The sequence below is a fragment of the Patescibacteria group bacterium genome (assembly GCA_041674405.1).
Classification (GTDB): domain Bacteria; phylum Patescibacteriota; class UBA1384; order XYA2-FULL-43-10; family XYA2-FULL-43-10; genus JBAYVT01.
In genome coordinates, this window is sequence record JBAYVT010000001.1 from 111743 (window position 1) to 169413 (window position 57671).

The 57671-nt window shown below is 38.9% G+C and carries 50 protein-coding genes and 2 tRNA genes (2 of these 52 running past the window's edge); 13 read left to right on the forward strand and 39 right to left on the reverse strand.

Going from position 1 to position 57671, the window contains the following annotated elements:
- Nucleotides 1-500 carry the 5' portion of a DUF1254 domain-containing protein gene (locus tag WC080_00710; GenBank protein ID MFA7243798.1) on the reverse strand. The gene continues 952 nt to the left of window position 1, outside the view, so the window shows 500 of its 1452 coding nt (coding positions 1-500); it begins with the start codon at nucleotides 498-500; the stop codon falls past the left edge of the window.
- Nucleotides 501-722: 222 nt separating this feature from the next.
- Between WC080_00710 and WC080_00715 the strand changes: the two genes are divergently transcribed.
- The gene (locus WC080_00715; protein MFA7243799.1) at nucleotides 723-1619 is read left to right on the forward strand and encodes an NAD(P)-dependent oxidoreductase; all 897 of its coding nucleotides are present in this window, start codon (nucleotides 723-725) and stop codon (nucleotides 1617-1619) included.
- A 153-nt stretch (nucleotides 1620-1772) separates the two neighbouring features.
- Here WC080_00715 and WC080_00720 read toward each other — a convergent pair whose 3' ends face one another.
- The 3 genes from WC080_00720 to WC080_00730 all read right to left on the reverse strand — a co-directional run bounded on the left by WC080_00720 (nucleotide 1773) and on the right by WC080_00730 (nucleotide 3319).
- A complete protein-coding gene (locus WC080_00720) occupies nucleotides 1773-2303 on the reverse strand; it encodes a GNAT family N-acetyltransferase (protein ID MFA7243800.1) in 531 nt (176 codons plus the stop codon).
- Between the two features lie 344 nt (nucleotides 2304-2647).
- Nucleotides 2648-2724: transfer RNA gene (locus WC080_00725), tRNA-Asp, on the reverse strand.
- 55 nt (nucleotides 2725-2779) lie between these two features.
- Nucleotides 2780-3319 (reverse strand): hypothetical protein, encoded by a 540-nt coding sequence (locus tag WC080_00730; protein MFA7243801.1) that lies wholly within the window; start codon nucleotides 3317-3319, stop codon nucleotides 2780-2782.
- A 38-nt stretch (nucleotides 3320-3357) separates the two neighbouring features.
- Between WC080_00730 and WC080_00735 the strand changes: the two genes are divergently transcribed.
- The 3 genes from WC080_00735 (at nucleotide 3358) to WC080_00745 (ending at nucleotide 8434) form a co-directional block, all read left to right on the forward strand.
- Entirely contained in the window at nucleotides 3358-4113 is a 756-nt protein-coding gene (locus WC080_00735) for an exodeoxyribonuclease III (GenBank protein MFA7243802.1), read from the forward strand.
- A 152-nt stretch (nucleotides 4114-4265) separates the two neighbouring features.
- On the forward strand, nucleotides 4266-5315 hold the full coding sequence (locus WC080_00740; protein MFA7243803.1) for a UbiA family prenyltransferase: 1050 nt from the start codon (nucleotides 4266-4268) through the stop codon (nucleotides 5313-5315).
- Nucleotides 5316-5524: 209 nt separating this feature from the next.
- Complete coding sequence (locus WC080_00745) at nucleotides 5525-8434, forward strand: MEDS domain-containing protein (protein ID MFA7243804.1); 2910 nt, start codon at nucleotides 5525-5527, stop codon at nucleotides 8432-8434.
- Between the two features lie 201 nt (nucleotides 8435-8635).
- Here the strand turns inward: WC080_00745 and WC080_00750 are convergent, their stop codons facing one another.
- The 20 genes from WC080_00750 to WC080_00845 all read right to left on the reverse strand — a co-directional run bounded on the left by WC080_00750 (nucleotide 8636) and on the right by WC080_00845 (nucleotide 28083).
- The gene (locus WC080_00750; GenBank protein MFA7243805.1) at nucleotides 8636-8839 is read right to left on the reverse strand and encodes a hypothetical protein; all 204 of its coding nucleotides are present in this window, start codon (nucleotides 8837-8839) and stop codon (nucleotides 8636-8638) included.
- Between the two features lie 225 nt (nucleotides 8840-9064).
- Nucleotides 9065-10030 (reverse strand): hypothetical protein, encoded by a 966-nt coding sequence (locus WC080_00755; GenBank protein ID MFA7243806.1) that lies wholly within the window; start codon nucleotides 10028-10030, stop codon nucleotides 9065-9067.
- Between the two features lie 134 nt (nucleotides 10031-10164).
- Complete coding sequence (locus WC080_00760) at nucleotides 10165-11157, reverse strand: peptidylprolyl isomerase (protein MFA7243807.1); 993 nt, start codon at nucleotides 11155-11157, stop codon at nucleotides 10165-10167.
- A gap of 48 nt (nucleotides 11158-11205) precedes the next feature.
- Nucleotides 11206-11769 (reverse strand): hypothetical protein, encoded by a 564-nt coding sequence (locus tag WC080_00765; protein MFA7243808.1) that lies wholly within the window; start codon nucleotides 11767-11769, stop codon nucleotides 11206-11208.
- Between the two features lie 136 nt (nucleotides 11770-11905).
- Nucleotides 11906-13264 carry an LCP family protein gene (locus WC080_00770; protein ID MFA7243809.1) on the reverse strand — a complete coding sequence of 453 codons (1359 nt, stop codon included), beginning with the start codon at nucleotides 13262-13264 and terminating at the stop codon, nucleotides 11906-11908.
- Nucleotides 13265-13312: 48 nt separating this feature from the next.
- Nucleotides 13313-13720, reverse strand: a complete 408-nt coding sequence (gene tsaB, locus WC080_00775; protein ID MFA7243810.1) for a tRNA (adenosine(37)-N6)-threonylcarbamoyltransferase complex dimerization subunit type 1 TsaB — start codon at nucleotides 13718-13720, stop codon at nucleotides 13313-13315.
- A 3-nt stretch (nucleotides 13721-13723) separates the two neighbouring features.
- Nucleotides 13724-14140, reverse strand: a complete 417-nt coding sequence (gene tsaE / locus WC080_00780) for a tRNA (adenosine(37)-N6)-threonylcarbamoyltransferase complex ATPase subunit type 1 TsaE (GenBank protein ID MFA7243811.1) — start codon at nucleotides 14138-14140, stop codon at nucleotides 13724-13726.
- Entirely contained in the window at nucleotides 14074-15687 is a 1614-nt protein-coding gene (locus WC080_00785) for a lamin tail domain-containing protein (GenBank protein ID MFA7243812.1), read from the reverse strand. The genes tsaE and WC080_00785 overlap by 67 nt, the downstream gene beginning before the upstream one ends.
- A 3-nt stretch (nucleotides 15688-15690) precedes the next feature.
- Nucleotides 15691-16662: a PIG-L family deacetylase gene (locus tag WC080_00790; GenBank protein MFA7243813.1), complete on the reverse strand. Its 972-nt coding sequence runs from the start codon at nucleotides 16660-16662 to the stop codon at nucleotides 15691-15693.
- Nucleotides 16663-16664: 2 nt separating this feature from the next.
- Nucleotides 16665-17720 (reverse strand): tRNA preQ1(34) S-adenosylmethionine ribosyltransferase-isomerase QueA, encoded by a 1056-nt coding sequence (queA, locus tag WC080_00795; GenBank protein MFA7243814.1) that lies wholly within the window; start codon nucleotides 17718-17720, stop codon nucleotides 16665-16667.
- Between the two features lie 69 nt (nucleotides 17721-17789).
- Nucleotides 17790-18671: a PH domain-containing protein gene (locus tag WC080_00800; protein MFA7243815.1), complete on the reverse strand. Its 882-nt coding sequence runs from the start codon at nucleotides 18669-18671 to the stop codon at nucleotides 17790-17792.
- 282 nt (nucleotides 18672-18953) lie between these two features.
- Nucleotides 18954-19550: an epoxyqueuosine reductase QueH gene (locus WC080_00805; GenBank protein ID MFA7243816.1), complete on the reverse strand. Its 597-nt coding sequence runs from the start codon at nucleotides 19548-19550 to the stop codon at nucleotides 18954-18956.
- Between the two features lie 20 nt (nucleotides 19551-19570).
- Nucleotides 19571-20611: a Holliday junction branch migration DNA helicase RuvB gene (gene ruvB / locus WC080_00810; GenBank protein ID MFA7243817.1), complete on the reverse strand. Its 1041-nt coding sequence runs from the start codon at nucleotides 20609-20611 to the stop codon at nucleotides 19571-19573.
- 66 nt (nucleotides 20612-20677) lie between these two features.
- Nucleotides 20678-21724: a methyltransferase domain-containing protein gene (locus WC080_00815; protein MFA7243818.1), complete on the reverse strand. Its 1047-nt coding sequence runs from the start codon at nucleotides 21722-21724 to the stop codon at nucleotides 20678-20680.
- A 17-nt stretch (nucleotides 21725-21741) separates the two neighbouring features.
- The gene (gene ruvA / locus WC080_00820) at nucleotides 21742-22305 is read right to left on the reverse strand and encodes a Holliday junction branch migration protein RuvA (protein ID MFA7243819.1); all 564 of its coding nucleotides are present in this window, start codon (nucleotides 22303-22305) and stop codon (nucleotides 21742-21744) included.
- Between the two features lie 54 nt (nucleotides 22306-22359).
- Nucleotides 22360-23727: a phosphomannomutase/phosphoglucomutase gene (locus tag WC080_00825; GenBank protein MFA7243820.1), complete on the reverse strand. Its 1368-nt coding sequence runs from the start codon at nucleotides 23725-23727 to the stop codon at nucleotides 22360-22362.
- Nucleotides 23708-24901, reverse strand: coding sequence for a hypothetical protein (locus tag WC080_00830; protein ID MFA7243821.1), 1194 nt, complete (start codon nucleotides 24899-24901; stop codon nucleotides 23708-23710). Before WC080_00830 ends, WC080_00825 begins: the two co-directional genes overlap by 20 nt.
- A 4-nt stretch (nucleotides 24902-24905) precedes the next feature.
- On the reverse strand, nucleotides 24906-25877 hold the full coding sequence (locus WC080_00835) for a hypothetical protein (GenBank protein MFA7243822.1): 972 nt from the start codon (nucleotides 25875-25877) through the stop codon (nucleotides 24906-24908).
- On the reverse strand, nucleotides 25878-26960 hold the full coding sequence (locus WC080_00840) for a glycosyltransferase (protein ID MFA7243823.1): 1083 nt from the start codon (nucleotides 26958-26960) through the stop codon (nucleotides 25878-25880).
- 1 nt (nucleotide 26961) lies between these two features.
- Nucleotides 26962-28083 (reverse strand): glycosyltransferase family 4 protein, encoded by a 1122-nt coding sequence (locus WC080_00845; protein MFA7243824.1) that lies wholly within the window; start codon nucleotides 28081-28083, stop codon nucleotides 26962-26964.
- Between the two features lie 72 nt (nucleotides 28084-28155).
- Here WC080_00845 and WC080_00850 point away from each other — a divergent pair, with 72 nt between their 5' ends.
- On the forward strand, nucleotides 28156-28941 hold the full coding sequence (locus WC080_00850; protein MFA7243825.1) for a glycosyltransferase: 786 nt from the start codon (nucleotides 28156-28158) through the stop codon (nucleotides 28939-28941).
- Here the strand turns inward: WC080_00850 and bshA are convergent.
- The 6 genes from bshA to WC080_00880 form a co-directional block, all read right to left on the reverse strand.
- Nucleotides 28931-30061 carry an N-acetyl-alpha-D-glucosaminyl L-malate synthase BshA gene (bshA, locus tag WC080_00855; protein ID MFA7243826.1) on the reverse strand — a complete coding sequence of 377 codons (1131 nt, stop codon included), beginning with the start codon at nucleotides 30059-30061 and terminating at the stop codon, nucleotides 28931-28933. The genes WC080_00850 and bshA overlap by 11 nt on opposite strands.
- Before the next feature lie 31 nt (nucleotides 30062-30092).
- The gene (gene galT, locus WC080_00860; protein MFA7243827.1) at nucleotides 30093-31091 is read right to left on the reverse strand and encodes a galactose-1-phosphate uridylyltransferase; all 999 of its coding nucleotides are present in this window, start codon (nucleotides 31089-31091) and stop codon (nucleotides 30093-30095) included.
- An 85-nt stretch (nucleotides 31092-31176) separates the two neighbouring features.
- Nucleotides 31177-31659 (reverse strand): crossover junction endodeoxyribonuclease RuvC, encoded by a 483-nt coding sequence (ruvC, locus tag WC080_00865; protein ID MFA7243828.1) that lies wholly within the window; start codon nucleotides 31657-31659, stop codon nucleotides 31177-31179.
- Nucleotides 31660-31734: 75 nt separating this feature from the next.
- Nucleotides 31735-32574 (reverse strand): YebC/PmpR family DNA-binding transcriptional regulator, encoded by an 840-nt coding sequence (locus tag WC080_00870; GenBank protein MFA7243829.1) that lies wholly within the window; start codon nucleotides 32572-32574, stop codon nucleotides 31735-31737.
- Nucleotides 32525-33385 (reverse strand): MBL fold metallo-hydrolase, encoded by an 861-nt coding sequence (locus WC080_00875; GenBank protein MFA7243830.1) that lies wholly within the window; start codon nucleotides 33383-33385, stop codon nucleotides 32525-32527. Before WC080_00875 ends, WC080_00870 begins: the two co-directional genes overlap by 50 nt.
- Nucleotides 33382-34926, reverse strand: a complete 1545-nt coding sequence (locus WC080_00880) for a ComEC/Rec2 family competence protein (GenBank protein MFA7243831.1) — start codon at nucleotides 34924-34926, stop codon at nucleotides 33382-33384. Before WC080_00880 ends, WC080_00875 begins: the two co-directional genes overlap by 4 nt.
- Before the next feature lie 44 nt (nucleotides 34927-34970).
- Between WC080_00880 and WC080_00885 the strand changes: the two genes are divergently transcribed.
- From WC080_00885 to WC080_00895, 3 genes are all read left to right on the forward strand, one after another.
- The gene (locus WC080_00885) at nucleotides 34971-35456 is read left to right on the forward strand and encodes a nucleotide exchange factor GrpE (GenBank protein ID MFA7243832.1); all 486 of its coding nucleotides are present in this window, start codon (nucleotides 34971-34973) and stop codon (nucleotides 35454-35456) included.
- Between the two features lie 44 nt (nucleotides 35457-35500).
- Nucleotides 35501-35575, forward strand: a tRNA-OTHER gene (locus tag WC080_00890).
- 156 nt (nucleotides 35576-35731) lie between these two features.
- Nucleotides 35732-36199 (forward strand): RNHCP domain-containing protein, encoded by a 468-nt coding sequence (locus WC080_00895; protein ID MFA7243833.1) that lies wholly within the window; start codon nucleotides 35732-35734, stop codon nucleotides 36197-36199.
- On the opposite strand, the gene WC080_00900 is transcribed toward WC080_00895, so the two are convergent.
- From WC080_00900 to WC080_00910, 3 genes are read right to left on the reverse strand one after another with little or no spacing between them, the layout of a single operon-like run.
- Nucleotides 36179-36799 carry a histidine phosphatase family protein gene (locus tag WC080_00900; GenBank protein MFA7243834.1) on the reverse strand — a complete coding sequence of 207 codons (621 nt, stop codon included), beginning with the start codon at nucleotides 36797-36799 and terminating at the stop codon, nucleotides 36179-36181. The genes WC080_00895 and WC080_00900 overlap by 21 nt on opposite strands.
- Nucleotides 36792-37265 carry a GNAT family N-acetyltransferase gene (locus tag WC080_00905; protein ID MFA7243835.1) on the reverse strand — a complete coding sequence of 158 codons (474 nt, stop codon included), beginning with the start codon at nucleotides 37263-37265 and terminating at the stop codon, nucleotides 36792-36794. The genes WC080_00900 and WC080_00905 overlap by 8 nt, the downstream gene beginning before the upstream one ends.
- Nucleotides 37266-40787, reverse strand: coding sequence for a class I tRNA ligase family protein (locus tag WC080_00910; protein ID MFA7243836.1), 3522 nt, complete (start codon nucleotides 40785-40787; stop codon nucleotides 37266-37268).
- Between the two features lie 761 nt (nucleotides 40788-41548).
- On the opposite strand from WC080_00910, the gene WC080_00915 reads away from it, so the two are divergent.
- The gene (locus WC080_00915; GenBank protein ID MFA7243837.1) at nucleotides 41549-42028 is read left to right on the forward strand and encodes an NUDIX hydrolase; all 480 of its coding nucleotides are present in this window, start codon (nucleotides 41549-41551) and stop codon (nucleotides 42026-42028) included.
- A gap of 1 nt (nucleotide 42029) precedes the next feature.
- On the opposite strand, the gene WC080_00920 is transcribed toward WC080_00915, so the two are convergent.
- Nucleotides 42030-42683, reverse strand: a complete 654-nt coding sequence (locus tag WC080_00920; GenBank protein ID MFA7243838.1) for a hypothetical protein — start codon at nucleotides 42681-42683, stop codon at nucleotides 42030-42032.
- Between the two features lies 1 nt (nucleotide 42684).
- The gene (locus WC080_00925) at nucleotides 42685-43311 is read right to left on the reverse strand and encodes a CYTH domain-containing protein (protein MFA7243839.1); all 627 of its coding nucleotides are present in this window, start codon (nucleotides 43309-43311) and stop codon (nucleotides 42685-42687) included.
- Between the two features lie 46 nt (nucleotides 43312-43357).
- Here WC080_00925 and WC080_00930 point away from each other — a divergent pair, with 46 nt between their 5' ends.
- Nucleotides 43358-44359 (forward strand): phosphotransferase, encoded by a 1002-nt coding sequence (locus WC080_00930; protein ID MFA7243840.1) that lies wholly within the window; start codon nucleotides 43358-43360, stop codon nucleotides 44357-44359.
- 8 nt (nucleotides 44360-44367) lie between these two features.
- On the opposite strand, the gene WC080_00935 is transcribed toward WC080_00930, so the two are convergent.
- From WC080_00935 to WC080_00950, 4 genes are all read right to left on the reverse strand, one after another.
- Complete coding sequence (locus tag WC080_00935) at nucleotides 44368-47805, reverse strand: class I tRNA ligase family protein (GenBank protein ID MFA7243841.1); 3438 nt, start codon at nucleotides 47803-47805, stop codon at nucleotides 44368-44370.
- 49 nt (nucleotides 47806-47854) lie between these two features.
- Complete coding sequence (locus WC080_00940; GenBank protein ID MFA7243842.1) at nucleotides 47855-48595, reverse strand: carbon-nitrogen hydrolase family protein; 741 nt, start codon at nucleotides 48593-48595, stop codon at nucleotides 47855-47857.
- Nucleotides 48592-49026 (reverse strand): NUDIX domain-containing protein, encoded by a 435-nt coding sequence (locus WC080_00945; protein ID MFA7243843.1) that lies wholly within the window; start codon nucleotides 49024-49026, stop codon nucleotides 48592-48594. The genes WC080_00940 and WC080_00945 overlap by 4 nt, the downstream gene beginning before the upstream one ends.
- A gap of 143 nt (nucleotides 49027-49169) precedes the next feature.
- The gene (locus tag WC080_00950) at nucleotides 49170-49901 is read right to left on the reverse strand and encodes a methyltransferase domain-containing protein (GenBank protein ID MFA7243844.1); all 732 of its coding nucleotides are present in this window, start codon (nucleotides 49899-49901) and stop codon (nucleotides 49170-49172) included.
- A 185-nt stretch (nucleotides 49902-50086) separates the two neighbouring features.
- Here WC080_00950 and WC080_00955 point away from each other — a divergent pair, with 185 nt between their 5' ends.
- The 3 genes in view from WC080_00955 to WC080_00965 are tightly spaced (at most 13 nt apart) and all read left to right on the forward strand, a layout consistent with a single transcriptional unit that may run on beyond the window.
- Nucleotides 50087-51106, forward strand: coding sequence for a histone deacetylase family protein (locus WC080_00955; GenBank protein ID MFA7243845.1), 1020 nt, complete (start codon nucleotides 50087-50089; stop codon nucleotides 51104-51106).
- A 13-nt stretch (nucleotides 51107-51119) separates the two neighbouring features.
- The gene (locus WC080_00960; GenBank protein MFA7243846.1) at nucleotides 51120-57353 is read left to right on the forward strand and encodes an amino acid adenylation domain-containing protein; all 6234 of its coding nucleotides are present in this window, start codon (nucleotides 51120-51122) and stop codon (nucleotides 57351-57353) included.
- Nucleotides 57346-57671: the 5' end (the start) of a condensation domain-containing protein gene (locus WC080_00965; protein MFA7243847.1), read on the forward strand. The gene runs 2629 nt beyond the window's last position; only the first 326 of its 2955 coding nucleotides appear in the window; it begins with the start codon at nucleotides 57346-57348; the stop codon falls past the right edge of the window. The genes WC080_00960 and WC080_00965 overlap by 8 nt, the downstream gene beginning before the upstream one ends.

A 57671-nucleotide genomic window follows, 5' to 3' on the forward strand; every position in this document is an offset into this window, starting at 1 on the left:
GAGGGATCAGCAATCACATAATCGCCCGGCTTTGTATTGCTGGCGCTGCCTAAATTTATGAGATTCTCGGTGTAAGGATCAAGAAGGGCCAAAACAAAATAGTGATCCGTCACTTCAGGCACATGCAGAACTTGAGGCTCATCTTTAAGGTCGAGCCAGGCGATTGAAGACAAAGACGTTGCACCCGTTGCCACAACTGCCGAGCTGCCCGCATTGTTGAGTGTTCGCACATTATTAAACTGATTTGTCGGTCCGAATGCTCCCTCAGAGACATTGACACTTGTCATGCTCTGGAACGTGGCGTTGGTCGTCATTAGTGGCAATCCATAGGTATAAGCTTCCAGACCGATTTTATATCCTTTGTCGTAGTTTGCGGTTTTTATGCGTTGCTTATAAGCTTTAGTTTGGCTAAATACTAAAAACCCAATACCTAATACCAAGATAATAATTCCAGTGATGAGAAAAAATTTTACCTTAGATCCCTTTTTGTCTTTTTCCATGCCCCTCCTAGTAATGTAAATTTAAGTTCCGTTTATTAAATTGTAACCTAGCTGCAACAAACAAAAAAGCCATACAATAAATTTATAGCCGTTTTGTTGGCTGGACATAGCAGATCCGGTTTGAATTTTTTATGTTCAGGATAGAATTTCTAACCCAGATATAGCTTAACTGTTATAGAAGTGATAATCTTTAAGAACAACAATTATGTGATGGAAGTAACTATGAAAATCGTGACTTTAGGTATCGATTTAAGCGATGAGCATAAAAAAATATTAACATCTCTTGGTGATCTCGAATTGTCTGATGCGCCGGTTAGTGTTGATGATTTTTTAGAAAAAACAAGCGGGGCGGATATTATCTATAGCGACGGCGATTATTTGCTGGATAGTTTACTTAAACTTAAGAATGTATTTATCACATATCCGTTTGTGGAACTGGGTTTGTTTGATTCTGAGGAACTGAAAAGGAATGGAGTGTATGTAGCGAATGCACGGGGTGGAAACAAAAATTCTGTTGTCGAGTGGGTTATGTTCATGGCGCTTTCTTTATTTAGAAAATTTATTCCGATGGTCAGAGCCAAAGAGAGTTTTCCCTTTAAACTGAATGAAAGCCTTGAAGGCAAAACAGTTTTAATCGTCGGTCATGGCTCAATAGGCAGTCAAATAGGTGCTCTGTGTGAAGCATTCGGTATGAAAACTAAATATTTTGAACGAGGTGACGATCTTTCTTCAAAAGCAAGAGATGCCGATTTAGTCATTAATGCTTTGAACTGCAATTCCAGTAGTAAAAATTTATTGAACGAATTATTTTTTTCAAATCTCAAAAAAGGATCTTACTTTATCACCTTTGCTCGACCGTACACTTATGACATTGATGGCCTCATGAAGTCGATAAACGCAGGAATCGTCGCTGGTGCAGCAATTGATTGTGATCCCGAGTCATTTGGTGACACCAAGAACGAATTTTATAGAAAAGCTTTTGACAATGATAAAATATTAGTTACACCACATATCGCTTTTTCAACAACAAAAGCCAGCAAAGCAGGAAAAGATCTTGCCATTAAAAATATTGAGTCATACATTAAGGGCAAACCTCAAAATATTTTAACCAAGGAATAGTGCTCTATCTGGCCGACGGGTATCCCGACCTCTTCCTTCGGTTCGATCACGGGCTACATTCATCAAATAAAAATGCGCTTAGATTTCTAACGAAACCCATGCGCATTTTTACTGGCGGGACATAGCGGATCAGGTTAGAACTTATTGTATGACTTAGATTAACTCTTGTCTGTTCAATTTCATTAAATACTCAAAGTTGCCATCTTCTGTATTCCTTACCGTTTTGAAATGTTTGAAGCCCACTTTCTCGTATGCCCTGATTGCAGCCACATTCTTCGGGTCGGGAGCGATAATACATTTTTCTACTTTAAATTGTTTGAAAGCAATTTCTTTAAGAAATTTTTTTATTATAAACTCACCATACCCTTTATGAAGGAAGTCTTGATTACCAATAAATAAATCTACAGAAACGGCATTATCTTTGTAGTCAATTGCTTTTTTGTGGTCTGGATAATCATCCATCTGATAAGTCTGAATTAATCCGATGGGGGTTTGTTCAATATATATAATATGACAGAAGGTCGGCTTTTCGCCTGCTATTCTTGGCAGATAGATTTCATTTATTTCTTTCATTGTTGGCGTTCCAGGCCTGAACCACTCTTTCACAAAATCTTGGTTTCGCCATTTCAACAGAAGAGGTAAATATTTTTGCTTCAATTTTTTGAACGAGATATTGCTTTCCATTGTTTTATTTTAGCATAAAGATAAATGAGTCAAAACTCCACTTTGCCTTCAACAAAAAAGTAAGATGCCGAGGCATCTTTTTAACCTGCCTGCCGGCAGGCAGGCGCACTGAATTTACACTTTATTATTATATCTTGTTATATGCTACTGAGCTATCTTTTTCATTGGCGGGATCGACCGGACAATCTCACGCGGCCTTCGGCCTCTCCATAGGGCTTCCGCCCTCTGGCGCTTCGCTGTCACCTCGCACGGGAGACCAATTGTTCTCCCGACCCCACTCGTGTTCGAGTCCAGCCTTCTGCCTCCGCATAAAACAAAAATAGCCCAGTGGCTATTTTGCTTTATGGCGGGAACGACCGGACTCGAACCGGCGACCTCCACAGTGACAGTGTGGCGTTCTAACCAACTGAACTACGTCCCCGTGCCAATTACCAACAAATTATAACAGAATTGCAGTTCCAGATCAAGATTCTACACTAATAATTCCTTACTTCCCAGATTATCATGTCGCTGTTATTGGCCACAGCTTTGTTATGATATGAAAATTCAATTACACTATCGGGGTATTTAGAATTTATCTCAACTAATTTTTCATAATTCTCGTTACCGCAAATCGATTTTATGGTTGAAACAGCGGAGATTCCAGATTCATCACGAGCATCGATCCGGATATTTTTGTTTTCTGTATATGTGATATCGCAATATCGCTCACTACGCACTAAATGGCACAAAAGAACTAAACTTTCAGGTGGCGTCCATTCGTGAAAATACATCAAGTTTTCTGAAAGCCCCAATATTTTTAGTTGCCCAATTCTTGCCGGAATTTCCGAAGTGTAGATTCCCTCCTGAAAATGATTTCCCGGTCGTAGATAACGAATAGCGACAAGACCAGTAAAACCACTAGAGTACAAGTCCTCTTTTTTTCTCCAAATTCTTGTCGAATTTCCCAAATCGCCTCTCGTCAGCAGTGACACCATTTGGATTTTGTTAGAAATTTTCATGTTCAGTTTCATCATATCAAAAATTTATAATCTTTCTTTGCTATAATCAGATTATGAAAATTGTTTCCTGGAATGTGAATGGGATAAGGTCGGCTGGAAAGCAAGGTTTTTGGGATTGGTTTAAGAAGTGCGATGCCGATGCGGTTTGTTTGCAGGAATTGAAGATCGATGAGAACGCGATGAACGGAATCGCAAAAATTGACGGCTACCAGGCCTTTTTTAATTTTGCCGAGAAAAAGGGTTATTCGGGAGTAGCTATATACTTGCGGAATAGTTTCAATGCCGTAGCAAAAAAATTTTCTCTTGGCCTTGAGCGATTTGACAATGAGGGCAGATATATCGAGCTCGATCTTGGAGATTTTATTTTGATCAATATTTACATTCCTCATGGCGGCAGGCAAAAAGAAAATCTTAAATACAAACTTAATGTTTATGAAAAATTATTCGAAAGATTAAAGGAACTTTCCAGCCGAAAAATTATTTTGTGCGGAGATTTTAATATTGCACACGAAGAAATTGACTTGGCCCGGCCAAAAAGTAATAAAAACAATATAATGTTTACGCCGGAAGAACGAGCGATAGTCGATCAGGTGCTGAATTCGGGATTTACGGATACTTTTCGCAAGTTTCATGATGACGGCGGTCATTATACATGGTGGCCATGGTTAAAAAATTGCCGAGATCGCAACCTTGGCTGGCGGATTGATTATATTTTTGCATCGGATAATATTCAATCAAAGATTAGAGACGGACTAATATTTGAAAAGATTCTCGGCTCCGACCACTGCCCTATCGGGATTAAAATGTAGCAACCTGTCCCCGTACAAGACTATATTCCTACATTTTTTGCAAAAAACTTTATTGCATTTTTTCGGCAACTCATTTGTCGATTTTTGATTCTTTTGTTAGAATGGCTTTGCCTGAAAAAGGAGTACCTACCATTACAAGGAGAGTGAGCGCAATGCGCGATTGGATCAAGGGAACGGTTCGCCCGATTTCCTTTCTGGCCGTTGTCCCGGTATTACTTGGTGCAATTGTCAGCGGAACGCGCATGGACCATCACATTGCCTATGCGCTCCTCGGTGCGATTTTGGCTGTTGGCTTCGCCAACAGCTTTAACATTGTAATCGATCGCAAGATTGACAAACACAATCCCGACAAGAAAACCCTAGCCATTCGTCAACCGGTGAGGGCTTGGTACGGAGTGCTGTTTCTGCTGCCCCCGCTGGCTTTCTGTCTGCGCAACTGCCAGTTCAACCACATCCTCCTCTCGATTCTTTTCTACCTGTCCTGCCTGTACAGTTACTTGTACGGCAATGTGCCAGTGTTGAAGAGAATATCGGTCGCGGCAATTGTTGCGGCCACGGCCTTCCTTGATGTGGAAAGGTTCAACCTCGCCGTGTGGGTGCTGGCAGTAGTCATCTTTGCCTTCATCTACTGGCGGGAGTCGCACAAAGATTCCGACGACAGGAAGGAGGATACCGAAATGAAGTTCGCCTGGATTCGGACCGGGATCACGCTCAACTGGTGGCTCGTAACGGCGCCGATCGCGGGTGCGGCAATTTACCTCTCGTGCCTCGTTGCCACCGGGAAGCCAATCAGCACAGCAGACATAGCGCTCGCGCTCGGCATTGCGATCTCGATCTGGTCGTACGTTCAGATCAGGTCGAAATACCATCTGTACAAAGTGCGATTGGCCCATGGGGCGCCTGCAGGCCGCCTGGGAATAGTTGTCTCGATGGTGGGCTTGATGCCCTCCTTTGTCAACCCGCTGTTCCTGGCCATTGTGGTGGTAAACTGCGCCTCAATCATCCACCGCAGCTTCAGGGGCCAGATCCCTTTCCACACTGGCTCGATCGCCCATGATGCGTACCTCTGGGCGAGCCTACCGCTCATGGCCATGGCCAAAGTCGGCTATCACCCACTACTTCTCGCCGCATCAATCCTGCTAGCCAGTGTCACTTGCGCCAACATGCACCGGCTGAAGTGTGCAACAACCCCTGCGATGTAGTCTCGGCTACCCCGCAACATCAGGACAGCTCGTCTCCCCGGCGAGCTGTTTTGTTTTTCATGCATTTTTGGGCAATATTACAAATGTTAAATGCCAACTTCTTGATACCATATATCAAGTTATGAAATTATAGCTACATGGCTCGTTGACTTTTTGATTTGTTTTAAGTAGATTTATCATACATTTAGTCGCAACTAGAAATTTTTCAAATGAAAAAAGAAAAAACTATTCGCGATAAGGCCATGCGCCACACCGGCATTGAAATTGTCGGCGATATGCCATGGGGTACTCATTTTTGCCAGTTTTATAAAACCAAAGAAGATCTTATCGATGTTTTAGTCCCCTACTTTAGAGAGGGACTTTTAAATAATGAAAAATGTATTTGGGTCACTTCCGGCTTTTTAAATGATGACGAAGCGATCACCGCGCTTCTTAAAGTAGTTCCAAGCATTCAAAAATATATAAAAAGCGGCCAGATTGAAATTTTCCCGTACACTAATTGGTATTTGAAACACGGAAAATTTGATCTTAAGCGCGTCCTTGCCAAGTGGGTTAAAAAACACGATGAAGCGATAAGAGATGGTTATGAAGGAATAAGAGTTACCGGAAATCCGTTTTGGATCGATAACAAGAAGGACTGGAATGATTTTGCCGAGTACGATGCTGAAATTAATAATATTATTGATGATTATAATCTTCTCATTCTTTGCACTTACTCGCTTGAAAAATGCAACTCAGATGCAATTTTCGACGTGGTTGCAAACCATGAATTTGCCCTGACCAAACGTGATGGAAAGTGGAAATTAATTGAAAATTCCGAACACAAAAAAACAGGGCAAGCCCTGCTAGAAAGTGAAAAAAAATACCGTTCGTTGTTTGACCAAATGTCGGAAGGCTTTGCACTGCATGAAATTATTTGCGATAAAAGTGGAAAACCAATTGATTATCGTTTTATAAATGTAAATCCCGGATTTGAAAAGTTAACAGGCCTAAAAGCGAAAAATATAAACGGGAAATTACTTAGTGATGTATTGCCCAATGAAGATCCCAAATGGCTGCGCGAATATGGCGAAGTGGCACTCACTGGCAAACCGGCTCGTTTTGAAAGTTATTCACCAACCTTAAAACGCTATTATAATGTTTTTGCATATTCGACAAACCCGGGGCAGTTCGCTGTAATTTTTTCTGATATCACAGACAGAAAACTTGCTGAAATTGAAACGGCAACTAATCTAATGAAATATTCTGTTTTATTTAATTCAATTCCTGTGGGAGTTAGTGTTACTGATCGCAAGGGAAATATTATCGAAACAAATGAAGAAACATCCAGGATTTTAGAAGAGTCACGCGAGAGCATAATGGGAAGAAAAATTGGCCACCCCAAATGGAAATCCATTTATTCCGATGGAAAGAAAATCAAACCCGATGAATTTCCAAGCCTTACTACCCTGCATGAAAAACGCATTGTTGATGATTTTGAGATGGGGCTCGTAAAAGAAAAAAACAAAATTACCTGGATCAGTGTATCCTCCCAACCAATACAGAAAATCGAGGATTACGGGGTACTTACCACATATATAGACATAACCAAACGCAAGCTGGCCGAAAATGAGCTAAAAAAGCTTCAACAACAAATGACTGCAATTTTGGAAAACATCGATGGTGGGTTTATTGCATTAAACAAAGATTGGAAATATACATTTATAAACAAAAAGGCGGCAAATAATTTATTTAAAGAGCCGGAAGATTTGATCGGAAAAAATATTTGGACGGAGTTTCCAAAACTACTAGGCACTTCTATAGAAAAAAATTTTAGAAAAGTAATGCACACCAACGTGCCTATGTACTACGAAGAAAAGGGAATTGAAACAGACCGGTGGTATGAAAACCACATTTATCCCATACCTGAAGGTATTGCGATTTTTTGGAGTGATATTACTGCACGTAAACGTGCGGAGCTAGAAAATGCGCTTCTATCTAAAACTCTTAAAAAGGAAGATCGCAGAAAAAACGAATTTATTGCCATACTCGGCCACGAGCTCCGCAATCCACTTGCTCTCCTTTCCGCATCAATTCAAATCCAGAGGGAGTCTCTTGAAAAATGCCGGAAAGGACAAAAATTTGACAAAAAATTAGTGTTTGAGGCTAATGAAATTTCAGCCGAGCAGATAAATACAATGTCCACATTACTCAATGATCTTTTGGACATTTCTCGGATATCTCGCGGTAAAATTCAACTCAGAAAAGAAAAGATTCCTTTAAATTCAATTATTAAAAAAGCAATGAATTCTGTTTTGCCAAATATTGTTGCAAAAAATCATATTCTAAAAGAGGAATTGGCCGGTGAAAATATTGTCCTCTATGCTGATCCGGTTAGGATTGAGCAAATTATTGTAAACCTACTAAATAATGCCGCCAAATATACTGATCCGAAAGGAAAAATTGTTATTAAGACCTCTTTTGATAACAATTTTGCGATTATTTCTATCCGAGACACTGGGATTGGAATACCAAATAACCAATTGGATGAAATATTTGAACCTTTCGTGCAATTGAGCACCGCACAAAAAAAATCTCAAGGCGGTCTTGGAATAGGCTTGATGCTGTCCAAACAATTGGCAGAACTTCATGGCGGCGACATAAAAGCTAAAAGCAACGGTATGAATAAAGGCAGTGAATTTATTGTCCAGATTCCAGCCGATTTAAAACACCGCAACCATTCAAGAATAAGGCAAGAAAACAAAAACGAAGGCAAAACAACAAAAAAAGTCCTCTTGGTAGATGATAATACACGGATAGCCGAGTTGTTTAGTAAGTTACTATCTCAATTTGGATATCTTACCAAAACAGCTTTTGAGGGCGAAAGCGCAATCAAAATTTCAAAGTCATTTAATCCAGATATTATTTTACTTGATATCGGCCTTCCAGGAATCGATGGCCATGAAACTGCCAGATTGCTTCGAAAACAACACAGAAACAACCCTTCTTTAAAAATAATTGCCATAAGCGGATACGGAACAAGCGAGGATAAAAAGAAATCAAAAGAAGCAGGTTGTGACGCGCACATAACCAAACCGGTTAATGCTAACAAGCTCCGTGAAATTATTGAGGCTATATAAATCTTTGAGATTATTTACTAAATAGTGTTCTCGGGCGCGCTCTCCGGCGCGCCCGAGTGGGTTTTCCGGCTGCCGCTCCGGCGCCGGTTTCGGTTTGCTGGCTTATTAAGGCTTTTAAGCCGCACTTGCCTCTCGGAGAACCGCTTGCTGCTCTCCCAACCCCCAGGAACATCCCGAATGTCTGGAAATGATTGTGCTTGCCTAGCTGATGACATTGCTCTCAGCCTCCTCATAAGCGAAAGAGCAAAGCCCTCCATTTACGGCTACCATCCGCGCTCTCTTTATCCCAGACATCGTCAGCGCAACAAGAATGGTGCCAGCGCTCTCTCGCTTGACAACCACCCTCTGCCCTTTCTTGTCCACGATCACTCCATCCTTAGCAATCAAAGTTCCATCACAAGCCATCAATCTTCCTCCCTGTTTGTTCTGGATGCCAGACCTTCAATCGCTCGAAAATCTGGCACAAAAACAAAAACCGGCCAATGGGCCGGATTTCTTCAAAAAATATTTAGTTAAGCTTTTACATTAAAAATCACGGCCCTGGTGGTCATGTGTAAAATAAAACCAAAAATTTCTTGTGATATTATTCATGCTACTTCAAATATTATCAACAAATTTAAAACAAGTCAATTATCGTCCTCTGGCTCTTAGATCTTTGTATGTCAAAGTAAGAATTGAGGAAAAAAATCCGCTGGTAATTCCGGAAATAATCAAGAACACAACAAGTGCAGCACATCCAAATATTATCCAAAAAGCTATTCCCAAGAAATGTGCGACAATATACAGTAAATATCCAATTCCAACAACAAATAATCCAAGAAGAGTGGTTACGATCGCGATGGCAATCCCAAGGCCGATGCAAAACCCAAAAACGATCAAATACGACAAAACAAAGTGCTGCCAATTTTTATTAAAATACTTACGTCCAACTGCAATTGCTTTGTCAGCAGGTAAATTTTCTAAAAACAAAGCTCTCTCAACAACCGGAAATATCAAGGCTAAATAAATAGTGTAAAAAATGAACACAAGGCCAAATAATATTCCAAAAACTATTGCCAGTGTCTTCATTTCGTATATCAAAAGCATGATGATTGGAATCAGAAGTACCAAAAAGGGAAGAATTATAATAAAAAACCAAATTACCGAAAGGCTTAAGCGGCGCCAGAATAATTTGTGCCCAAGCAGCCACGAATCCTTCAATCTTAGATCTTTGCCATCATCAAGCTTTGGAATCGCTCGAATCAAGGCACCCCTTGAAGCTAGCGAGATATATATTAAGGCTGCTACTAAAACAATGGCCAATATCATAATCCCGACCCAAATATAAATACTGTCAAAAATTTGCGGTCCCATAGAATCAACCAAGGCTTTACCGGCATCCTTAACTTCCGCTCTTGCCAAGCTGGCGATAGTTCCATTGTTGGGTACCAGCTCCTTTAATCTCTGGTAATCCGGTTGAGCGTTGTTATCGAATAAATAATTAATCTGGTTTGATCCGAAAGAAAATCCACCCGAAAGCAGACCAAGAAACCAGAGATATTTGTATTTTTTTATAAGGTTAAACGAGCGCTTTATAATACTTTCGAAATTTATCATCTGATCTCCTGATTTTGCCTTACCGGCTCACCATTCTTTGTATTTACAAAATTAAAATACGCGAACAGGGCAAACCCGATGATGATTACCAACAAAACTGAAAGCAATATCTTTTTTGACATATATCCCTAAGATTAGAAAAGATTTACAATGATGCTTTTATTTTTTAATCCTGAAAGCCAGCTGTCAAAACTTTCGTCGATAATACCAGTTTTGCTTTCCACTTTGAGAATATGCCAGCCAAAGGATGTTCTGAACGGTTCTGAAACAACTCCGATCGGCTGGGTGAAAGCAACATCTTCAAACTCCGTGACCATATCTCCTCGTGCAAATGGATCCAAAAGCCCACCGTTAGTATTGCTGCCTACATCTTCTGAATATTTCGTCGCCGCTTCAGCAAAATCCAAGCCTCCGGCAATTTGTTTTACAACATCGTCGACTTTTGCTTTTGCGGCATCTATTTGCTCCTGTGTTGCATTCTCGTCAACTCGTATCAAAATATGGCGGACAGTTACCCGTTCGATCATATCATTGTTAAATTTATCACGTAGAAGCTGCGATCTGATGAGTTTTTTGAACTGAGCTACATCAAGGCCGTAAAGATCATTTAATACTTTTTCTACCGATTCGTTACCCCCATTTTGGTCTACAATGCTTTGGTAAGCATCATTTACATCTTTGTTTGAGACCGATAATTTATACTTAATTGCTTCATCCGCAATAATATTATTTTCTGATAGCTGTGATAATATTTGCAGGGATAGTGCAGAATTATCGATGTTTTGTTCTCCTGTCGATGTGTAGAAATGAGTAATATAATTTTTTTCCTCAAAATACGAACTCGCTGTTACTACGCCATGAGACGAAAAGACAACCGGCATTGGAATAAATTTAACCGCATCTTGAACGAACTTTGTTTCGGACTTAAATCCATAAAGCATAATTCCTAAAACCAATTCTGCTATGGCGACAACCAATACAACTGCGACTATTACGAAATTTACAACGCTTCGGATTTTGGGCGCATGCTTATACGTATGAATCGGCTTCATATTTGCCGCCCCATCCTTTATTTTCGATGCAAACTCTTTCGTTTTTTCATGAATCCGTAAAATTTTTTCTTTCATATGTCTCCTTATAAAGAAATTTTATACCTATTTGCACGCAAATTCAAATTAGCTGCCCCATGACGAAGTTAGAAGAAGGACAGCGATCATCATCCAGAACAAGGTTACGTAGGTTGAAAATGAATTCGTTTTTTTATCCGGAATGATTGTAAAACAAAAACCGGATAAAAGATAAGCCGCGAGGGCAATTATCAAGCTTCTATTGAGCGGGTTGATTAAAAAATAACTTAATATTAAAAAAAGCTCCAGTATAAGCAGGGAAAATAGCAAAAGATAAACCAGTCTTTTTCGCCCGAGAATTCCCAATTTTTGTTCCAAGTATGTAAATAAAAATCCATAAATCAAGACCGAAGCAAGCATAATAATCCATAGCGGCAAATTAAAATAGAATAAAAATCCGTATAGAGCAAAGGCAGAGACAAACGATAAGAATATTAAAACTAAGTTTGTGCTTTTTTCTGCCCACACTAAATATAGGATTGGCAATGAGATAACCGAGACAAGAATATTTATAGAAAAAATATCATTTAAAAACCAAAAAGCTATAGTAGCCCACAACAATATCAGAGTAAGAATAATTCTCCGGAGAAGTTTGCTTTTTAAAAATGCCATAAATTTTGGTCTAAAATCCTATTTTCTAAATCCTAAACAATTATAAATGTTCAAAATCCAAAATATCAAATAATTTCCGTTTTTGATATTTTAAAATTGGAATTTTTGAATTTATTTAGAATTAAGAGTTTCTGATTCAAGGATTTTTATTAAATCCTTGGTAGTTGTCACCAATGATAACATCTATATCAACATTATTTCCCGGCGATGTTTTTTGGACCACTTCACAGCTAAGTCTGTTTTTCAAAAATTGTAAAGTGATTTTCTTTGCCCCGTTTGTATAATCATATATTATCGTCTTCGGATATTTACTTTTGGCCGTGTCGACATTTATGACATTATAGCTATAGCTTTTAAGAACTTCTGAGAGTTGGCTCCCAAGACCGGCTTTGTTTGATCCATTTAGCACTTCTATTTTTGCATTTTCTTTAGTCAAGTTGGGATCAGTAAATATTTCATGAGCGATCATCTGAATTTGTTCCCAGTTTCCGGTTTTTGGTTTTAGTATGTATGCCCCATTGGCAGTGCTATCGACAAGCTCACCATCGGATCCATTAGTCAAAACCTTGGAAATTATCTTCGATGTATCTACATCTTTTATCAATTTTGCCATTGCATATAATTCATTTGGGGTAAAATCGGTTCTAACATGGTCGCCAACAACATTTACCAAATCAACAAGCTTTTTCGGATTAGCAAGGAAGCCCAAATTGAAAATCTTATCTTTAACTGCGGCAATTACTTTTTGTTGCCGGAGCGCGCGGTCGAAATCAGATGTAGTCTCTCTTGACCTTGCATATTTTAATGCGGTCGTGCCGTCCAGATGGTGCTGGCCAGCTTTGATATTGAACGGAGAATACGATTTCATATCGTCAGCAGGAAAAAAAGGATCGTAAAGATTTTTGTCGACATTTACATCGATTCCACCAATTTGATCAACTAGTTTTTTGAATCCATAAAAATCAAGCGAAACGTAATAATGTATTGGTAGATCAAGTATATTGCCAACCGTTTCTTTAACCAGTGCGGCGCCACTGCCTTGCTTTTGCTTTTCGCCAACGGTATAAATTTCATTAATTTTTACATTGTAATTCTTCTTTCCAGGAACCGGAACGTATAAATCGCGCGGTACCGAAAGCATGGCAACGGTTTTATTATCTGGATTGATCGACACAACCATCATTGAGTCTGTAAGTTCCCCACCAGGATGGCCAGAGCCGCCTTTTCCCATCACAAGAATATTTATCCTTCCATCCCCCTCTCCCTTCAACTCATAATTACTCCCCTTGGCAAAAAACGGAGAGCCGGTAAGATTATTGGGATCAAAGATTTTTTTACCCGATGCTATCAAATACGAAAGATATGATCCTGAAACGATAAGAATTGCAAGAACAATCAAGAAAGTAATTTTCCAGCCTTTTTTCTGATAAAAGTATTTAGGCCCAACTGTATGAAAGTTTTTGTCGTCTCTTTTAGCTTTTCTTCGTAGGAACATAAAAAAATCCGATTAAGGTAATAAGTTAATTTTACCAGAAATTGTTTATTAAGTTCTAGTGCTTTGGGTAATTTTCGGAGGATACTTATACTTCGGCAATACCGGACAATCAAATATTGATCCCTTTATCTGTGAAAACGCTGAAATAATTTCTTTCTTTCCACCCGGTGATTCGACCCCGACAATTGGTATGTTTAGGGCAAAGGCCATGGAGTTAAGAGTGGCAAGCCCTATTCTAAGCCCAGTATATGAACCTGGGCCAGGAACCGCCATAATAATTTCAATATCTTGTTTGCTAATCGCGTGTTTTTTTAACAATTTATCAATCGAAAATATTAAAAGCTCAGATTGCATCCCCTTGCTTTCAAACTTAATTTCGTCGATTTTGACAAAATCTTTCTTGCAAAACAATGCAATGATGGTTTGGTCAGAGGTTGTATCAGTAAATAGGATCATGGTTTAATCGTTAATAATAATTTTGCGTTCATTTTCTGAAATATATTCAAATGAAACTTTTTTTGAATTTTTAGGTAAAATTTCTTCAATATTTTCAGGCCACTCAATTACAATAATCTCATCGTTTTTTGCTAAATCTTCCAAAAGACCTATCGATTCCGCATCTTCTTTTGAACCGATGCGATAGCAATCAAAATGAACTAAACTCCCTGATTCCATCGGATATTTTTTACAAAAAACAAAGGTTGGGCTTGTAATTTCCTCCTTGATTCCAAGGGCCTGCGCCAAACCTTTAGTAAAGGTTGTTTTGCCTGAACCAAGATCGCCAAAAAGCAGGGCGACATCGCCAGGCTTTAAGCTTTTTCCAAATTGATAACCAGCTCTTCTTGTTTCATCGGCTGATTTTGCTGCAATCTCCATTTTTGACTAAGCTCCAGATAATTAATCGGCTGGTCATATCCCGAAGTTGGCAATCTTCCTGAAGTCAAAATTTTAACACCATCCTTAAAAAAAGGCAATATTCTATACTCATTTTTATATTGCGATACAATTCCGGAAATTCGAACTTTGTCACCTTTTTTCATCTTAGGTTTCTTAATTCCGGTCGACTTTCTAATCAATACCTTTAATTCTGCCCCATCAGAAATAATAAATGTGCTGCCAGATGTTTGCACAACAATCCCCTCCGTTGTAATTATTTTACCTTCAAATTTTTCTCCCACATCGGCAATATTTATAAATTGCGGAGTCACTGGTGAGAGCGCGTAATCGATTATAATGATATCGGCTGGGTTAGAAATTTTAATTCTTCTTTCTGAGCTTGTTTCCAAGAGAACACCAACTACTGAAACCCTCAAGCCACTTTGTAAATTTGGAAACGATTTATCGCTTGAATAAACCTGGATACCGGCAGTATCATCTTCTATATAAAACGAATTAGAAGAAAGTACACCCGGCGACGCAGTAACAACACCGGAAATTGTAACCTTATCTTCGTTCTCCATTTTTCTGGCCTCGGATATCGGAATAATCTCCTGGGCGATGTTTAAAAATGAAAATCCAATATTTTCTCGTCCTGGCGTAACATTATTTGTCCAGTCAAATATTCCGGAAATTTTTGAAAAACTTTGGCCAATTTTCGCTTTTAAATAATCTACATTTGATTTGATCGTATTATCGGGATCTAGAAGTAAGACTCTGTCACTATCATCGTTTAAAGATATACCCGTAGTAAAATTATAGAATGCTAAATATTGCGTTGGCAGAAGGATTGTTCCTGGGGGAATTTTAAATTTTTTTACTGATCCAAGGGTGTCTTCAAGGCTCCAGCCGCCGATATCTACAGGATCGCTACAATAATTGTAAATCTCAATAAATTCATTCTTGGCTCCATTCTCGGGGTGTGGTAAAATTTCTGAAATTTCCACACAATCAGGGGAAGGAGTCGGTTCGACCAATAAATTTTCACCACCTTTTGTTAAGGGGATTATTCTAAAGTCTGAAAAATCTAAATCAGAATCGTAGCCGTTTGGAATCCTTCCAATCGATTCTCCCTTCGCTGGAACCGGTGCATTATTCGAAAGTGGTCCGAAGGTTACGCGATCAATTTCCAAATCTTTATTTTTCAAAACCAAGGTCGAACCGCTATTTGCTAGCCAATTTGTGCCAAGATTACAAACATAATAATTACCGGAAACAGGACACATTGTTTCCGTAAGCTGTTTTTCATATTTGCTTCCGCTATTGGTAATTTTAACAAGGAAGTAGTCAGATAAATTTATCGGAAGATTAATTGGATTAAAAATTTCTGCCCATTCAGTATCCGCACCATCTGAAATTTGATTTGGATAAACTTCATTGATAATCAGATGCTCCTCGGCTTTTGCATTGCTTGGTAACATAAAAATAACACAGACAATAAACATGAAAGTGCCCATGACGAATTGAAACAACACCCCTCTTCTCATCGGTTATATCCCCTTATAAAAAATCTCATTATTGCGAATAAACGATTGCATCAATCGTTTTAGAAAAGGATCAGAGATTTGGCTCTTGTATTTATTGATTGCAGACTCCTTGGAATCGATTTGCCCGCGCGTAAGGTTAAATTTATACCAAATTCTCGCACCAGAGGTAAGCCTTACTGGTGGTGTAATTGATTTATCCTTATGTAGACCCGAATCACTGGGAAAATTTCTGTAGTGGACAAGGTAGCTAAAATATGCCGCATTCGATCCTGTCTCTCCCACCCCTTTCATAACAAATTCCCCCGTTGCCCGATGGTCGGAATGCCGATCATAAATACTGGTCGCAAGAACAATTGTTGGTTTATAATTTTCGATAATATCTTTAATATTTTTATCAAGGTTTTTGCCGGTATACGATACATTTGGTAAATAAGAATTATTATAAGGGGTCGAGCTGGTGTGGGTATATGGTGACTCATAGGGCCTAGACCAGTTTTTCACAAACAAACTGTAGATACCGCGGTCAGGATAACCCAAAAAAATTATATTATCGTTGTGTACACCGAGGACCGACAGAGCGTTTTTGCTTTCATCCTGACGCTTATAACCCGATGAAATATAATCAGATGCGCTGGGATATAATTTTCTAAATTCTTCAGCAGTCGTGAAATGATGGCCATCACCATTGGTTATAAAAACGACAATAACTTTTGCCCCATTTTGTACTGCTTGAGCAATATATCCTCCGGTACCCAAAATCTCATCATCATTGTGCGGAGCAAAGATGAGGATTGTATCATTCTCTCTCGGGTCCGGCATGTTTGGCATAAAATTAAGAGATGCACTAGGGGCTGAAGCATAACTGCGCAGAAAAATTATATTGCCAATAAAAATCAAAACAAGAGCCGCAAGAACCCAGAACCACCTGGCCTTATAAATTCTTTTGAAATCTTTTTGGTTTTTTACCTTAAACATATTTAAATTATTAACATTGCATCACCATAAGAATAAAAACGATATTTTGAATTGATAGCAAATTCATACGATTTCTTTATATTTTTTTCTCCAGCAAAAGCCGACACGAGCATAAGTAGGGTTGACTTTGGTAAATGAAAATTGGTCACCAATGCATCAATACTTTTAAATTTATAGCCTGGATAAATAAAAATGTCGGTCCAACCGGAAATTGCTTCGCTTTGGCCTTTTACTTCGTGCTTTTCGCTGTTAATTTCAATTTGGCCGAACGCTGTTTCAAGCACTCGAGCCGTAGTCGTGCCCACTGCAATAATCCTGCCACCATTATTTTTTGTCTGTAGAATTTTTGAGATCAGTTTTTTACTAATCTCAAAATATTCGCTATGCATTTTGTGGTCTTTAATGTCATCAACTTTCACCGGTGCAAAAGTCCCCAGCCCAACATGAAGCAAAACAAATTCAACATCGACACCCTGTCCTTTGATCTGTTCGAGAAGTTCTTTTGTAAAATGTAGCCCGGCGGTTGGAGCTGCCACACTGCCTTTGCGTTTGGCAAATATTGTTTGGTAGTTGTCTCTATCGGGGGCCTCGCTTTTACCTTTTCGAATATATGGCGGAATTGGAATAAGGCCAATTTTTTCTATTTCAGAGATAAACCGGTCTCCGCCCAAATTAAACCTCACGATATACATGTCATTCTTTTTTTCTTGTACAATTGCTTCCAATTTGGAGCTTTCAAAAACTACGCGTTTTCCAGATTTTAGCCTTTTACCTAGTATCTCCCATTCAAAATTATTAATTTGCTTATGTAGAAAAATTTCCACACTTCCGTGAGTCAAATAATTTTTACCGAGAAGCCTAGCCGGAATTACTTTAGTATTGTTCAAGACCAACAAATCACCAGGTTTGAAAAATTTTGTAATATTTTTGAAAATATCAGATTGTATCTCGCCAGATTCCTTGTCCAGAACTAAAAGACGCGAGTGGTCCCGCGGCTCTGCCGGAGATTGTGCAATCAACTCCGAAGGCAACTCATAATCAAAGTCTGATAATTTCATATTTTTAACTTAAATGTAATTACTAACACTCACTGGTTTTAAGTTTTCAGTTATTAGATATTAATTAAACTATAAGTCGATTTCTTCATTTTCGCGTAATTCTTTTTCATCTTTTAAATCTTTGAAATTTTTATTCTCAACTTCATTTTTTTTAGCAGGCTCGCCCTCCGCTTGTTCATTCAAGTCGGAATGTGAAGATTGGTTTTCAGTGTCATTCTCTTTTTTTGAAGATTCTATGCCGGAAATAATGTGTGAACTATGGCCTCTTTCAGATATTTGTTTAAGATCATTAGCACTAACTCCGGTATCAAGCGGTTCTCGCCCCCTAAAGAAATCTTTTGTCCTTTTCCTTGCCAGATCCAGGACTTCCGGATGGAAAGTTTCATTAAAATCCCCCTCTCCCAATTCCAACTCTTCGCGCTGGCTTTCTTCAAGTTGGGCTTCATGAAGATCAACAATCTTTTTCGAAATGATATATGGGTGGGGAACCGACCGAAATACGAAGTTTTCGCGCTCTCCTGCCGTCTGAATTGTCACGTCCCCGTAATGAAACATAGTCGAAAAAAAACCTTCCTCTTTTGCACTCACATCCTGTACCTGATGAAGATGAAGTTCGGCAATATCTCGCTTAAAAAATCCATTTTGAGAAATGTCCACAATTCTTTCATTCGTCACGATATATACGTCCAGATAATAATCTACAAAACCAAAAAGCATGGTGCCTAAAATTATCAGGAGGTATGCGGGAATGACCAAATAAAACAAATCCACAACTTGCGGAGAAAATATCACAGACGGGCTCGTCGCATATACCAGAAAAATAATCAATGGAATTAGCATAAACACAAATAGCGCCACAAAAATTCCATATGTAACCCAGTGCCTTCGAAGCAGCAAAAAAACTTTTTCTTCAGATTTTTGTCCCGGAAAATATCTCCCCGTGATTGGCATAGTTCTCCTTTTAAATTCAAGTTAGGCTAATGCTTGCCGGCCAAGACCTGGTTAAAATAAGAATTAAGGAAACTACAATAATAGTTGTTGTAAATACAGAATATATGATTATCACAGGCTTTGTGAGATCTCCCACATACCCGAAACGCCATAAGTGATAAACACCCATTATGCTATAGACGATGAACAGGACTATAAAGATAAGGTAAGTGATTAACAAGTAAAGCATGGCGAAATTCCTGATTACAAATGACAAAAAACTAAGTTATTTGATATTTGATACTATTCCAATATTCCTTCTTCTGATGAATAAACACAACCGCAGTAATTTGGAATATGCATATTGTGATTCTTTGCGTAGTTTCTGCCGTTCCAATATCCTTTACGGAAATCTTGGTAGAAAAACAGCGGTCCAGAATTTCGTTCTAACTCAAGACCGATATTCCAAATTTCATCGTGATCTTTGTATGGAGATACCAACATCGTACTCACAAAGTAATCCATTTTTAGCGCCTTAGCTTCGTTATATGTTCTAGTAAGCACTAATAAATTGCATAACTGGCATCTCTTAGTTTTCCAACGCTTTTTGTCGGTGATATATTTTATTGAATTTTTATCCTGATATGGCATAATTGGCTGAAAAAAATCCTGAATATCGTACTCTGGCGCAATTAATTTAATGCCATTTTCTTTGCAAAATTTTTCTACATCGGATTTTCGCCGGAGATATTCTGCCCTGCCATGAACTTGCGGATTATAGAAAAAGCCGGTAACTGCAAAATTCTCTTTTTTTAGTAGCTGATAAACATAGCTAAAGCAAGAAGAACAACAAATGTGAACCATGATCTTTTTTGACTTTTCAGTTTTTTTCTCCCCCATCAAAACTCCTTTGCCCTCCGCTATACCAAACTTTGTTGCCCAGAATATTTTTTATTCATGTGCGCGTAAGCTAATTCAGTTGCAACCCTCCCCTTTCTTGTTCTGTCGATGAATCCAAGCTGCAAAAGATAAGGTTCAACCACATCTTCAATGGTATCTTTGTCTTCCGAAATTGAAGCAGAAATTGTATCTAACCCGACCGGGCCACCTTTAAATTTATCAATTATTGCAGATAAATATGCGCGGTCATTTTTATCCAACCCCAACTGGTCTATCTCTAGTGCTAAAAGGGCGCTGTTAGCGATTTCGGCTGTAACGTTACCTTTATGTTTCACCTCAGCAAAATCTCTGACTCTTTTTAAAAGTCTATTTGCAATACGCGGGGTTTTTCTCGCTCTTTTGGAAATTTCAGCGATACCTGATTCGTCGATATTAATTTTCAAAATTTCCGCTGATCGCCTGATAATCTCGGAAAGTTCGGCTTCGTTATAAAAATCCAAACGATGTGATACGCCGAATCTATCACGAAGCGGAGAAGAAAGCGAACCGATTTTTGTAGTTGCGCCAACCAGCGTAAAACGCGGCAAATCAATTCTCATGGTTTTGGCCGAAGGACCCTTACCAAGGATTAGGTCTATTGCGTAGTCTTCCATTGCGGGATAAAGAACCTCCTCAATGTTTCGGTTCAAACGATGAATTTCATCAATAAAAAGGACATCGCCAGGAGAAAGATTAGTGAGAATACTCGCCAAATCCCCGGCTCGTTCGATTGCTGGTCCCGAAGTTACCCTGATTCCCGAACCCATTTCATTGGCAATAATGTGCGCAAGCGTAGTTTTACCGAGACCGGGTGGTCCGTACAGGAGAACGTGTTCTATTGATTCGCCGCGTTTTTTTGCTGCCTCGATAAAGATTGAAAGGTTATATTTTATTGGTGCTTGCCCGACATAATCATCAAGGATTTTCGGCCGTATGGTAATTTCAAAATCATCATCCTTGGAAACTTCAGGATCCAGCGCATTGTGGTCTCCAATATTTTCGTCTTCGTAATTTTCTTCCATATGCAAAAATTAGCCCTTTACCTAGGCTAATAATATCATAGGGATTGGACGAAAACTAGTTCAATGTCAGTTGTGAGGAGGATTTTCATAACACAACCATTCGGCCTCCGTCTCGCCCTGATTAATCACCTGGTGGCTGGCTCCCGGTAAAATTGTAATGGAAGGAAGACGATTAAAAAAACTTTTAGTTATGATTGGTGGGCATTTCTTACCAGATTCAAATTTTTTCTTTTTGCCATTGACAATCACTTCCAATGTTCCTTTTATGACAGCAATCCGATGTTCAGTGAGGGGATGTTTGTGCAAATCGGTTTTTGAGCCCGGCTGCATAATCATATAGGCCAAGGATGATTTACCTCTAAATGGACACGTTTTTAATCCTGAGATTTTTTTATATTTGATGGCGTTCGATCGATTTGGCGAACATTCGATGATCCTTGGCTTAAATCCCCATGACCAGACTCGATATTGTTTGCCTTCGATTGGCCTAAGGTATGGGATTTTTATATAACCTGTCGCCTCAAACCCTGCATTTGTCAACCTATTAGATAAAAATTTTCCAGAAGTAAAATAATAATCTGCTCTTCCAATATATTCGAGATCTTTTTTGTTTCTCGGCTCTTCATTGCCGATCATAATTATTCCTCCACTTTCCAGGGTAGTGTACGACTGGCACAAAAAATTTTCCAGAAGCAAACTTTTGCCTACAAGATGGCCAATAAGACCGTCAGAAAATATAACGTGAAATTTTTCTTTCAGTTTGAATGGCTTAGAAACATCTAAAATTTGGGTATTAAGGCCTTTTTGACGAGCATATTCAAGGGCTGAATTACAAAGATCAGTCGCCAGAATATTGTAACCTGCATCAGCCATATCTTTTTCCAAAAAAGCATTGCCGCAACCGCAGCTTAAAACATTTTTCTTGTTAGATGGTAAATATGAGGAGAGCTCAGAGACCAATCTCATGACAGTTCGGCGATATGATTTGTGTGAGGTGGACGGAGTCATCGATTGTTTTATGGCTCCACCCTTTTCCCAGACATCAAGACGACTTTGCCCATTTTCAGCGGCATTTTCATAGTAATTTTTGACCTGTGCCTGAAATTTGCCCATAAAACCCTGATAATTAATTATTTAAGGCGTTTCAAGCACCATTTTATTTTTTCTTGCCCCGATGTGTAATCTTTGGGGATTGAACGAACGATCAAGACAACGTCTGATTTTTTATAACCAAGCGATATCAGTGCTTCAAGAATATCGTCATCCTCATTCTGAAGGGAAATCACACCTGAACCATCCAATCCAGATAGTTTGGGTTTCAAATCAAGAATGATCTTAGCCGCAACTTTCTTGCCTATTCCAGAAATCGATGTGAAAAATCCTAGATCGTCGGAAATAATCGCCTGAATAATTTTATCCGATCTTGATGCCGACATTATCGCCATCCCAGCTTTCGGCCCGACGCCATTGACCGAAATTAACTTTTCAAAAAGTTCGAGTTCTTCCCATGTCTTAAATCCGTAAAAATCATCCGCATCTTCTTTGATATGTTCGTGGATAAATATCTCGATTTCTTCGTTTTCTTTAGCAATATAATTTTGGCCAATAGAAATTCTGAAGCCAACTCCAGCCACATCTAAGATAATTATCCCATTTTGAATTAATTTAATTTTTCCTGACAAATAGCTGATCATAGCTCAGTCCTTGGTTATTGGTGTGTAGTCCATAGGAGATTCTGTAAAATGAATTTATTCATCAACGATCACTCCCCCGTTATTCTCAATAATTTTAATAACCTGATCGCGCTTTTCTTCGATAAGTTCAGGATCTGTTCCTTCTAAATTTAGCCGGACCAGTGGCTGGGTTGCAGACGGCCGCAAGTTGAGATGCCACTCGTTGTATTCAACAGACAACCCATCTTCTTCGTTCGTTTTTCCATCGTTAAATTTATTTTTCAACGTCCGAATGACATTGTCAATGTCTTTAACTTGAAAATTTGTTTCTTCAAACATAAAAATACTCTCTCGATATTCTTCCAATGCTTCTGATAACTTAATATTGTTTTCAGATAAATATTCAACAATTAAAAGCAAGGTAATCATTGACGAATCAGCAAAGAAAAAATCCCGATAAATGTTGTGAGCGGACGCTTCACCGCCAAAAATCGCGTTAACTTTCTGCATCTTTTCACGAATAAATGGATAGCCCGATTTAGATGGAAGATATTTTGACCCAAGGCTTTCAACTTGATTTTTAACCGCCCAACCGCGGCGCATGTCAAAAACAACTGTGTTTGCGCCATTCTTTGTGATTAAGATTTTAGAAATAAGTGCGCTTAAATAATCTGTGTCAACAAAGTCTCCATTCTCATCCAAAAGAGCGATCCTGTCAGCGTCGCCATCAAAGATAGCCGCAAATGACAGGTCGTCAATTTTTTTGCATTCCTCGATAAGTTGATTCCTATTTTTGGAAAGCATTGGATTTGGCCCATGGTTTGGAAAGTCGCCATCAGGAACAAAATTGATTTGAGTCATTTTGATGGGTAAACCTCTGGTAATTTTGGTAAGGACATTCCCCGCGACACCATTTGAAGCATCACAAACAAATTTGATTGGTTTAATATTTTTAATATCAATAAATGAAAAAATTTTTTCTAAATAATCCGGCCAAATATCAATTTTTTTAATTTCTCCGCGTTTCGATTGTGTCTCCATATTTCCATTTTCGGACAATGCAATGTTTTTAATCTTTTCAAGGCCATAACCCATGCTTACCGGAAGCACTTCAGAATCAATAATCTTTATCCCATTATATTCTCTTGGGTTGTGTGAAGCAGTGATCATAACACCAGGCACTTTAAGATGACCGCAAGCAAAATAAACTACCTCAATCGGCACCATGCCAAGATCAAAGACATCAACTCCGGCATCCAAAAAAATCTCCTTTGCTTCAGCGGCAAATTCAGGCGATGAAAGCCGGGAATCAAAACCAAGAACAACACTCTTTGGTTCAAGATATTTGATGAGGGCGGCAGCAATCTTTTTAATTGCTTCCACACCTAATTCCTCCGGCACAACCCCGCGAATATCATAAGTTTTAAAGATTGACGGATTCATTGCTCCACACTCCTTCATTATTTAACGCTTCAATCAGAAGCCTCTTGTTTGCTTCTAATCCTTTTTTAGCATGGTCTATTTCTTCCGTTGTTGTTAAATTTCCATTCTTTAGTCTTAGCCAATAATACATCATTGGCACTCTGGCAAAACGATAATAAATCAATGCTAATCGAAATAATTCTTTAAAATCCGGATTTTCCGAATTCTCCTCCAAAACTTCCGAAAACATTTCTTGCTGTCTTTCCGGATACATCCAGTGAGTGGCTGGAATATACGAAAAAGCAGCGGCTTGGTTGTCGAGTAATTTTAATCTTTCCCAGTCAATTATCGTCATTGAACCATCGTCTGATTTTATTATGTTGCTCATATTTATATCAATGTTAGTAAATACTGCGCCAGAATTTCTTACAAATTCTTCCTTTTCGTCTAAAAGAGCCATCATTCTGTCAAAAACATCATCACCAAGCCACTCCCTATATTCAGATTCATGCTCGTGCATCATTTCTCGATTTCTTTTGTGGGTCGGGCAGGCTCCCTCAGAATTCATTGTTATTTCTGGGTGCTCGGCTGCAATTTTTTCCGGATTCATTGCCTTTTGCATCGCTTTAATAAACTCGACTAAATTCTTAAAATCCTCTATTGGCATTGGCCCATCGGCAGCTTCGAACCACACGTGGCTCATGGGCTCCCCTTCGGCATATTCATACTGAACAAAACCATTGCCATTTTCCTCGGATTCACTTGCAAGATATTTGGGAATATTGACGCGTCCTCTTATATTTTCGGGAATTTCTTCTTCAATATCACTCGCGATATCCTCATAAAAAATTCTTTCGTTTCTGGCTTCACCCCTAGGATCTTCGCCGCTTAAACGCATTTTAGTAATAACAATCTTGTGTTCAGGGTGTGCGCCTTCAAATATCCAAAATGGACGAGTGACTTTATTTTCTCTTATATAATTCAGAACCGCCTCGTCCCCCTCCAAATTTAGATCAATATTTTCATGTACGCCATAAAATCTTACTGGCCTAACTTCCTGCACACCTCGGCTTTTCAAACACTCAAGTACCTGTTGCCAAAGCTTATTAAGCTCATCCCCAGATTCAATTTTTTCTTTCCAACTCAATCCCTCGATTGGCTCTTCGTGGCTTGAGGAATTAATTCCATCTCTCATATTTTTACCTCACATGCAAAATTGCTTCGAAAGAATCGCCGGCAGCAGCAAGATACCTTGCCCATATATGAGTCCTGTCGATTTTTTTTGATTCCTCAGTCGTTTTGATCTTTAAACTAATGGATGGCCATTTGTGCATATGAAACAAAATTCTTATGATACTGGACCGAAACATTTCTTCTAACTTTTCGTTTGTAATAAATAGTTCTATCAGCACCTTCTGCCAATTTTCGTATCTCCACAGAAATAACCAGAGGTATGTAAAATCAATTGTAAGGTTATCAAAACAAAATTGCTCGAAATCAGAAAATATTATATTATCTCCCGGGCGAACAATAATATTAGCCGGGCTCATATCACTATTACATGCTTTAATATTTTCGTTTGAATAGTATAATTTTTTATTATTCGCAAAGAAATTCTGCTGATTTATCAGTGATAGACCTAGATATTTACCAATATTTTCCGGATTGTAATCTTCCAAATCTTCGAAATATTTTTGTTGAAAATTCTTTTTCAGGTTATTTAATTCATGAGATTCTACGGATATTTTTTGTAAAGATTCCAAGTTGTCAATAATTTTTGGAACAATAATTTTGTCCTTGTCTATAAACTCATTTCTTAAAATATCATATCCCATAAGCGATTCATTTGGCAGGAGCATTGAAAGGGAGTTCCCTGGATAATATTGGCGAATAGACCAAAAATATTTACCACTAATTCCTGTTTCTATAATTTTCGCTCTTGCAAGGCCAAAATTCTTGTTGTGTTTATCAATATATTGGTCGACGGCTTTTTCTTTCTCCATATTTCTAACCCGGCCGGTAGAGCTTTTAGGAAAAATTTTTAGCACCACTTCATTGTTATTGATCAGCCCAACAAAAATATAACTTTCCCTTTCGTAGTCCTTTTTAATAGCCAATTTTTCATTAAAATGCAAATCCACAAAGAGATCTGCGAGTTCTTTTTGATACATCTAGCTAATCCTTTCGTACAAATTCATGTATTTTTCCGCCACCGCATCGAAAGAATATTTTTCTTCAACCGTTTTCCGACAATTTTTTCTCATTTCCTGGTACTGCTTTTCGGGCAGTGACAATATTTTATTGGCTGCCTCCTCAAAAGCGCGGATATCTCCTTGTTCAACCTTATATCCGTTTACCCCGTTTTCAATTATTTCATCCACCGCTCCCGTTTTGTAGGCAATAACCGGAGTTCCACATGCCATCGCTTCGATTACCGTGAGGCCAAAAGTTTCATTCGAAGAAGGAAACAATAAGGCCTTGGCGCTATAAAAACCGGGCCTTTTTTCTTTATCCACAAAACCAACAGCTGTGATTTCATCGTTTAAGCTTGGTAATATATCGCTCCTAAAATATTTTTCATTTTCACCGATTGGCTTTCCCCCAATCTCGAGTTTATAGTGCAATTTACTGGCAACCTTGATTGCGTGAGTGGCTCCCTTGGGCTCGATCATGCGCCCAATCCAGACGAAATTATCTTTAGCGCTTTCAGAAAAAGGAAAGTCGCCAAGATACACCCCATTGGGTATTATTTCATGTTGGCGTGAAAAGTCTTTCATTTGGAAACCTGAAACACCAACAAAGGTAATCAGGTTAATTTGTTCGGGCGTTAATAGATCAAATAATATTTTGTAACTAAAATTTTCTATTCCCATATGCATGGTAAGAATAGATTTTTTACCATTTTTGGCCGCCAGATATACAGGTAAAAAATTCACCATACTAAAATGAGTCATCCTATCTTCGCACATCACTCTGTCAATTGCTTTTGCATAAACTGCAAATTCTTCAAACGCTGTAGTGCGATAATTCCAGCCAGTATTGAAAAAATCTGCTCGCTTCGAATATCCTAAAGATTTTTCTACTATGGGTATCAGAGAATTTAATTTTTCAGAATCTCCAGTCGCCAACAATTCAAAGTTGTCCAATTTCTGTTCCAATGTTTTGGCTAGGTAATAATTAAAAACCTCTAAGCCTCCGGGCACGGCAGGACCGGTTGGCATAAATATGTTAGAAAATAAAGAAATTTTTTTCATCTTAACCCAAAAATTTATTATATGCAGCTAGGTAATTTTGCGCCATTTTAACAAGGCTAAATTCCTTGATGATCCTATCGCGTGGAGCAGATGGCTTTATGAAAGACGCTTTTTTAAGAGCTTCTCGAATCTCATTTTTACCAAAACTACTAATCAAGATTCCGTTCTCGCCATTATTGATCACATCTTTAATACCCCCGATCGGTGACGCTATCGGAACAACCCCCGAAGACATCGCCTCCAGAAGGACCATGGGCATACCTTCTCTTTCAGTTGGCATAAATATCAACTTTGCGTTTTGATAAATCGGAATAAGCTCATTTGGAGTTTTGTACCCCAAATAATCCACGTTATCTTTTCCAAAATATTGTTTTTCTAATCTCTCAAAATATTTAATCTCATTCGGAGACGAACCTCTTGGCCCGATTATAGAAAGTTTTTGCCCGGATTCTTTTACGGATAATATCAACTCCTCAACTTTTTTTTCGGGCACAATTCTCCCAACAAATATCACTCCTTGTTTTTCAGAATTTGCCTGAAAATTATATTTGTCTGTATCAACCCCATTGGGAGTGTAGCCGAAATTTTTGATGCTATTTTTTTGGCAAAATTTCTCATTGTCGTGGCTTATGCAAGTCATACCAGATGATGATTTTGACAATTCACGATAACGATATTGATCATAAGCGTGAAAAATACTAGCTAAATCACCATGGATCGTATACAAAACCGGAATCTTTGCAGCCAAGAATATAAAGAAATTTGTCCTCATATCATGAGAATTAATAAGATCAATTTTACCCGCCCTATAGGCTTTTAAGGCTTCATTGGCAGCAAAAAGATCGCTCTCTACCCTTCTTTGTGTATATTCAATCGGATTTTTTGTGTCTGGCCCGAATTCCCTCCACGCAGATGGCAGATCCGCCCCGCTGCAAGTAATTTCATTACTGCTGTCCCTGGAAGTAAAAACCATATTCTCACAATTAAGATCGGACAATTTTTTTGATAATTCGAACACTAGAGAGTTTGGTGCGCAAATAACGTCTGGGTCGGGTGGCACCGGTTTCGAGCTAAGAGGAATGATTCCAACTCTAATTTTTTTTGATCGCCTTTTGAACAACATTATGTTATAGTTTTATTAAGTTAATCTATTCCATTATGTTTCAATTTGGACAATTAATCAAATAGAGGGATTATGAAAATATCTATCGTCATGCCTGTGTATAATCGTGAAGATTTCTTACCAGAAGTCTTGCAAAGCTATTTCAACCAAACGGATAAGGACTGGGAACTAATAATTGTCGATGATTGCAGCATAGATTCGAGTTTCACAATCTGCCAAGATCTTGCCAAAAAAGATGATCGAATAAAATGTTTTCGCCTGAAAAAAAATTCTGGTGTTGCCATCGCAAGAGATTATGGCAACAAAAAAGCGAATGGAGATATTATTGTCGTTGCGGACTCTGATGATTTTGCCTATCCCGATAGAATCAAAATAATTAGAGAGTATTTTGAAAAGAATCCTGATGCTGACATCTTCTATACCAATATGGATCTAAATTACATTGACGATGGAATAGTAAAACCTAGATTTTTTCAGCCTTATGTCAAAGATTTATTATATAACATAAATTTTGTGCCTAACGCATCTTCGTCTTATAAGAAATCGGCCTACGTCAAAGTAGAGGGCTACGATAGCGAGCAAAAGATTGGAGAAGACTACGATCTCTGGCTTCAGTTTTCTGATAAAAACATGAAGTTTGGTTATGACCCTCGGCCAACAGTAAAAGTTACTATGCATAAAAAAAGTATTCGTTCAGAAGAGCAAGATAAACACCGCTCATATATTGAGCGAGTTTGGAAAAAACATAAATCAGCCGGAGCTGATCTAACTCAGGTTAAACAATTGGCAAATAAAGAAACATATGACTTTTTCAGCCAACCAAATAAATTAGAACTATGGTTCAATATTAAGAATTAGCGATCAATCTTTTATATAAACTCTCATATTGTGGAACAATTTTTCCAACAGAGAAATTTTCTTCAACTTTCTTTTTTGCATTTTCTGAAATTTTCTTGTACTCCCTTTCATCTGTTAGGACCTGAACAGCATATTCAGCCATTTTTGAAGTCTCACCAACCTCTACCAAAAAACCATTCTTTTGATGATCAATCATCTCGCTCATTCCGCCCACCCTGGTAGAAATGACCGGGACCCCCAAAGACATCGCTTCCAAAGATGACAAGCTAAAGTTCTCTTTTTCCGAGGGCAAAAGAAATAAATGAGAAATCGACAATAGTTTTTCTATTGAGCTTTGCAAACCCAAGAAATGAATTTTATTTATCAGCCCGCGCTTGGACGCCAATTTATATGCCGTACGCTGTTCTGGCCCGTCGCCAATTAACAATAATCTGGAATCAACCTTCTTCTGAACTTCTTCAAATACTTTTATCACGTCTTCAATTCGTTTAACAGCGCGGAAGTTGGACATATGGGTAATGATCTTTGCATTATTGGTTCCAAAAACCTCTTTTAAATCCTCGGGTATTTTCTTAGGCGGTTTTATATCCACAAAATTGTAAATTACATCGATCTTTTCTTCTAATTTATATGCTTCTTTCGCTTCATCCACCATGGCTTTTGAAACAGAGGTAATTGCATCTGATTTGGAAATGGTAAAACCAACCGCATCTTTAATTATTGGATCATGCCCAATAATTGAAACATCCGTCCCATGCAAAGTAGTCACGACTTTAACTTTTTTCCCGGCCCTCTCCACCATTTCTCGAGCAATGTATGCAGACAGCGAATGGGGAACAGCGTAATGGCAATTGATAACCTGAATATTGTTCTGCATTACAACATTGTATATTTTATTTGCCAGAGTTAATGAATAGGGAGCAGTATCAAAAAGCGGATATTCAAATTGTTCAACTTCATGATAGAAAACATTTTTTTTCCACGGACCAATAAGCTTGAAAGGTACTTCGGATGCAATAAAATGGACCTGGTGGCCCCTTTTTGCTAATTCGAGACCAAGAGAGGTACCGACAATTCCACTCCCGCCGCTTGAAGGATAACATATTATTGCAATTTTCATACTACTCTCCTGAATTTATTGATATGGTGATTTAGTCCTTTTTTGCCGGCTTACGCAAGTACTCTGCTGCCTCTTCCGGAGACATTATATCGATTATGACGCCGCTTCCAAGTTCGTATCCGCCATAATTGGCGAGGCGTGGTGTAATTTCGAGATGCCAGTGGTAAGAGGCAGAATTTTCGAAAGTATTTGGCAGTGAATGAATATAAAAGTTAAGCGGTATATTTTTAACATTTTTTTCCATTTTTTGCAAGACACAGTGGAGCGATTCACCCAAAGATTTCATGTGCGATTTAGGCGTATTTTCAAATTCGCTTTCATGGTTTTTGGGCAAAATCCAAGTTTCCATTGGGAATCTGGCAGCAAAGAACGTGATCGCAATAAAATTATCATTTTCATAAACAATGCGAATTTTTTCTTTCTTTTCATGCTTGATAATGTCGCAAAAAACACAAACGCCGTTAATGCCATAATACCGCTCTGCGCCGTCCATTTCCCGCCCGACATTATTTGCTACAATTCCCGAGGCAAATATTTGCGCGTGGGGGTGTTCGATTGATGCAGCGGCCTCTGCTCCCTGATTGTATATTGGCATCACAGAAACCACTCCTTCTACATTTTTCATATCTATATACCGGTCCTGGATGACTTCAAGCATTTCTGTGATTTTTGAACTATCGAAGGCGATCAAGTTTTCGTCGTGATTTTTTGCAATTATAACTTCGTGATCGCCGACAGCCGGCCTTGCCCTGTAAAAACCTTCCTCGGGATAGAAACTGCGGAGTTGCGTCTTGGATTCTTTTTCGACGAATGCCGGGAACTTGTTCTCTATAACATAAAAATTTGTTGTTGCGGCTCTGCGAACTTTTTCATTTTGTTTGTATCCTTCCGATCCCTCGCAAAACGGGCATTTGGACTTATCAGAAACTTTGACGCTTGGTGGAATTACAAAATCCTGCGGCCTCTTTGCTCGCTCCGGAGCAATAACAACCCACTCTCCGGTTATAATATTTTGTCTTAACTGAGGCATCTTAAACCCTCCGCGACACCTTAATTATTCAGATAGTTTGTCGCGCCCCTCGTAGCTCATAGAGCGAAGTGGGGCAAATTTAATTCTATTTTTTTAGATTGATGTTGGTTTGTGCATGCGTGATTGCAACCGCCAACGCATCTGCCGCATCATCTGGTTTGGGGCATGATTTGAGTTTGCAAATAATTTTAACCATCTCCTGAATTTGGGATTTTTCCGCTCTGCCATATCCCGTAAGCGCTTGCTTAACCTGCAACGGCGTATATTCATAAACCGGAAGATTCGCGCCTTTTGCACACACTATGGCCACACCCCTAGCCTCAGCTACCGAAATGACAGTTTTTTGGTTCTTGAAAAAAAACAGGCTCTCAATTGCTACTTGGTCTGGTTTTTCCTTTTCAATTATATCAGACAGGCTTTTGTAAATAAAATTCAATCGGTCAGGCTGGTTGAGATTGGCGCGGGTGCGAATACAACCATATTTAACAGGTCTTATGCCACCTGAAGCCTTCTCTATAACCCCATAACCCATAATCCCAGTACCCGGATCGATGCCTAAGATCTTAATTGTTTCATTGCTAAATTGTTTCATTGCTTCCGCGTTTATCCGCGCAATTCAATCCGCGGTTGGAATTTTTTTAACTTAAAGATTTACATTGATGTAAATCTTACTCACATCATCCAGGTCATCAAGCGCATCCATTAGCTTCATCAAAGATTCTTTTTTGTCTTCAGCAATATCTATAGAAGTATTCGGTTTCATCGAAGGTTCAGCTGATTCTAGCACAATTTTTGCACTCTCCAGGCTGGTTTTCACATTATTTAGATCAGAAAAATTGGTGTATATATAGTACATACTATCATCTTTTTCGAAATCCTCGGCTCCTGAGTCGATTATCGCTTCCTCAAGTTCTTCATCTTTTAAATTGTTTTTAGTCTCATCGACTATGATCTCACCAACTTTTTTAAATTGATAATTTACGCTACCCGGCCCAGCAAGGGACCCACCGTTTCGATTTAATATTGCTTTGATATCGGCGACTGTACGATTTTTGTTGTCAGTAAGGCATTCTACTAAAAGTCCAGCCCCACCAGAACCATAAACTTCATATACAACCTCTTCAATAGCCGCTGCATCTCCTCCGCCTGAACCTCGCTGTATGGCCCGCTCGATGTTTTCTTTTGGCATGCTTGCTGCCTTGGCGTTATCGACAGCCATACGGAGTGTCGGATTAGATGCTGGATCCCCCCCACCATCGCGCGCAGCAATCGTGATTAGTTTACCGAGCTTGGTAAATATTTTGCCGCGCTTGGCGTCAATCACTGCTTTTTTTCTTTTAGTCGTTGCCCATTTGCTATGTCCGGACATATCGAAATCTCCAAATAATTTTACCCTTGCATGATACTTGAAAACGGCCCTGATTTCAATCTTGTCAGTTTGGAGAAATACCTCCAGGGGTAAGAGAAAACCCGATTGTGCCATCTCGGTCGGTGCGGTAGTCTTGGATATTTCGGGAATTTAATAAATCAAGAGTTGCTGCATGCGGATGGCCATATTTATTCTCCACGCCAACCTCAATAACTGCCACCTGAGGATTGATTTCGTTCAGTGTTGTGGCATTTGTCCCGTTTGTCGAGCCATGGTGAGAAATTTTCAAAAGATCGGCAGAATAATCTACATTATTTGCTTTTAACTGAGCATATGCAATTGCCTGTTCGTCGGTTTCCATATCGCCGAGAAAATCGGCGCAATGAGAAAATTCGCAAAAACGGACAAATTCCGAAGTATTGTTCAGGTTATCTCCTGAGATTCCCAAATATTTCTTGCCCGGCCAAAGAAATTGCAATTCAGCATCGCCAAAAACAGAAATCTTGTCTCCAATTTCCGGAATGGACATTGGGATATTTTTAGATGTAACAGCGTTCAAAAAATTAAGATATTGATCACTTGTTGTGATAGAACCGGATGAATAAATCTGCCCAACCTCATATCTTTGAATGATTTGATTAATTCCAGTTAAGTGGTCTGCATGAGGATGAGTCAAAATGACGATGTCAATTCTTCGATCAGTGATCGGCATGATTTTTCCAATTTCTGAAAGGATGCTGTCATCCGGACCGCCATCGATAAGAATTTGATAATCACCTTTTTGTATCAGTTCCGCATCCCCTTGGCCAACATTTAAGAAATATATATTGAGACTATCTGTTGTGGGGCTTTTGGCGATTGTAACCCAAAGAAAAATCAAAATTATTATCAAAACCCCCAATATAATTTTTGTGATTCTTCTCATAAAATTATTCTAAATTTTCTAATACCAAAAAACAAAAAAATTATTATGCAAGAATAAAGAAATAAAACTAAAACAATTGAATTTTGGCCAAATTCGAACGATGAAAACGGCAGCACTGAAGCGATTTCAGTAGCCTTGATAACATATGTTAAAACTGGCCAAGCGAGTAATGCAAGAATTTTTCCCAAATAATAGTATATTATTCCTGATAGGCCAGCAATGAACGAGACCAGCATGGCAAGTGGCAGAATCCAAAGAACCAGAAAATTAGCAATCGGAGCAATCAGCGAAAACCTACCAAAAACATAGATAATGAGTGGAAAAACAGCGATTTGTGCCGATAGGGTTTCAACGAATGGTAATTTTATCCAATCGGGCCAGTTTCGAAATCTTGATGAATCAAATAGCCTTGAAATGATAGGAGAGAAATAAATTAGGCCAGCAAATGCAAGAAACGAAAGCTGAAAACCAATATCATTTGTAAGAATAAAGGGATTTGCAAGAATCATAATTATTGCCGCAAGCAACATCATATTTGTCTGATCTGCTTTGCGGCCAACTGTCGACCCATAAATTACCAACGTTGAAAATATTCCCGCCCTTATCACACTTGAGGCAGCACCAGTCATGATCACAAACAATGTTACAAGCACGACTCCGGCCCAGAAAGTTTTTCTTTTTCCTAGATGCTGGACAAGTAATTGTGAAAAAACCAGCATGATTATTGTCACGTTATATCCAGAAAGTGCAACAATATGGGTTAGGCCGGTTCTGTTTAAATCATCGGTTAAATCGGCTGGAATATTTCTCTTGATTCCAAGAACAAGTCCCGCGGCAAGCGATGCTTGGGGTTCCGGGAGAATACTATTGATCGACTGCTCAAAGTATGATGATATCATATACAATATCCTGATTGAATGCGTAATCATACTCTGATTTTTTCCACTTTTAAATACTGAATCAGGATTTTGAATAATCCCCGAAACCAGATTTTTCTTAAGAAATTTTTTATACGATGGATCAATGCTGCTACTCGTGCTTGACTCCACATTTCCAGATAGCTCGACATAATCGCCATATTCAAGAATTGGAATTTTTGGCAAATCGGCCTGAATTCTTGGTTCGGAACTTGAAATAGTCGTGCCATCGACATTTTTTACTGAAATTTCGACGCGTTGTTTTTCATAATCAACTTGCGGGTTATTTGCTATCATTCCGACAATTTTCACATCGCCAAATTTTGGCATCTCGGCCACCCGGCTCGAAAACAAGGAATAAAGCAATAAAGCTAAAAAAATTATTACAAATGACCAAGCAATGATAGTTAAAAGGCGATTTTTAAGTAGAAAATTTACAAGTGTGAAAAATATTAGAGATATGATGGTAAATAAAATAATTTGCCATGATCGAGCAAAATCAACAGCAGTGTATGACGAGATAAAAATCCCTACAATAAATACTAGAGCATAAATTGTAAACACTCGATATGGCGGAATCATTTTTGATTGTAATGTTTTCATCGCTGTTGAAAACCCATTCATTTTGTTATATTATCTATGATTGATGGTAAATAAGAAATACGACAATGAAAAAACGAGATAAACAAATTGACGAGGTCAAGGAGCTGGAAGCCAAAGTCGCCGAACTCACAGCCGGTTGGCAGAGGACACAAGCCGATTTTATGAACTATAAAAAACAGGCTGCTGAAGACCGGGCAAAATTGATCGAATCTGCATGCTCTGCACTTATTTATGATATTCTGCCGGTCTTGGATCACTTTCAACTCGCAGCTAGACATCTACCAAAAGATCTTGAAAATAATGACTGGGCAATCGGAATCAAGCATATAGAGAAACAATTCGAGACTATACTCTCCGAGAATGGTCTGACAAAAATCGAAACTGTCGGAAAACAATTTGATCCTCACTTACATGAAGCTGTGGAAGAGGTCGAATCCGACGAGCCAGAAGGAACTATTGCCGAAGAAACTTTGGCAGGATATGCATTCAATGGATCTGTGCTGCGTGCAGCCAAAGTAAAAGTTGTAAAAAATATTCCACCAAAGAGCTAAGAGCCAATACCCGCAATGAGGTTAATTTTGCGGACATATTTTTTCGTGGTGAAGCTGATGAATAGGATATCAGCACCCATACGGGAAGTCAGCCGGTTCGATTCCGGCCACCGCGACCATTCGACTCGTTTCACTCGCTCATGGCAAGCCAAAACGAAAAGTGAATCCATTCGACTCTCTTTGCTCAGCCCAAATGGTCCCCTTCGGGGCTCATGGTAAACCGTCTGCCTCACCGATTATGGTGGGGCAGAATCCTAATAAGGTATAATGAAGCCATGCAACAAAAAACGAAAAAAGATACTATTGAAGAACGCAATGGCGGATTCGCCTGTGCGCATTGTAAGAAATGGGTAAATTTTTCTGACACGATCGGAACACATCATAGAAATCATTGCCCCTATTGCCTCTGGTCCCTGCACGTTGACGACAAAGTTTCCGGCGACCGCAAGGCAGACTGCCATAGTAGCATGGAGCCGATTGGATTGACGCTCAAAGAGGAAGGAATCGACAAATACGGGAACAAGAAACAGGGTGATGTGATGATTATTCATCAGTGTAAAAAATGTAGCAAAATTTCAATCAACCGCATCGCCGCCGATGATGGCAATGAAAAAATATTAGATCTATTGAACTATAAAATTGATTCTAAAACAAAAAAAGATCTCAGGGACTCTTCTATTGTTGTACTCAATCAATCAAATTATCCAGAAATTAAAACAGCTCTAATCGGTAAGAACATTTGAGGGAGTTTCTTCTAGGTGTTTGATGTCGTTAATAGTCTTTATGGAAATTTTTTTGTTTTCATCAATCAGTACGACACTAATGCTGGTATTGGCAATTTCTGTAAGCTTGCTGCCAATTTCTTGATCAATGTAACAAAATAAATTCTTGAGCCAAATCCCGTGTGTTACAGCTAAAATTGTTTTATCCGAATAATCATTTGCGATCATCTTAATAAATTTCTTGACACGTATAAGCACGTCAGTGTCATTTTCGCCTCCCTCTGGGCAAAAATCTTCCTTAGACAGGCCCGAACTTAATCTCGCCTCCTCACGCAGCACCGACAATTTACCTTCAAATATTCCGCTTCCTTTCTCTCGAAGCAAAGGCTCGTAAATAACCGGAAGGTCTGAGTGATATTTCAAAATTTCTTTAATAGTATCTTTGGTCCTTTTTAGATCGCTACAAAAAGCGATGTCAAAGTGTTGGTCTTTTAATCTCTCTCCAACTTTTCTCGCTTGTTCGGCTCCGATTTCGGAAAGTGGGTTATGGGAATGTCCCTGAACAATTTTTTGGTCATTGTAGCCAGTATGTCCATGGCGGACAAATACGAGATTAATCATTGAGTTCCTTAATATATTTCACCAGCCAAAAGGTTTCGTCTGATTTGTTAGTAATTTTGCGATCGCTCAAAAATTTAAACCCGTTTTTTAGATAGAAGGCCCGTGTTCTATTATATGGTTCCCAATCTTCTTTGTCAGATAACGTTTCCACAGTAATCTTTTTGACTTCCAGATTTCGCGCTGCCTTCTCAACCTTTTCAAGTAATTGCCCACCTACTCCCTTACGATGAGAATTCAAGTTGACACCTAGCCAGGTAATTTTAATATCCCCCTCCTCGGATGAAAAAGTAATAAATCCAACAATTTTGCCATCATTTTCGGCAGCAAAACCATGATGCAATTTTAGATCAAGCGGAATTTCGTTCGAGATTGCATAATCATCAAACCAACCGGGATTTAGGGATTTTACAACCTTCATTACTCCGTCATGGTCGATTAGCTCAATCGGCCTAATTTTTATAGTCATTTATTTAATCCTCGAGATTCCGATCCAAATTTTCTCACCGTCGATACAGAATTCTTCTGAACCTTCCGGGTTTTCGATTTTTCCGTCAGTGCTTTCTTTCGCTAGTACTTCTTTGGCAATAATTTCCGACATTGATTTCATCACTTTTTTCAATACCTCTCCCGATGTAGCGTAATTTACAACTATCCTGTTCTCAACTTCAAACCCGGACTTTTTGCGTAGCGATTGGATGTTGCGGATGAGTTCCCTGGCAACACCTTCGGTTTTTAATTCGTCAGTTAATACCGTATCAAGCTCGACGCCTGTCTCCCCTACTCCGGAATTCTTATCTCCTTCGTCAATATGAATATCTCGTGCGTCGACATAAACTACTTTTTTCACATTTACTTCTTCAGCAATGATTGTTTCCAAATCTTCAGACAATTTTTTACCGGAATATTTTAGAAGAGCTAAAGGCTGGCGAACTTTTATTCCCGCTTCCGATCTTTTGGCTAAGCCAGCTTCAACAATCTGCCGTGTTTCTGCCATCTCATCCAGAACAGAAAGATCAAATTCTTCCGGTGCGGGGAAATCGGCCAAGTGTACCGATTCCGGATCACTTTCTTGCTTTAGGCCCTGATACACGGTTTCGGCGAACATCGGAGTAAACGGCGCCAAGAGTTTCGATAAGCCGATCAAAACTTCATACAAAGTATGATATGCCGATTCTTTATCGCTGTCAGACTCCGATTTCCAAAATCTGCGGCGTGAGCGGCGGACATACCAAGTAGAAAGTTCGTTTATAAAATCAAGAATCGTATTTGCCGGTCTGTAGGTATCATAGTTATCCAATGATTCGGTGATGGTTTCGGTAAGTTCGTTAAACTTCGCAAGGATCCATTTGTCTAGAATGTTTGTAGCTTCTGTTTTTCCGCTCGGCTTCCAACCGTCGATTGATGCGTACATAGAAAAGAATGAATAAACATTCCAAAGCGTGATAAATAGGTTGCGGGAAACAGACAAAACTTCTTTTTCTGAAAAAAGCTTCGGCTCACCGGGCTGATTCACAGAATAAAGGAAGAAGCGGACGACATCGGCGCCAACTTTCTCAAATTCAGCCATCGGCTCGACAATGTTTCCCTTCGACTTCGACATTTTTTGCCCTTTTTCGTCTAGAATATGTCCTGTCGAGATAACATTTTTAAAACAAGAATTATTTTTTACAATCGTCGAGATCGCGAGAAGCGTGTAAAACCAGCCTCGGGTTTGATCGATCGCTTCGCAAATGAAATCAGCCGGGTACTGCTCAGCAAAGAGTTCGCTGTTTTCGAATGGATAGTGATATTGGGCGTATGGCATGGAGCCGGAATCGAACCAGACATCCATCACTTCTGGAGTTCGTTTCATCGTTCCGCCGCATTTGCAGGTGAATTCAACCTCATCAACAAATGGTTTGTGAGGATCGAAGGCAGTACCGTCAGAATTTAGATAAAATTTATGAGATAATTCATGATCAGGGCGTTCGTGTTGGAAGTATCCAGAATAATCCAAGTTCCCTAAAATCATGTTCAATGCACCATTAATGGCCCCGTGTGCAACAATAACGATTGTCTTACCAGGATATTCTTTTCCAATCTTGGCTAAAAATTCTTTGACCCTTTCTACAACATCAGCTCTCGTTTCCCCCGTGGTGCCAAGCTTAAAATTAAATCTTTGTTCAGGAATTTTCTCAGTCACCAAATAATCTTGAAAATCTTTCCTGTCAAGTCTTTGTTCGGGTGTAAGCTCATTCCATTCGCCGGAGTCCAGCTCAATGATTCTGTCGTCGAATATCAATTCCGCATCTACATGTTTCTTAACGATTTCTGCGGATTGCTTTGCTCTCAACACCGGAGAAGATATTATTATGTCAACTTTGTCCTTTATTTTTTTTGCGGTTGTTTCCACCTGAGTCACACCCTTCTCTGTAAGAGGCCATTTATCAAGCGCTTTTGAATCAATATCAAGAATGTTTCTCTCCGTTTCACCGTGTCGGACAAAGATCAATTTCGTTACCTTAGTATTGCTCTCGTTGAAATCCATAAAATTGCCAACGACTTTTTTCTCGTCACACTTGTCGCAAGTCCAGACCGGGAGCGGCGTCCCCCAATATCTGTCACGGGAAATTGCCCAGTCATTGATATTTTCGAGCCAATTGCCAAAACGGCCGTGCTTTAAGTAGGCTGGGTTCCAGTTGATTGTCTCATTATTTTCAAGAAGCTCATCTCGAAGTTTCGACATCGCGATATACCAAGAATCCTTGGCAAAGTAGAGAAGCGGTGAGTCACAACGCCAGCAGAACGGATAATCATGGGCGAACATCTCTTTTTTAAATAATATTCCACGTTTTTCAAGATCGAGTTTCACTTCTTTGTCGGCGTCTTTGACAAAGCTTCCTTTGCCAGCGCCGGCAAGCTCCGTCCCCTTTTCATCAACGGTCTTTAAAACCTTGATGCCGTTCTTGCGAAAACCAAATTCGTAATCATCCTCACCAAATGCCGGGGCAATGTGGACGATGCCGGTGCCGTCTGAATCGGTGACAAAATCGGCGACAATCAGCTTGTAAACTTTCTCTCCACCTTCAGAAAATTTATCTCCGTCCGGATAAATCGCTTCGTAATCCGGTTTGTCGGTGAAAGATGGGGCAGCAATTTCCGAACCGGTCAGCTCTTTAATGACATTTGCACCAGGCAAAACGGCATCGAGACGGCTTTGCGCAAGTATATACTTCTCTCCGTCTTTTTCTGCCAAAACGTATTTGATATTCGGGCCAAATGCTAGAGCGGCGTTGCCTGCGAGCGTCCAAGGCGTTGTCGTCCAGACAAGAAAATACGCATCTTCATGATTTGATTTAACCTTGATATAGACTGATTCCTCTTCAACATTCTTGTATCCCTGGGCAACCTCATGAGAAGATAACGCCGTACCGCAGCGCGGGCAATATGGCACGACTTTGTGGCCCCTGTAAAGCAAACCTCGTTTTTCAGCTTCGGATATCACCCACCAGATCGATTCGATATATTTGGAATCGTAGGTGACATATGGATCTTTCATATCGAGCCAGTAGGCCATGCGCTCGGTCATCTTTTCCCACTCGGATTTGTAAACAAAAACCGACTCTTTGCAAAGTTTATTGAATTTGGCAACCGAAGCATTTTTGTCGCCCGGAACGATATTCTCGATATCGCCCTTGCCAGAAATACCGAGCTCCTTCTCCACCTGAAGCTCTACCGGAAGCCCTTGCGTGTCCCAGCCTGCTTTGCGTCGGACATTGTAGCCTTGCATAGTTTTATATCGGTTGAAAAGATCTTTGAATGCGCGGTTTAGAACATGATGAATACCAGGCTTGCCGTTGGCTGTCGGCGGTCCTTCATAGAATACAAAATTGCCTTTCGGGCTATCCTTCCCAAGGCTCTTCTCAAATGTTTTATCCTCTCGCCAAAATTCGAGAATTTTCTTCTCTTCTTCCGGTAAATTAAGTTTTGGATCAACCTTTTTGAACATAAAATGTCCTTAATTTGAAATTTTAACACTGATCTATCACACTGATTAACACTGATATTAAAAAAGACCTAACACTATTATAGCGAAAGGCCAATCTTTTTAGTATGTGTTGAACTTTTCACTTTATGCTTTCAACTTTATACTGAACCGATTGAGGTACCAACCTAATCATTCTTAATTTTGGCAATTACGCTTGCCATACGGGAAGTTCTATTCACCCTTAGGGTTTTCTTCTCCCAGCTCGTCCGTTGATTGCGGACTTATGCGCTTTTTTCTTATAAATTATATATAGCACATCGCTCAGATATATTCAATGAGCTATTGACATAACCAATTATTTATGTTACCCTAAGATAAAGAAAATCGACTGCTAGGGGGTCTTACCATGTCCAAAGCTAGTCGTATCGTTTGCGGGATCATCGCATGTCTGCTCCTCTACCCGACTTATCGGGTCGGAGCGGTTGCCCTGGATTCAATGTACCGTTACTCGCTACTGAGCGAGCTCGACCTGATGAAGATGCCGCAGGTCGACAGATTCATCCTGGAGATGCAGTACGGGTGGCCTTTCCTCGTGGCCCTGGCCCTTTTCGTAGGAGTCCTGACCTTGGCGTACAAGGCTCTCTCACGTTATTAGGGGTTTGAGTCAGATGAATTGGCCACAAGAGCTCGGGCGCCCCACTAGTTGGGGCGTTCTTGCTTTATTATAATCATTTGGGTCCATTGTGATATTATTATTGAAGAGTTAATAGGAAGATGTGGAAATGAATCAAGAAATCTATTTGAAAATCGGAGTTGTGGTTCTAAACGAAAATGACGAAATTCTTTTGATCAAGGAGAAAGTTGATGAAGAATCAGAACCGGCGCTCAACATCATAAAAGGGACTTTTGATAAACCTCACGAAAGTATTATCGATTGCGCCAAGCGAGAATGCTTGGAGGAAGCGGGGCTTGAGGTAGAGTTTCTAGGAGTCTTGAATATATTGACCATGCAGTCTCGCGGAAAACTCAAAATCCAGTTTAATTTTGTTGCCAGAGCAAACACCGACAAGGTTTCCCTGCCAAAAGAAAGAGGCCTCCACATTGAAGGAGAAAATATCATTGGAGAATCTTGGTTTACCAACGATCAGATTGCAGATCTAGAACCCAAAGATTTTGTTGCAGATTACACGCTACGCATTATCCGAGAATGGATAGAAAATGGTAAAGTATATTCCCTAAATATTTTGGAAGACCAATTTTAAATTATTGCAAATACTTAATTGCAATTTCCGCGACTTTGTTTGCTTTCATACCATGTTTATATTTTGACTCAAGGAATTCGATCAACTTTTTTTGCTTCTCGTAACCTTCTTCGCGATGACTTGGTAAAAATTCGCTAAATTCATAGTTCATCACAAATGTCAGCGCCTCTTTAAAATCGTTAAAACTCTCGTAAGGCAATCCGGCTTTTTTGAACTCCGGAGCAATCAGCTTATGTGTATAAAAATGTAATATTTCGTGAATAATATTCGAATTTGGATCCGGGCGGCCGAAACATACAAAAAAGTAACCTTGGCCGGTATTATATCCGCAACAAACATTGAATGTTAAAAAAGCGGTCAAATTGTCCTGCGTTTCATTGGTTTCGAAGAATTCATCAGCTTTTTTAAAAAAAGGTTTTTCAATTTTTCGCCAATTATTTTCAATCGACTTAGTTTTTTCTGCAATATAGTCTCGTTGGTTCTCAGCATTTTGAGCAAAATATTTTGTCACATCTCTCTCATTATCAGGATCAAAACCAGACTCTTTAATTATGTAATAATTCTTCGGCTTTTCATTCGAGAGGTGATTTATCGATCCAAGCGTAGAAAAATAATTTCCGATTTCTCTCTTTGTTGAATATTTGAAAATTATCATTCTATACCTCGATGTACTCTTTAAATTTTTCGAGGATGTCTGACAATTTATCTTTTTCAAGATCAATTCGATAACCAGGGCGACTGTTTAATTCATCCAGAAGGTCATAGAACTCTTCCTCACCCAAAACTTTCAGCCCCAAGGCATCAATTTCTTTGTCTAGTATTTTATTAGCGTCAGCAACATTCTCTTCATCAGTCAAGATTTCGGCCTCAAAATAATGTCCCCAATCAGGGACTTCAACAACTGCAAATTCGACTCCACGATACTCGTAGTCATATTTTGTGTTCGCCATAAGGACATATTTTGTAAATCCGAGGATTTTTAGAAATTCGATAAAATCAGTGAATTTTTTGGTCTCAAATTCAAAATTATATTCTTTTCTGGCATCTTTGCCACTCCATTTGCCATATTTGCATGCTAACTCTGCTTGGCCATTTGTGATACGGATTTTAAGATCGACCGGATCATCTTTCACTTCGCGAATACTTTTTATGCTTGCGCTTTTTATCATCGAAAAGCGTTTTTTCTTGCCTAAAAAAGTGCCTTCCTTGGAGAGAAAAGAATTTAAATGCTCAAACTTTTCCGCGGTCAGTAGCCCGCGATGCTCGACTTCCATCTGCGACATATTATTCCTTATGGCCAAATTTAAAAAGTAGTATTATTATTTTACTATGGAAAACAAACTAATTACCAGTCTAAATAAATTTTACAGTTTAGATATTACTCGGATTGTTGCCAAAGCTAAGGGCGGATTTTTGAGTGATAATATGATTGTGGCAAACAAAGACCAAAAATTCTTTCTACGCAAATACCGTGACAAATATTCCAGTGATGATATTGCAAGTATACACAAAAGTAAGCAATTTTTCTTCGAACATGGCATTCCCATAATCATGCCGATTAAAACCGTAAATGGAGACACATTCGTTGAAATTACTGGTAAATTTTATGGATTATTTCCATTTATCGAAGAAAAAGATATTAACCGAAACAAGCTAAACGACGACGTTTTAATATCAATCGCTCAGATGCAAGCGAAAATGCATCTTTTGAGTAAAGATGGAACGCCAAAAGTTACTGTAGAATCGAAAAATGTTTGGGATAAAAAAAAATCTTTACAAATGGCAAAGGAATTTGGAAAAATCATTTCACAGAAAAAATTATTAAATGGATTTGATCGCTTAGCAAGGAAATTTATTAGGCTAAAGAAGAAAATAATTGAAGAAAATAAATTAAAGTTTGAAGATTTGAACATCAGGTCAGATCACCTGGTTCATGGTGATTTCCATGCCGGTAATCTGTTTTATGACGATAACGATACGGTAAAATATGTATTCGATCTCGAAAAAACGATTTTCGCGCCACGGGCATTTGAGCTTGTTAGGTCAATCATATTTATATGTTTCAGTAAGGGCTTTGAAAAGGGCATGGAAAAAGCCGGTTTGTATTTGAAAGCTTATCACAAAATATATCCGATCTCGGATTCAGAATTTCGGGCAGGATTTCTCATGAGATATCTTGATATGGCTCATTCTTTCTGGATCGAAGAGCATCATTATCTAAAGAAGTACTACAAAACAGATGTTTTATACCGAGACGATTTTATAAAACTAGAATATTTTTCCCGTGATATCAAGGGCGTGATTCGGAGAATATTAAAAAACGCGAAATAGCGAAATAGCTAAATCACGATATTTACAATTTTTCCAGGTACGACGATTACTTTTTTAATCTCTTTGCCAGTAATAAATGCGCTGACTTTTTCACTATTTTTAGCAGCTTCCTCGAGGGCAGTTTTTTCAATATCTTTATCTACTTCGATGACATCGCGAAGTTTGCCATTGACCTGAATGGCAATTTTGATCTTATCGTCGCCTTTCAAGCTTTCATCAAATTTCGGCCAAGCTGAATTTGAAACCAAACCCTCGTTGCCGAGCTTTTCCCATAATTCTTCGGCCAAATGAGGAGCAGCCGGTGCTAGAAGCTGGCAGAATACACCAAATGATTTTTTACTAATTTCTTTCTCGGCCGACATAAGATTGTTGAAAGTCATAAGTTTGGCAACATAAGTATTCAAGTTGAATCGCTCAAGATCGTTCTCAACAGCAAAGACTAATTTATTTACAGCAACTGCAAGATTATCACTATCAACTTTACCAGAGACTTTGTCCGAGTTTTCCCAAACTTTATTAAGAAATCTTGAAACGCCAGATAAGCCGTCCATGTTCCAGGCGGATTCTTTATCATACGGCCCGATGAACATAATGTAGGTGCGAAGCGCATCGGCACCATAGCGCTTCACAACATCATCCGGATTGACCACATTCCCCCGCGATTTGCTCATTTTTTGGTTGTCCGCGCCAAGTATGATCCCGTGAGCGATTCGTTTGTTATATGGCTCAAGCGTTGGCACTTTGCCAAGATCATATAGAAATTTGTGCCAAAAACGCGAATACAAAAGGTGCAAAGTTGTATGTTCGTTGCCGCCATTGTAAAGATCAACCGGCATCCAATATTTCAATTCTTTGACTGATGCTGAGAAAATGTCTTCGCTTGATTCATAATTCTTGATTCTTGATTCTTGATTCATTGCGTAAGCGATGAAGTACCACGATGATCCCGCCCAGTTTGGCATCGTATCGGTCTCGCGCTTGGCGGGGCCGCCGCACTTCGGGCAGGTTGTATTTACCCAGTCGGTAATTGCGGCAAGCGGGGACTCACCGGTATCGGTCGGCTCATACTTTTCAACCTCCGGTAAAGTAAGTGGTAAATCTTTCTCATCCATCGGCACAGTCCCGCACTTCTCGCAGTGGATGATAGGGATCGGCTCGCCCCAGTAGTGCTGGCGGGAAAATATCCAGTCACGAAGCTTGAAATTGACTGCGAAATCCCCGGCACCCATTTCCTTGAGCTTCTCGGTTATTTTCTTTTTACCTTCTTCTGATGTTAACCCATCAAACTCTTTGGAATTGGCAAGAACGCCATATTCCTCAAATGAATGTGCTGGATTATGAAAGCGGTCACGGACAATTTCATGCTCTATCGGCAGGACATATCCTTTGATATTCTCAATTTCATCCCAATCCGCCCAGAACGGTTCGCTTTCCTCTGCCTCTTCTTTGGATAACGGCTCCTGCTCCTCATCAAGCAACTCGAAAGCCAAAGGATAATATGTAGCTTTTCTATTCACATTTTTGTGAGTTGCATGGAAATGGACTTCCATCGGGCCGCCTAAGTTTCGAACGAATTTGACGTTCTTGTAACCGGTTTCTTCTAAAATCTCGCGCTTGGCGGTATCAACGATTGATTCACCTGGCTCAATGCCGCCGATAACCAACCCGATCCAAGGAAACTTCTTCCACTTAAGGGCTAGAACTTTGTTATTTTTGGGATTTATTACCACGGCATAAACCTGCTTTCGCTCGACTGTCTCTACGCCATCGATTGGCGGATCATTTTTATCAATTAGTTTAGGAATGATAACTTCCTTGATTGGAATATTGTATTTTTCGGCAAATTCAAAATCCCTCTGGTCGTGCGCAGGCACCGCCATCACGGCACCGGTTCCATAGGTTGCGAGAACATAATCAGCAATCCACACAGAAACTTCCTCGCCGTTTATCGGATTTATAGCTTTAATTCCTTTTAATTCCACTCCAGTCTTGTCTTTGGCAAGCTCAGTCCTGTCCATATCTGACTTTTTCTTCGCATTTTCAATATAGTTTTCCACATCTTTGACATTTGATATTTGATCTTTGATTTTGTCAACGAGTTCGTGTTCCGGCGCTAATACTATATATGTCACGCCGAAAAGCGTATCCGCGCGAGTAGTGTAGACCTTGATAATATTATCATTTAAGGATTCCAGAAACTTGGCTCTTTCAAGATCATTTTTTCCGGCTCTGCGTTCTTTTTGGGCGGTAATCTTATAACAATTTGCCAGCCATTTTGCATCGGGAACTAAAAATTCATGCCCGTCCAGTTCTTTTATAGTATCTCCCAGATCATGATCAAGTGTCCCAATCTCAATGTTGAAATCATCAGTACGAAAGACGCAAACCTGAAATTTTCCGTTGTCCTTATCTTCAATTTTACTGTAACCAAGTTCAGAAAAGATTTTTTTGCTTTCATCAAAATCTTTGGCCAAAACTCCCAAATCAACATCTGCAGGATTTTCAAAAATATTTCCGCAATATCCAGCAACTGCAAAAGTACCATTAACCCAGAGTTTGATATTGCGCTTTTTAAATTCTGAATTGATCCTATCAATCGCTTCAAGCATTTTATTTGTTTTGTCAGAAATATTGGCATTCCCAAGATCAACTTTTTCTGAAGTTTGCTCCGCTTCGGTTGAAATGACAATTTTAAAATCAATTTCCGTTCCCTCGGATCGGCCAATCCAGTTTATCTGCTGGGTTTTGATATTCTCAAGATAATCAACGGTATCGAGATCCTTGATCAATCTATCTGCATAGGCTGTGATACGGAGCATCCATTGCTTCTGTTTGCGTTTTTCTGTCTGCGCGCCGCAGCGTTCACAATTTCCGCCGATCACCTCTTCGTTGGCGAGGATGATTTTGCATGATGGGCACCAGTTAACTGGCATCTCGGCCTGAAATGCCAAGCGTGGAGTTTCTTTGTCGTCATCGGCAACTTCGACAAGCTTGCCGTTGACAATCGCGTGCTTATAGAACTGCATGAATATCCACTGCGTCCATTTATAATAATTGGGATCAGTAGTATTGACCTCGCGACCCCAATCGAAGGAATAGCCAAGCGATTTCATCTGCTTTTTGAAGGTCGCAATACTTAGTGTGGTAACGTCTCTTGGTTTTGTCTTGGTTTTAATTGCGTAATTCTCTGTCGGCAGACCAAATGCGTCCCAACCCATTGGAAAAAGAACATTGTAGCCTTGCATCCTTTTCATACGCGTAAACGCATCCGAGGCGGTGTAACCCATGCAGTGTCCAACGTGCAATCCTGATCCGGAAGGATAAGGGAACTCCATGAGGGAGTAGAACTTCGGCTTATCGGAAAAATCAATGGACTGGCCGTATTTCGCCTCTTCCCAGGCCTTCTGCCATTTAGATTCAATTTTTTCAAAATCGTATTTTGCCATAATCAAAATTTAGCACGATCAATCTAATTAATCAACGCTGATAGTATATCTATGGTAGGCGACAAAAAAGTACTTCTTGTTGGTAATCTTTCGTTTCTGCAATTATTTTTCCCTCCGTTGAAAATAAGTAACCACCTCCCGGAAAATCATCATCCATATTTCGTCCAGACTGAGTCGCGACAGCAATATTGATTTTATTTTCTCTGGCATAATTTCCAATTTTTGTAATGCAATTATTTTTCCACCACAAATAGCCCTTCTCCCAGTTACGATTTTCTCGATCGCCATACAAATCAGGAGATGCGCACTCAAACACTACTTTGCAACCCTTGGTTGCATATTCTTTATATAATTCTGGCAAATCAATATCAGCACAAATTGTAATGCCGAACCTTACTCCACCCAAATCAAAAATTGGTGATTCAACTCCAGAAGAAAAAATCTTCTCCTCTCCGCTTTGGACATTATGCTTACGGTAAACACCTACGATTTTCCCATTTTGAGCAAAAATTTGGGTAATGTGATATCCGGAATTGTCTTTTTCTCCTATTCCAAACAAAATTGCAATATCCTTGCTTGCTCCAACAACTTTCTTTACAGGTTTGCTCTCTAATTCCAGACATGTATCGATATAATTATTTTCTGTAAAATAACCCGTTAGACTCATTTCCGGGAACACGGCTACATCCGCCTTTGCTTTTGCTGCAAAAGAAATATAATCGGACATTCTCTCCGAATTAATTTTGATTTCACCCTTTGCTGAGGGCATTTGAACCAAAGCTATTTTCATTGTTTATTCGTTAAATATTTAACAAGTTTTTCTTTTGCAAATGTTGGATAAAGATTTGGGGTTTTTGAAATGTCGTCGAAATCCATCCAGTGAATATAGTATTGATTATTTGAATCAGTCAACATTTTTCGCGGTTCGTTGAGTTTCGGTTTTCCGCTGAATTTATCAATCAAGAAAAAGTAGCTGGTTCTACCAATATCATTTCCATTCTTTTCAACATATCCCTCAAACAAAAGTTTTCCAGTTTCAGCATCAATACCGAGTTCTTCTTTCAATTCGCGCTTCGCTGTTTGCTCGAGACTTTCTCCTTCCTCGACTCCACCGCCGGGAAAGCTAAAATATTCTTCTCCATCCTTGATCCTACGAAACAGGAGAATTTTATTATCTTTCAATATAATCCCGCACGCTCTTTGGGTTATCCTAAAATTCATAAACGTCTGTTTAATATTTAGTTGAACAATGATATTTTATCATGCACATTAGCTGCATGACTAATAATTTTCTAGTTAATTCTTGATATTAGAAATCTTATCGAAATCCATCCAATGGATATAGTGCTAGTTGTTAGAATCACTCAGCATTTTCCCAGAATTACAAAATATTGAGGAGAATTATTTTCGAAAATTTTAAGTATTTTCCAACCCGTCGGGCGAATTAGTTGCTCTAATTCACTCGGTGACAGATAGAGATATTCAAACCAGGGACCCGTGATGTCATCATATCGTACTCTCAATTTTACCTCTCCGGAAAGTTTGCCCTTTTTTAGGTTACAATTAAAATATGATCGATAGGCTGGATCATAAATCTTGTCCGGATTTGAACTCTCGGCAATAATAATAGCATTGTCACTTCCAGCACCATGGAGTCGTCTAAGAATTTCAGGGGCTTTTATTTGATTTTGCAATAGGCCCAAGTTATTACCCATTAACAAAAAGGTGTCATACTTCAAATCTAACGAATCATTTATGTTCTCAATTTGACCGATTAATGATTTCTTTATACCTTGCATCTTGCACACCCTGATAGCGAGCGGAGAAGGGTCCATAGCTGTGACGTCTAATCCTTTTTCTTGTAAGTACAGGGCGTGTCTACCTGGTCCACACCCAATATCTAAAATCTTACCTTTGGCAAAGCCAACTGCAATAATCTCATTTTTGCTCCATTGTTCTGATTTTATAAAATAAAAATTTCCCGCAGATACTTCCGTTAAGCCATCATCTCTTTCGATTAGGAGAACATTGTCTTTGCCATTAAAACAATCCCAAATCTGTCTCCCAAAGGCATCATTATTTCTTTTTGCCTTCATGTTTAAAAACCAGTAATATATTTGTAGCATACACTTCAATATTAACTATAATTTGAGCAAAAACACAATTGATGATTCTCTAAATCATGAAGGAATCCTGATGGCTCAGCATATTAGTTGCATAACTATCCTTAAATAAAAACAGTTTGCAAGAGTATCAACTCATCAAATTGTGGAAGGAAATAATGGTAGAAGGAAAATTTTATTTTTCACATGAACATGAGCAGCATACAGGCTTTACAGACAGTGAAGGAAATGATTGGGATGTACCTGGGCGGCTGGAGAAAATTGTCTCATGGATTGCCAGAAGGTATGGAGAAAATTATTTAAATGTTCTGCAAGAAATAAACGAGTCTGATTTTATTGATATAATTCGGCGGGTTCACGAAGCCGAAATGATAGAGGAACTGAAACAAACTAGCCTAAGAGCAAAGGATGGCGAAGCCCTAATTACGTCATTTGACTCAGATAAGGAAACGAGCGTTACTCCTGTTTCGAGACATACATATAAAAGCGCACTTGCTGCGGTAAAATGCTCTCTTTCAGCAGCCGAAATGTTGAAAAGCTCTCGGTCAAACCTTGCTGTCGCCTTATCACGCCCTCCAGGACATCACGCTGGGAAAAATTATTATCATGGTTTTTGTTACATGAACAATATTGCTGTCGCAGCCGAATCTTTAAAAGAGGATGGAGAAAGAGTAGCAATTCTGGATATTGACGCTCATCATGGCGACGGAACTCAACAAATCTTCCAAGATGACTCAAGCGTATTTTACTCTTCGCTTCACGCTGATCCAAATCTGGTGCTTCCGCATACCGGAAAGTCTGACGAGATCGGTAATGACGGAAGTATTTTGAATCTCCCTTATTCAATTGGTATCTCGACAGAAGAATATTTGACCTTGCTGAATTTTTCGCTTAAACATATCCAAATGTTTGACCCGCAATATCTGTTAATATCGGCTGGATTTGATACCCACAAACGCGAATTTGAATCGATGGGCTTGCCACCAGTTACGCAGCTTGATTCACCCGACTACGAGGAGATAGGGCGGATGATTGGATCATTGTCTTTGCCAACTGGGGTGGTTCTTGAAGGGGGTTACAACCAAACTGCGTTGAGCGAAGCTTTGATGAATTTTACTATTGGCCTGGAGAACAGCTTAAAAACCAAGCCATGCTTTGACTTTTTTGCTCTAAAGTGAGTATTATTTTGCTATGTATAATGTTAAGCTACTACATGATTTTTTTGTGTTTCAGTCTCAAAAAAATCCCAATCAAATTGCCGTCGTTGATTTCAAAAAATCCTATACCTATAAAGAAATCGAAACAAGCGCTAATCGCCTTGCTTTTGAATTGACCAGTCACTCCCCTGCGCTTCAACAGGATAAAATCGGATTTTTTACAGATCGTTCGGTTGATTCGATAATTATTATGCTTGGCATATTAAAATCAGGCCATGCTTTTGTTCCTATCGATCCCAACCTACCAGCAAAGCGCATCGAATATATTTGCGATAAAGCCACGATTAAAACTATCGTTTCAGGAAACACAGAATATTATTCAAGCAAAAAACAAACAATTATTCACCTTCGGTCGATCATAACCGTCAAAGATTTCAAGTATAAAGAAATAAAAATTCCAGACGATAGAATTGCATATTGTCTATTTACATCAGGATCAACGGGGAGACCTAAGGGGGCGCTGATCAAACACTCCGGTATTGTACAATCTATTAAAAACTTTAAAAAGGCATATCATTTTGATAAAAACAGCAAGGTACTTCAATTTGCTAGCCTATCGTATGATGCGTCCCTATCAGAGATTTTCCCAACTTTTGCTGCCGGTGGAACTATTTATATTCCGCCCAGAGAAGTGATTTTAGATATTGATAAGTTATCATCATACATTATCGAGTCAGGTATAACAGCAGCAATATTTCCGCCTACTGTTATCGGGCACCTTAACAAAGATTCTCTTTCTTCACTCTCAACTTTAGTGTCCGCAGGCGAAGAATGCCCTGCTGATTTAGCAAATAGAATGTATGAATTGGTTCCACATTTTATTAACGCATACGGACCCACAGAAGCTTCAGTAGGAGTTACCACCTTTGAACTAGACCGGAAAATAAAAAATGCAGTTCCTATTGGCAAAGCTTTACCTGGATACAAGATTTATATATTAAACAAGGTTGGTCAAAGAGTCTCTATTGGCCAAATTGGCGAACTCTGTATAGGCGGCGTTGGAGTTTTTGCCGGTTATATCGGGGATAGCGCAAAAACTCACGAAGTTTTAATCCCTAATCCTTTTGGCGTCGGTTATCTGTATAAGACCGGCGATCTTGTAAAACAAGATGCGAATGGGCAAATTTATTATGTTGGAAGGAATGACTTTCAAATAAAATTACATAGCATTAGGATGAGCCCGGAAGAAATCGAAAGAGAAATTAAGAAGCTGCCAAAAATCAATGAATGCGTGGTTGTTGATGGATGTCTTGAAAGTAACAAGGAACACAAATTGGTCTGTTATTTTACTGCCTCAGAAGATTTAAATTTAACAGTAACACGAGATATCCTTCGTTCCAAGTTGCAACCACATATGATTCCCCAGGTTTTCATCCATATTCCTTCAATGCCTCTGACCCCAAGCGGAAAAATCGACCGACATGCACTTCAAATAAAACCCGTCAGAATAAAAACTGAGACAGATACTCTTAACGACAGCGTAATTTCTGACTCTCCAATAGCACGCATATGGAAAGATATTTTGGGCACGAACTCCGTGTCTCTTGAAGACAACTTTTTTGAATTAGGCGGATCATCTATCTCCGCCATGCGGATCGTCTCGAAGATTAATAAAAATACAGACTTTCATGCAAACATAAATTTAATTTTTGAATATCCTGTTTTTAATGATTTCGTTCGCGCCCTAGAAAAAGAAGCTTCAGAGACAGAAAAAGAACATGATAAGACATTTGCAGACCAAAAGTTAACAGACCCAGAAAAGTTATTTTGGGCCGCCAACTATACTTCCAAGAAACCGGAAGCATATACACTAACTGAAGTGTTTGAACTTAATGGACAAATAAATACAAACAGACTTCAAAGAAGTTTCGAGTTTCTAATTAGTCAATTTCCTAAATTACGCACCAATTTCAGATTTAGGTTCGATAAAATTGAAAAAGTGATTAAAAATGAAAAATCATATCCGTTCTGTCTCCGTGATTATTCAAATCTGGATATCTCCAGAGCAAGAAAAAAGGCCAGGCAAACCCAGGAACATATTGCCAACATTCCCATGGATCTGGAAAAAGACTGGCTCTTTGTAGCCTATTATTTGAAATTGTCTGAAGTAGAAGGACTGCTGATCTTCCATGCCCATCACATTGTTATGGACGCCAGAGCAATGGAAATTATATCTAAAAAATTTTGGGATTATTATGAACACCATCAAGATTACAAGTTGGTGGAAAATATTAATTCTATGCATTCACAACCTACAGATGATGAAAAAACCTTTTGGAAAGAATATTTGTCCCGAGCAGATGATAATTTGACTTCATTGCCATATGACAATCCCAAGAATGAAACAACAGAAAACAATGGAAAGACTATTATACATCCATTACCTTTGCGATTGGCCCGAGAAGGATCCAAAACTGCTACGGCTCTAGGCATTACCCCTTTCTCTCTTTTTCGAAATATTTTTTCCTTACTCCTTCATCGTCTTTCAAATCAGGTTAATTTAACTGTTGGCACGGCTGTCAGCCTGCGAGATGACAACAGTGAAAATGATATTGGTGTTTTCTTAAATACATTACCTATCCGGTCAACTTTGCGGAGCGGAGAACCAATAGAAAAATATCTAGTAAGACAAAATAAGGAATTTATACATTGCTTTAAACACAGGAACCTTTCACTACCTCATATTCTCAAACTAATTCAGAATGACTGCAAAAAAGACTCTCAGCCCCTATTTAATGTAATGTTTGATTATATTGCTGAAGAAGGCACTTCTAAGGTAATCGGTTTGCAAGTAAAACGTCAAAGGGCCTTTCCGGCAACTGCACTTTTTGATCTTACCCTCACGGTCAAAGAATTAAATTGCGGTTTTGAATTGCTGTGGGAATATAACACCAATCTATTTAACGAGAAAACTCTTCGAAAATTTATGAATTGGTATGAAAATATCTTTCATAACTCAATCAATGATCTAAAACAAAATGCTTCTAAGATCGATTTTTTAACACAAAAAGAAAAACAGTTACTAGAAGATTTCAATTCTACTGATATAACGATTCCCAATTCTTGTTTTATCCAAGAATTTGAAAAGAATATCAGTAAATTTTCTGATAAGATTGCGGCTACCAGTGGTGACAAAACCATAGATTACAAAACTCTCAATCAAAAAGCAAATATTTTAGCAAGGAAGCTCCTGGAACATAAAATCGGCATTAATGATAAAATTGGCGTTTTAATGCCCAGAGGCATTGATCTGATCATCTCAATTCTTGCGATATGGAAAGTACGAGCCGTTTATGTTCCTCTTGAACCGGATTTTCCAGATGATAGGATCCGGCAAATGTCAATGCAAGCAAATCTTTCATGTATAATTTCCAAAAATGAATATAGCAGAGAGAGGGTGATCACTGAGGTGCCTTTTTTGCATTTTGATAGCGTGCAAAAAAAGAAGGAAGCAGATATGGAAAATTTAAATATCCGCGGATCGATGAATGATCTTGTATATGTTATTTTTACCTCTGGATCGACAGGCAAACCCAAGGGGGTGATGATAGAACAGTTGGGGATGGTTAATCATTGCAATGAAATGATTAAATTTTTTCACCTTAAAGAAAATACCATTATGGCACAAACAGCCTCTCATTGTTTTGATATCTCTATATGGCAATTAGTTGCCCCTTTGCTAATTGGAGGCAAAATTATAATCTACTCGAAAGATCATCAGCTGAATCTAAAGGCACTCTTTGAGTCAATTATTGAAGATAAAATCACGATCGCTGAACTTGTTCCTTCGTATCTATTTGCTCTACTTGAACATATCAATCATCATGTCAATAACAATAGGCTTAATGATCTTTGCCACATGCTGACAACCGGCGAGGCTGCTTCTAATAAACTTGTTGAGAGTTGGTACGCTATTTATCCTGAAATCCCCCTTACCAATGCCTATGGGCCAGCGGAAGCATCTGATGACACCAATCTGTACACTTTGACAAAACAAGAAGCCATTCCCAATACGCCTATTCCCGTTGGTAAACCAATAGGAAATGTCAAGATTTACATTCTTGACTCATTTTTAAATAGGTGCCCTATCGGCATAAAAGGTGAAATTTATATCTCTGGAATTGCAGTCGGAAAAGGGTATATAAATGATCATGAAAAGACTAAGGCAGCATTTCTCACCAACCCTTTCTCTGGCAACAAAGAACGGATGTATAAAACAGGAGACATTGGAAGCTGGAATAGCGATGGAACTATCAACTTTTATGGTCGCACTGATTTTCAAGTAAAAATCAGAGGATATAGAATAGAGCTTGAAGAGATCGAGAACCAAATTGAAGATATCCCTTATGTCAGTCAGGCTGTAATTATTGTAAAAAACTTTGGTAACTCGAAGCAGTTATATGCATTCATTACTGGTCAGGGGCAGATCGAAGAGAATCCCATACGAAGTTCGCTTCAAGCCAAACTTCCGGCCTACATGATTCCCCAAAGAATAATTCAGTTGAATGAAATACCGCTAAATCATAATGGCAAGGCAGACCGAAAGTTATTATCTAAAATTGATATTGCTAATCACCAAGAGAAGCTTGATAAAGTTTTGTCTGAGAAACAACAAATTTTGCTTGAGACCTGGAAATCAATATTTAAAGATAACGAAATTACCATAAATGACAATTTTTTTGACCTCGGAGGAGACTCAATTTCCAGCATACAGATAATCTCAAGATTGTTATCTCAGGGCTACGAGCTAGATATTGAAAATTTTTTTGCACACCCGACAATATGCCAACTCGCCTCTTTTGTGATTAAAAAACAATACATTGGATCGATCCCCATTTCGGAAAAACCATTCTTTCTCACTCCAATTCAAAAATCTTTTCTAGAAAAGTCGCTCGGTAATCCAAATTGGTATAACCAGTGTGTAGTAATTGAAGGCAAGAAATGGAATACAGAGAAATTAAAAGAATCGCTTTTACACACACTTAAAGCGCATCCGGCATTTTCATTACGTTTTAATAATTTCGAACAGCAATATATAAAGTCTGTTGATTTTTCCAAATACATCTTTGAGTACTCGGCTGATGAACTTAACGATGAGCAGATTCTTTCAAACATGAATAAGATGATTAATATTAAAGAGGGTCCGATTATCGTGGCTACAATTTCAGATAAAGGAAACTCGGAATTTAAATTATTTATAGTGGCTCATCATTTGATAATAGACGCTTTTTCATGGAGCATATTCATAGACGATCTAGAAAAAAACTATCATAACGCCCTACTAGAAAATAATCATAACCAGAAAAGTCTCGGCTCAAATTTGCATGAATGGGCTACATACCTAGAAAAAAGATCTTTTAAGAAGATTGTTTCAAGCAGATTGCCATATTGGGAAAAAATTCTAAAAGACAATAAGATACCGATTTCATCTTCAATTCCGCAAAAAAACAACGGAAATCATCGAATAATTTCCTTAGGAGCAAATGCAAATTTTTCAAAAAAAATTGCTGACTTCATAGCAAACAATAGCTCACTAAAGCTAGAACATTTAGTTATATCAATTTTAACACGAGCTCTCTGTAAATGGCTCGCATCTGACGAAATTGCCGTTATGCTTGAACGGCATGGGCGCAGCCATGTTCCTAATAATTTCAATATTAGTCGAACAATTGGCTGGTTTACAGTCATTCATCCTTTTCTGGTTAAATTAAATATGGACGGAAATATAGCCCAAGCACATGCAATCGCTAAAGATCTTGAGAATTTGAAAGATGATGGAATTAGTTATGGCCTTCTGAAATATAGGGGCAGCATGAATAATCCGCTCAAAAAAATTCCAGAACCTGATATTGCGATAAACTTTCTTGGGGAGATGTGTAGGGCGAATTCAAACGGTTATTTTTCCAATTACAAGCTTATTCCAGACCAAACAGTTGATCCGCGACGCCAGTTAGAATATAAATTGGAAATAAATACTTATCTGGTAGAAGGCCGATTGGTTATTGAGTGTACCTATGACCAAGAATGCTTTCCGATATCTTTGATGAATCAATTGGTGGAGGAAATTGAAATAAACATCAAAAATCTGAGTGCCGAAATTGACAGTTCTAAAAGAGATAAAAAAATTGAGATGCCAACTTCCAGTTTTAGCAATGAGAGGTTGTCAGAAATTCAAAATAGGTTAGCCGGGACGATTAGCAATGGGTAAAATTAATTCTATAAAAATTGAAGCTGCCTATCCGTTATCCCCTGTTCAAAAAGGTATATTATTCCAATCAATTGCGAGCCCACAAGCACAGTTGTATGTGGAACAAATGGCAGTTAAAATCACAGGCAAACTAAATATTAGAGCATTTAAAGAGTCGTGGCGGCTATTGGTACAAAACAACCCTATTTTTCGTACCTTATTTGATTACAGAAACGGAAACGAACCACTCCAATTTGTAATTGATAATTTAAATGTGAACTTTATCTATAAGGATTTATCTAATTTAACTTCCAGAGAATTTGAAAGTTGTTGGCTGAA

Excerpts from the sequence above, each read along its gene's own strand:
- WC080_00715 (MFA7243799.1), top strand. The coding sequence starts at position 723 with ATGAAAATCGTGACTTTAGGTATCGATTTAAGCGATGAGCATAAAAAA.
- WC080_00720 (MFA7243800.1), bottom strand. The coding sequence starts at position 2,303 with ATGGAAAGCAATATCTCGTTCAAAAAATTGAAGCAAAAATATTTACCT.
- WC080_00730 (MFA7243801.1), bottom strand. The coding sequence starts at position 3,319 with ATGATGAAACTGAACATGAAAATTTCTAACAAAATCCAAATGGTGTCA.
- WC080_00735 (MFA7243802.1), top strand. The coding sequence starts at position 3,358 with ATGAAAATTGTTTCCTGGAATGTGAATGGGATAAGGTCGGCTGGAAAG.
- WC080_00740 (MFA7243803.1), top strand. The coding sequence starts at position 4,266 with ATGCGCGATTGGATCAAGGGAACGGTTCGCCCGATTTCCTTTCTGGCC.
- WC080_00745 (MFA7243804.1), top strand. The coding sequence starts at position 5,525 with ATGAAAAAAGAAAAAACTATTCGCGATAAGGCCATGCGCCACACCGGC.
- WC080_00750 (MFA7243805.1), bottom strand. The coding sequence starts at position 8,839 with ATGGCTTGTGATGGAACTTTGATTGCTAAGGATGGAGTGATCGTGGAC.
- WC080_00755 (MFA7243806.1), bottom strand. The coding sequence starts at position 10,030 with ATGATAAATTTCGAAAGTATTATAAAGCGCTCGTTTAACCTTATAAAA.
- WC080_00760 (MFA7243807.1), bottom strand. The coding sequence starts at position 11,157 with ATGAAAGAAAAAATTTTACGGATTCATGAAAAAACGAAAGAGTTTGCA.
- WC080_00765 (MFA7243808.1), bottom strand. The coding sequence starts at position 11,769 with ATGGCATTTTTAAAAAGCAAACTTCTCCGGAGAATTATTCTTACTCTG.
- WC080_00770 (MFA7243809.1), bottom strand. The coding sequence starts at position 13,264 with ATGTTCCTACGAAGAAAAGCTAAAAGAGACGACAAAAACTTTCATACA.
- tsaB (MFA7243810.1), bottom strand. The coding sequence starts at position 13,720 with ATGATCCTATTTACTGATACAACCTCTGACCAAACCATCATTGCATTG.
- tsaE (MFA7243811.1), bottom strand. The coding sequence starts at position 14,140 with ATGGAGATTGCAGCAAAATCAGCCGATGAAACAAGAAGAGCTGGTTAT.
- WC080_00785 (MFA7243812.1), bottom strand. The coding sequence starts at position 15,687 with ATGAGAAGAGGGGTGTTGTTTCAATTCGTCATGGGCACTTTCATGTTT.
- WC080_00790 (MFA7243813.1), bottom strand. The coding sequence starts at position 16,662 with ATGTTTAAGGTAAAAAACCAAAAAGATTTCAAAAGAATTTATAAGGCC.
- queA (MFA7243814.1), bottom strand. The coding sequence starts at position 17,720 with ATGAAATTATCAGACTTTGATTATGAGTTGCCTTCGGAGTTGATTGCA.
- WC080_00800 (MFA7243815.1), bottom strand. The coding sequence starts at position 18,671 with ATGCCAATCACGGGGAGATATTTTCCGGGACAAAAATCTGAAGAAAAA.
- WC080_00805 (MFA7243816.1), bottom strand. The coding sequence starts at position 19,550 with ATGGGGGAGAAAAAAACTGAAAAGTCAAAAAAGATCATGGTTCACATT.
- ruvB (MFA7243817.1), bottom strand. The coding sequence starts at position 20,611 with ATGGAAGAAAATTACGAAGACGAAAATATTGGAGACCACAATGCGCTG.
- WC080_00815 (MFA7243818.1), bottom strand. The coding sequence starts at position 21,724 with ATGGGCAAATTTCAGGCACAGGTCAAAAATTACTATGAAAATGCCGCT.
- ruvA (MFA7243819.1), bottom strand. The coding sequence starts at position 22,305 with ATGATCAGCTATTTGTCAGGAAAAATTAAATTAATTCAAAATGGGATA.
- WC080_00825 (MFA7243820.1), bottom strand. The coding sequence starts at position 23,727 with ATGAATCCGTCAATCTTTAAAACTTATGATATTCGCGGGGTTGTGCCG.
- WC080_00830 (MFA7243821.1), bottom strand. The coding sequence starts at position 24,901 with ATGAGAGATGGAATTAATTCCTCAAGCCACGAAGAGCCAATCGAGGGA.
- WC080_00835 (MFA7243822.1), bottom strand. The coding sequence starts at position 25,877 with ATGTATCAAAAAGAACTCGCAGATCTCTTTGTGGATTTGCATTTTAAT.
- WC080_00840 (MFA7243823.1), bottom strand. The coding sequence starts at position 26,960 with ATGAAAAAAATTTCTTTATTTTCTAACATATTTATGCCAACCGGTCCT.
- WC080_00845 (MFA7243824.1), bottom strand. The coding sequence starts at position 28,083 with ATGTTGTTCAAAAGGCGATCAAAAAAAATTAGAGTTGGAATCATTCCT.
- WC080_00850 (MFA7243825.1), top strand. The coding sequence starts at position 28,156 with ATGAAAATATCTATCGTCATGCCTGTGTATAATCGTGAAGATTTCTTA.
- bshA (MFA7243826.1), bottom strand. The coding sequence starts at position 30,061 with ATGAAAATTGCAATAATATGTTATCCTTCAAGCGGCGGGAGTGGAATT.
- galT (MFA7243827.1), bottom strand. The coding sequence starts at position 31,091 with ATGCCTCAGTTAAGACAAAATATTATAACCGGAGAGTGGGTTGTTATT.
- WC080_00870 (MFA7243829.1), bottom strand. The coding sequence starts at position 32,574 with ATGGCACAATCGGGTTTTCTCTTACCCCTGGAGGTATTTCTCCAAACT.
- WC080_00875 (MFA7243830.1), bottom strand. The coding sequence starts at position 33,385 with ATGAGAAGAATCACAAAAATTATATTGGGGGTTTTGATAATAATTTTG.
- WC080_00880 (MFA7243831.1), bottom strand. The coding sequence starts at position 34,926 with ATGAATGGGTTTTCAACAGCGATGAAAACATTACAATCAAAAATGATT.
- WC080_00885 (MFA7243832.1), top strand. The coding sequence starts at position 34,971 with ATGAAAAAACGAGATAAACAAATTGACGAGGTCAAGGAGCTGGAAGCC.
- WC080_00895 (MFA7243833.1), top strand. The coding sequence starts at position 35,732 with ATGCAACAAAAAACGAAAAAAGATACTATTGAAGAACGCAATGGCGGA.
- WC080_00900 (MFA7243834.1), bottom strand. The coding sequence starts at position 36,799 with ATGATTAATCTCGTATTTGTCCGCCATGGACATACTGGCTACAATGAC.
- WC080_00905 (MFA7243835.1), bottom strand. The coding sequence starts at position 37,265 with ATGACTATAAAAATTAGGCCGATTGAGCTAATCGACCATGACGGAGTA.
- WC080_00910 (MFA7243836.1), bottom strand. The coding sequence starts at position 40,787 with ATGTTCAAAAAGGTTGATCCAAAACTTAATTTACCGGAAGAAGAGAAG.
- WC080_00915 (MFA7243837.1), top strand. The coding sequence starts at position 41,549 with ATGAATCAAGAAATCTATTTGAAAATCGGAGTTGTGGTTCTAAACGAA.
- WC080_00920 (MFA7243838.1), bottom strand. The coding sequence starts at position 42,683 with ATGATAATTTTCAAATATTCAACAAAGAGAGAAATCGGAAATTATTTT.
- WC080_00925 (MFA7243839.1), bottom strand. The coding sequence starts at position 43,311 with ATGTCGCAGATGGAAGTCGAGCATCGCGGGCTACTGACCGCGGAAAAG.
- WC080_00930 (MFA7243840.1), top strand. The coding sequence starts at position 43,358 with ATGGAAAACAAACTAATTACCAGTCTAAATAAATTTTACAGTTTAGAT.
- WC080_00935 (MFA7243841.1), bottom strand. The coding sequence starts at position 47,805 with ATGGCAAAATACGATTTTGAAAAAATTGAATCTAAATGGCAGAAGGCC.
- WC080_00940 (MFA7243842.1), bottom strand. The coding sequence starts at position 48,595 with ATGAAAATAGCTTTGGTTCAAATGCCCTCAGCAAAGGGTGAAATCAAA.
- WC080_00945 (MFA7243843.1), bottom strand. The coding sequence starts at position 49,026 with ATGAATTTTAGGATAACCCAAAGAGCGTGCGGGATTATATTGAAAGAT.
- WC080_00950 (MFA7243844.1), bottom strand. The coding sequence starts at position 49,901 with ATGAAGGCAAAAAGAAATAATGATGCCTTTGGGAGACAGATTTGGGAT.
- WC080_00955 (MFA7243845.1), top strand. The coding sequence starts at position 50,087 with ATGGTAGAAGGAAAATTTTATTTTTCACATGAACATGAGCAGCATACA.
- WC080_00960 (MFA7243846.1), top strand. The coding sequence starts at position 51,120 with ATGTATAATGTTAAGCTACTACATGATTTTTTTGTGTTTCAGTCTCAA.